Here is a 56,507-nt window from a genome sequence, read left to right on the forward strand (position 1 = left end):
AGAGCAGGTCGACGATCAGCTTGGTTTCGTGGAGGCATTCGAAATAGGCCATTTCGGGGGCATAGCCTGCCTCGACCAGCGTTTCGAAACCCGCCTGGATCAGGTGGGTGATGCCACCGCACAGTACGGCCTGCTCACCGAACAGGTCGGTTTCGCATTCTTCACGGAAGTTGGTTTCGATGATGCCCGAACGGCCGCCACCGACGGCGCTGGCATAAGCAAGCGCTACATCATGCGCGTTGCCCGATACATCCTTGTCGACTGCGATCAGGCAGGGGACGCCGCCGCCCTTTTGATATTCGCTGCGCACGGTGTGGCCGGGGCCCTTGGGCGCGATCATGATCACGTCGAGGTCTGCGCGCGGCTCGATAAGGCCAAAGTGGATGTTCAGGCCATGCGCGAAGGCGAGGGCCGCGCCCTGCTTCATATTGGCGTGCAGGTCGTCCGCATAAATGGCAGCCTGATGCTCGTCTGGCGCGAGGATCATCACGACATCAGCCCAAGCCGCCGCATCAGCGTTCGAGAGCACCTTGAAGCCTGCGCCTTCGGCCTTGGCAGCAGTTGCCGAACCGGGGCGGAGTGCAATCGCAACTTCCTTGACGCCGCTGTCGCGCAAATTCTGCGCATGGGCGTGGCCCTGGCTGCCATAACCAACGATAGCGACCTTCTTGTCCTTGATCAGGCCCAAGTCGCAATCTGCGTCGTAATAAACCTTCATGATATTCGCTTTCCTTTTGTTCGTCGCCCCAGCGCAAGCTGGAGCCGTTGCAAGTTTATGCAGCGGGTTCTGGTGAAACCGACTGCGGCCCCTGCCTTCGCAGGGGCGACGTCTGATCTTCTAACTCGCTTCGCTGCCGCGCATCAGCCCGACTATGCCGGTGCGACCAACCTCGACCAGCCCCAGTTCGCGCATCAGCGCGACGAAGGTGTCGATCTTGTCCGGCCCGCCGGTAATTTCAAAAATGAAGCTCGAAACAGTCGCGTCAATCACACGTGCGCGGTAGATATCGGCAAGGCGCATCGCCTCGACGCGCTTGTCACCGGCTCCTGAAACCTTGACCAGCGCCAGTTCGCGTTCGACATGCGGACCCGCATCAGTCAGGTCGGTAACCTTGTGAACCGGCACCAACCGCTCGCATTGTGCGATGATCTGGTCGATCACTTCGGGCGGCCCCTTGGTGACAATGGTTATCCGGCTGATCGCATGGTCCTCCGAAATGTCGGCGACGGTCAGGCTGTCGATATTATAGCCGCGCGCAGTAAACATCCCGGCGATGCGGGCAAGCGTACCAGCTTCATTGTCGACAGTGAGCGTCAGCACGTGCCGCTCGGCGAATTCTTCCTTGATATGCATGTCTTACACCAGCGCCTTAGCTTCGTCGTCCATTGTGCCCGAAACTTCGTCGGAATGCAGGATCATTTCGGTATGCGCTGCACCGCTGGGGATCATCGGGAAGCAGTTCGCTTCCTTCGATACGCGGCAGTCGAACATCACCGGGCCGTCATGCGCCAACATTTCAGCGATGGCGTCGTCGAGTTTCGCCGGATCGTCGCAACGTATGCCTTTCCAGCCATAGGCTTCGGCCAGAGCAACGAAATCGGGCAGGCTGTCTGAATAGCTGTTCGAATAGCGGCTTTCATAGGTCAACTGCTGCCACTGGCGAACCATGCCCATCCACTCATTATTGAGGATGAACACCTTTACTGGCAGGCGGTATTGGCTGGCAGTACCCATTTCCTGGATATTCATCTGGATCGAGGCCTCGCCCGCAATATCGATGACCAACGCGTCCGGATTGCCCATCTGCGCGCCAATGGCTGCTGGCAGGCCATAGCCCATTGTACCAAGACCGCCGCTGGTCAGCCATTTGTTGGGTGCATCGAAATGGAAATGCTGCGCGGCCCACATCTGGTGCTGGCCGACCTCGGTGGTGATCACGGGGCTCTTGTCTTTTGTCAGTTCATAGAGCCGCTCGATCGCATATTGCGGCATGATTTCGGACTGGCTTGCCGGATAGTTGAGCGAGCCGACCGAGCGCCAGCCCTTGATCCGCGCCCACCATTCATCCAGCTTTTGCGGCTGCAGTTTGCGGCTGTTCCAGATGGTGATCATCTGGCGGATCGCCTTGCCGACATCGGCGACGATGGGCAGGTCGACGCGCACAGTCTTGTTGATCGAGCTGCGGTCTATGTCGATATGAACCTTTGTGCTGTTCGGCGAGAAGGCGTCGAGGCGGCCCGTAACGCGGTCGTCGAACCGCGCTCCAAGGCACAGCATTACGTCGCACTGGTTCATCGCCATATTGGCTTCATAGGTGCCGTGCATGCCGAGCATGCCCAGCCATTGTGGATCGGATGCGGGGAACGAGCCTAGACCCATCAGGGTAGAGGTTACAGGTGCGCCGCAGAGCGCCGCCAGTTCCCGTAATGCTGCGCTGGCATCGGGGCCCGAATTGATGATGCCGCCGCCGGTGTAGAGGATCGGCGCCTTGGCTTTGGCGAGCAATTCGACTGCCTGCGTAATTGCGGCAAAATCGGCGTCGCCAGCCGGGACATAGCGTTTGGCGGCATTGTTGCCATGACGATCAAATTCTGCAGTAGCGACCTGCACATTCTTTGGAATATCGATCACGACCGGGCCCGGACGACCTTGAGTTGCAATATGAAATGCCTCTGCAACAACGGCACCCAGTTCAGCCGGATCCTTCACCAGATAATTATGCTTGGTGCAGTGGCGGGTGATGCCGATCGTGTCGGCTTCCTGAAAAGCATCCGATCCGATCAGATTGGTTGCGACCTGCCCGGTGATGCAGATCATCGGGATCGAATCCATGAAGGCGTCGGCAATTCCGGTGACAGCATTGGTCGCGCCAGGGCCAGAGGTGACAAGAACAACACCGGGCTTGCCGGTCGACCGGGCGTAGCCTTCGGCCGCATGCGCAGCGCCAGCCTCATGGCGCACGAGGACGTGGCGAATCTTGGGATGCTGGAAAAGCGCATCGTAAATCGGCAGCACGGCGCCGCCGGGATAGCCAAATACGGTGTCCACGCCCTGTGCCAGCAAGGCTTCGATCAATATGTCTGCGCCGGATTTTTCGGCCACTTTTTCTGTCCTTCAAACAAACGAAGCCCGCCTATTGCTGCATCGCAACAAGGCGGGCAAGTGCGGGCTGTTACGGATTAGAAAATGGCATGTCAACAGTTAAAAATGAAATAATATTTCAATTACATCAAAGTCAGCAACATTATATGCCTCCGTCCAGCGCGGCCATTGCGCCGGTGGTTGGTTGCGAAACCAGGTATATTGCCGTTTGGCATATTGGCGCGTCGCCGCCTGACCTCGGGCGACGGCCTCCTCCAGGGGAATTTCGCCCCGAAGCATGGCTGCAATTTCAGGAACGCCGATCGCTCGCATTACCGGTGCATCGGCAGGCAGATTGAGCGCCAGCAGCGCCTGTACCTCGTCAATCGCGCCGCGCTCGATCATTTGTGCAAAGCGCAAGTCGCACCGTGCATGCAGCCAATCACGCGGGGGAAGGAGGATAAGGGGGTGCAATTCCACGTCGTCACCTATTCCACCCTCGCGTAGCGCACGCCATTCGACAACGCTCTTACCAGTCGAACGCATGACCTCGAGCGCGCGTTTGATCCGGCTGTCGTCATTGGGGGAAAGCGCAGTCGCGCTGGCGGCGTCAATTTCGACCAATGCCCGATAGGCCTCCGCTGTGGGCAGGGCACGCACAGCACTGCGCACTTCGGGGTCGATATCAGGTATCGGCGCAATGCCATCGAGCAGTGTGCGCAGATACAAGCCCGTCCCACCGACGAGTATCGGCGACCGATCCTCGCTCCACGCCGTCTCTATCTCGCGCTTTGCATCCTGTGCCCAACGCGCCGCTGAGCACGCCTCTCGCTCATCAAGATAGCCGAACAGCCGGTGCGGCGCGCTTGCCATTTCCTCAGCACTAGGCTGCGCACTTAGGATCGAAAGATGTGCATAGACCTGCGCACTATCGGCATTGATAATCGTCACCGGACGTGAGTGCCCGAGCCGCAACGCCAATGCGGTCTTGCCGCTGGCCGTTGGACCGGCAATAAGCGCCAGTCTTTTGCCTCTCGGCCTTTTTTGCGGATTCGTCATGTTGTCAGCTTCTTCCACAAATGTCGCCACACTGATAGCGGCAGATCATCTGGACGCGGGAATGTTATCCGAGGCGGCTGATCGTTTGCGCGATGCCGGGTTGGAGCCGGGCGAGCATGACTGGCTGGAACTGGGCATCGCCGTTGACCTGCAATTCGAAGGAAAGATTGAAGCCGCGCGTGATGCCCTGCGAGGCGTCGAAAACGTCGTGGACGTCAGCGTTCAGCCCTCCACCAACCGCCGCAAAATGCTGCTGGTGTCGGATATGGACAGCACGATCATCACCGTCGAATGTATCGACGAGCTGGCCGACTATGCGGGAATCAAGGCGGAAATTGCGGAAATCACCGAACGTGCGATGCAGGGCGAACTGGATTTCGAGGGAGCCTTGCGAGGTCGGGTGGCGCTGCTGAAAGGGCTGCACCGCGATACCATTCAGCAATGTATCGACGAACGCGTGCGGCTAACACCTGGGGCAGACATATTGCTGAAGACGATGCGCAGCTGGGGTGCGCATGGCCTGCTGGTATCAGGCGGCTTCACCGATTTCGTGGCTGCTGTGGTCGATATGGCCGGGTTCGACAGCATGGCGGCCAACCAGCTTGGTATTTCCGGTGATTATCTGGATGGAACCGTTGACGGTGAAATTGTCGACGCCCGCGAAAAGGCGCGGCAATTGCATCAGGCCCGTCAGCAATTGGGCGTTGCTCCCGAACTGGTGCTGGCAGCGGGCGATGGCGCGAACGACATGTTGATGGTCGAAGCCGCCATTGAAGGCGGCGGTATCGGTGCCGCTTACCGTGCAAAAGCTGCATTGGAAGCGAAGGCAAATTTTGCAATCCGCCATAATGATTTGACTGCCCTGCTGTTTGCGCAAGGTGTGCGACGGACCGAGTGGGTTATGGGTTGATGATGACGCGTGGCGCGCATAGGTTTGTCGGCATGAACTCCAAACTGATCCTTCTCCTCGCTCTTGTTCCGCTTTCGGCCTGCAAGTCGCTCGAACAGCCGCAATCAAAGGCCGATGCACGTGCAAATATGGCCGCGGTGTCGTTGCAATATACCGATGGCTCCGGGACCGCTAAATTCCTGCAGGAAAAGGGCGGAGTGCGCGGAAAGCTGTGGCTCCAAGTACCCAGAAAAGGTAGCTATGCGATGCATGTGCATGCGGTGGGCAAATGTGAAGGGCCTGATTTCTCAAGCGCAGGTCCGCACTGGAACCCCGAAGCCAAAAAGCACGGGCTGCACAATCCGGCCGGGCCGCATAAGGGCGATTTGCCCAATATCGAAGCCTATTCAGACATCAATGTGGTTGTCGATTTCTTCCTACCCGATGTGCGTCTGATGGGGGAGGGGGGAATGCTCGATACGGATGGCGCAGCCTTGATTGTTCATGAGCGTGGGGATGACAATATCACTGATCCAAGCGGAAACAGCGGCAAAAGGATAGTTTGCGGCGTTATAAACGCAGAGTAAGCGTTAGCTGAGCTTGTCGGCGTACAACAGCGATCCGGGGGCAAGTCGCGACAGCACTTGGCCGATATCGTCGAATGAAAAGGCGAAGCAACCCTGGCTTCGTCCGACTTTGCCTTGCGTCGCAACCATTGATTGGCTGACATAGCGGGCAGGGTGGATGACGATGGCACGGTTTTCGGCCTGGTCATTTTCGGGATCTAGGCCGATCAGACGGCGCGACGCGCCATATTTACCATAATAGGTTTCACCGATCAGATAAGCGCCTGCTGACGTTGCTTCCGAACCCGGGATATTGGAGAATTGCTGCAAGCGACCGCTATGCGTGCGGTCGGAACCAATGCCGTGCGATACCAACAGCGTCGTGTTGGTGCCGTCTAGCATGTTGAACAGGTGAAAACGCGGCAGACCCGAAGGCTGCGAAAAATCGGCAATCGCCAACAGGTCACGGCTGAAGATCTTGTCACCATGTTTGGCAAGCGCCGCACCTGCGCGTGCGAGCAGGCGAGGATCAAGTTCAACGGCGTTCATCGACTGCGCGCGCGCGCCTGCAAGCGGGACCGATGCACATGCAAGTCCAGCCCCCGTTAACGCGGCGCGTTGTATGAAATGACGGCGACCCAGCTCTTTCATTTCCTTAGATCTAGGCGACATGATTTAACAATTGAAGGAGCGTGCGTGCGTTTCAACGCAAATTAACGGCATTTCGGCTTGCCAATTGCCGCTTTGGGCATTTGTCATTTTCGTCCATTGGTCGCAAATCAGGCTGGAATTGCGCCGATACCAATTGATTTTGGCAATGATTTTCCGCATATCTCTACCACTTTCGTAATAATGTGAAGCAACAGGGATAAATGATGTTTGTGTTGAAGACGCGCGGAGTGGCATTGGGCGCTCTTGGTTTGCTGCTGGCTGTTCCCGCCGCAGCACAAACGCCTGCAGCCCAGAATCCGGTTGCGCAGGAGCCCGCTGCCCAGCAAACACCGGCCACCGAACCGGCAACTGCTGAACCTGACCCAGCTGCATCGCCCGCCGTCGAACCCGTCACCGCGCCGGCGATCGTGCCAACTCCCCAACCCGAGCCTGAGCCTAAGCCCAAACCGATAAAGAAAGGGCCGCCTGACAGTCTGAAGCCCGGCCAGTTCGTATGGGAAAGCCGAGAGGCTTATGCAAACCCGCTGCGCATGGTCATCGTGCTCGATATCCAGCGCATGTATGTTTTTGATGGCGACAGCCTGGTCGGGTTCACAACGGTTTCTACCGGCAAGAAGGGCAAGGAAACGCCGACGGGCGTATTCAAGATTCTGCAGAAAAAGGTCTATCACGAATCAAATCTCTACGCGAACGCGCCGATGCCGTTCATGCAAAGGCTGACGTGGGATGGAATTGCGCTCCATGCGGGTCACAATCCCGGTTATCCAGCGTCGCACGGCTGCATCCGATTGCCGAAAGTTTTCGCAGAGTCGCTGTATGGCGCGACCGTTATGGATGGCGAAGTTGTGATCCTTGAAAGCTTGAGCAACCCGAGGCCCAAACCGCAACCAGCTCCCGCCCCGCCTATGGAACCAACACCTGTTGCGCCGGAACAGCCTGTTCAAACATCGCCGCTGACGACTGCTTGAATTGCATCCAAGTTTCTCGCTTGCCGTAGCGGCATGGAGGTTGACGTTTACGCTAACGTAAACTAGTATCGCTTTCGCCTGTCAGGGAGAAGGTGGCGCGGGAATGAATAATATATTGGGAAACGGAAAACCGGCTGACGCCACGATCGAGACGCCAGATGCGCTCGGTCGCGAAAGCTATACAATTTCCGATCTGTCGGCCGAATTCGATGTGACGGCCCGTGCGCTTCGCTTCTATGAAGATCAGGGGCTGATTTCACCCGAGCGGCAGGGGCTGGCGCGCATTTACTCGAAACGTGACCGCGCCCGTCTGGCGTGGATCCTGCGGGCGAAGCGGGTGGGGTTCAGCCTTGCCGAAATCCGCGAAATGATAGATCTTTACGATCTGAACGATGGTCGCAATGTCCAGCGTCGCGTCACCATTCAGAAGTGTCGCGAACGGGCCGAGTTGCTGAAAAAGCAGCGTCAGGATCTGGATAGCGCGATTGCCGAATTGAATGATTTTGTCGCCTTGGTCGAACGGGTCGAGGCGGAAGAAAGCAAGGCCGCTTGAGCTGCCATAATTTGAAAACCAGAGGACGTTATGCCGCAATATAAAGCGCCGGTGCGCGACACGCTTTTCATTCTCAACGAAGTTCTGGGCATTGACAAATATGCCAATCTGCCGGGCTTTGAAAATGCCAGCGCCGACATGGTCGAGGCCATCCTGACCGAGGGGGCGAAGTTCGTCGAGAACGAATTATTCCCGTTGAACGCGGTTGGCGACAAGCAGGGTTGCACCCGTCATGCAGATGGCTCGGTGACGACACCTGACGGCTTTAAGGAAGCTTATAAAGCCTATTGCGATGCAGGCTGGGGCACGCTTTCTGCGCCGGTCGAATATGGCGGGCAGGGGATGCCGCATATCCTGTCAATGGCATTCGAAGAATATATGGCAAGCTCGAACATGGCCTTTGCCATGTATCCCGGGCTGACCCATGGCGCAGTTTCGGCAATCCTCGTCAAGGGCAGCGACGAGTTGAAGGCGATCTATGCGCCCAACATGATCAGCGGCAAATGGACGGGCACAATGAACCTGACCGAGCCGCATTGCGGCACCGATCTGGGCCTGATCCGCACCAAAGCCGTGCCCAATGGCGATGGCAGCTATGCAATCACAGGCACCAAGATATTCATTTCGTCGGGCGACCATGACCTGGCAGAAAATATCATCCATCTGGTGCTCGCGAAGACTCCTGATGCTCCTGACAATGTGAAGGGCATATCGCTTTTCATCGTGCCCAAATTCCTCGTCAACGAAGATGGCTCGCTGGGAGCGCGCAATCCGCTGGGCTGTGGCTCGCTCGAGCATAAGATGGGCATTCATGGCAACGCGACCTGCGTTATGAACTATGATGGCGCGACCGGCTATCTGGTGGGTGAGGAGAATAAAGGCCTCGCTGCGATGTTTATCATGATGAATATTGCGCGTCTGGGTGTCGGCCAACAGGGTCTTGGCGTAGCAGAAGTGGCTTATCAGAATGCTGTGCAATATGCGCATGATCGCCGTCAGGGCCGCGCTCTGACCGGGCCGCAGGATCTGAACGAGAAAGCCGACACGCTGTTCGTCCACCCCGACATCCGCCGGATGCTGATGGATTCAAAGGCGTTCACCGAAGGGATGCGTGCTTTGTGCCTGAACGGCGCGCTGCTCGCCGACATCATCCACAACGGCCAGACTGAAGAAGAGCGCACGGTTGCTGACGATCTGCTCTCGCTGCTCACCCCGGTCATCAAGGGATATGGCACCGATAAGGGCTATGAAGTCGCGACCAATGCACAGCAGGTCTATGGCGGCCATGGCTATGTCGGTGAATGGGGCATGGAACAATATGTCCGCGATGCCCGCATCACGATGATCTACGAAGGCGCCAATGGCGTGCAGGCGATGGATCTGGTCGGTCGCAAGCTGGCCCAGAATGGCGGGCGTGCAGTGCAGGCATTTTTCAAGCTGGTCGATGATGAATGCACCGCTGCCAAGGGCAGCAAGCTGGAAGATTTCGCAGCCCGCCTCGAAAAGGCCAATGGCGAACTGAAGGCGGCGACGATGTGGTTCATGCAGAATGGCATGGCCAACCCGAACAATGTCGGTGCCGGTGCGCATCATTATATGCACATCATGGGCATCGTCGCACTGGGCCTGCAATGGTTGCGCATGGCGACTGCTGCCCAGGCCGCACTTGACGCCGGAACGGGCAATGCAAAATTCTATGAAACCAAGCTGGTGACCGCACGCTATTTTGCCGAACGCTTCATCCCCGATTGCGGTGCGCTGCGCCGCAAGATCGAGGCAGGAAGCGAAGCGATCATGGCACTTGAGCCGGAGATGTTTGCGGTAGCCTGATATGGCAGCAAAGCAATCCGCCGATATTGTGCCTGTCGTTGAAGAGGGACGCAATTGTTGGCGGATTGCTCGCGCAAACCGTGTTTCGGTGGTGGTCGATGCCGCCGACTATTTCCACTATGTCCGCGAACTGTGCGAGGACGCGCAGAACCTGTTACTGTTCGTCGGCTGGGATTTTGATTCCCGCATTTCGCTTGAGCCTGGTGACCGGAGCAGGCGCGCACGCCTTTCGGGCTTTTTCCTGCGGCTGGCGCGCCGCAACCCACGCCGCCGCATCGCGATCCTCAAATGGCGGTTCGGGGCGCTCAAGCAATTTCTGATTCCGGCAAGTGCATGGACATTGGCGCGTTGGGCTGCGACGCGAGCGATCGAATTTAAGTTTGATGGCGCGCATCCTGCCGGATGCAGCCATCACCAGAAAATTGTCATAGTTGACGATTGCCTCGCTATATGCGGAGGGATCGATCTGGCATCGGGCAGATGGGACACGCCTGACCATCTAGATGATGATCCCAAACGCTTGTTGCCCAATGGAAAGCCGCATGCGCCCTGGCATGATATTACGATGCTGATGGACGGCGATGTTGCGGCTGCGCTGGGTGAGTTAGCGCGCAATCGCTGGGATATTGCAGGGGGTAAGCCTTTGCCGCCGGTCCAGACCATCGAACCGCAATGGCCGGAAGATGTGCCGGTGCTGTTCGAAAATGTCGACCTGGCTATCGCCCGGACCCGAGCGCCTTATGGTAACGTAGACGAGGTGCGCGAGATTGAAACGCTCTATCTCGACATGATCGCCGCGGCGCAAAAGTTCATTTATATTGAGAACCAGTATCTTACCTCGGCCAAGATCGCGGCCGCTATAGCGACGCGTATGGGGGAGGCCAATCCTCCCGATATCGTCGTCGTCATGCCGCGTTCGGCGGAAGGCTGGCTTGAACAGAAGGCTATGGATGCCGCGCGGGTGCAACTGGCGCGGGCCATTGGCAAGGTCGACAAAGGCGATCGCTTCCGCATCTATGTGCCCGTTACCAAAGGCGGCACCGACATTTATGTCCATGCCAAGCTGATGATTGTCGATGACCGGATATTGCGGATCGGCTCGGCCAATCTCAACAACCGCTCGCTGGGGCTGGATAGCGAATGCGACATGGTGCTCGATTGCGCGCTACCTGCCAACAAGGGTTCGGAAAAGGTGATAGCAGCGCTGCGGACTCGCTTGTTGGCGGAGCATCTCGGCGTCTATGAAAAGGTTGTCGCGGAGGCATTTGCTAGATCCGGCTCTCTGGTCGACACGGTGGAGGCGCTGCGTGGGGAGGGCAAGACGCTCGAACTGCTCGACCTTGAAAAGCCGGGTCCGCTCGACAAGCTGATTGCCGAAAATGAATTGCTCGATCCTGAGCATTCAGAAGGCTTTCTAGAACCGCTGCAGCAGCGCGGATTGCGCATGCGCTGGCACGAGGGTCGCGCGCGGATTACCAAAAGGCTGGCCCGACGGAGAGCGACCAGCCGTTAGGCTGCGCCGGACACACGACCGGTTGAGTGCGACGGACGGTTAGGCTTCCCGCACACACCAGTCGACGCTTGGTGCTGGTCAAACCGCATCAATGATAGAAAAGTCCCAATCGACAGGGGGTTGTGCAATCAAGGAGCAACCGATGTCGATAACCCGGAAATGGTCGCAAAGTCCGGTCGCATGGGCCGCCGCACTGGCGCTTATTCTGCCTTTTGCCTTTGGTACGGTGCATGCCGCCGGGCCTGCCAAACCTGCTGCTTCACCTGAAGCACCCGTTCCACCTCCAACGATTGACAGCAATGGCGATGGAAAGCCGGATGCGTGGGATCGTGATGGCAACAACAAGGCAGACGCCTGGGACGCCAATGGCGACGCAAAGCCCGACCTGTTCGACAATGACGGCGACGGCAAGCCCGACGCAGATCGCTGACCTTATTCGGCCCGCGGGTCGCAAAGGTTCGGGTCGGAGCCGGGGCGGAGTAATCCGCCCCGGCGCATTTTACTCGACCGGCAGGAAATCCGGTACCGACAGATAGCGCTCGCCGGTATCATAGTTGAAACCGAGTACACGGGTTCCCGCTGGTAATTCTCTCAGTTTTTGTGCGATCGCTGCCAGCGTAGCACCTGACGAAATGCCCACAAGCATGCCTTCCTCGCGTGCGGCGCGGCGCGCCATTTCCTTGGCGTCTTCCGGGTCAACCTGGATCACTCCGTCGATCAACTGGGTGTGGAGGTTAGCGGGGATAAAGCCTGCACCTATACCCTGGATCGGATGCGGCCCGGGCTGACCACCGCTAATTACCGGCGACAGTGTCGGCTCGACGGCATAAACCTTCAGGTTGGGCCAGGCTTCTTTCAGAAACTTCGCGCAACCGGTGATGTGGCCACCAGTGCCAACACCCGTGATCAGCACATCAATCGGGCTATCCTTGAAGTCCGCGAGGATTTCGGGGCCAGTTGTCCGGACGTGGACGTCGACATTGGCCGGATTTTCAAATTGCTGCGGCATCCAGCTGTTGGGCGTGCTTTCAATGAGCTCGATCGCACGTTCGATCGCACCTTTCATGCCCTTCTCGCGAGGGGTCAGGTCGAAAGTTGCGCCATAAGCGAGCATCAGTCGGCGACGCTCGACCGACATGCTTTCGGGCATAACCAGGACCAGCTTGTAACCCTTGACCGCTGCCACCATCGCAAGGCCGACACCGGTGTTGCCGCTGGTTGGTTCGATAATGGTGCCGCCCGGTTTCAGGCTGCCATCCTTTTCGGCAGCCTCGATCATCGCAAGACCGATGCGGTCTTTGATCGAACCACCGGGATTGGAGCGTTCGGACTTAATCCAGACTTCGGCGTCGCCAAACATCCGCTGGAGGCGGATATGTGCGCTATTGCCGATGGTTTCGAGGATGGAATTGGCCTTCATGGTTTCGGCTCCTTTACTTCACGAAATTGCGGCTCGAATGTCCGGGCGTTTTTCAGTTCGGGGAACAGCTTGGCCCAAATTCCGGTAATGACAATAGCCCCTGCGCCGCCGAATACAACCGCACCGACTGGGCCGAGCAGTGCGGCAGCAAAGCCCGACTGCAATTCGCCCAATTCGTTCGACGCAGAAATTGCGAGGCCCGAAACCGAACTTACGCGGCCGCGCATTGCATCAGGGGTATTAAGCTGTACGAGAGAGCCGCGCACATAGACCGACAGCATGTCTGCCGCACCCAATATGGCGAGCATCGACAGCGCGACGGCCATAGACGCGCCCATGTTCAGCCAATCGATCTTGGCGTTACCGAACAGATATTGGCCGATGACATGCGAATAGCCAAAGCCGATAGTGGCGATACCAAACACCACTACGGCCCAAAGCATCTTTGCGCCGACATTGTGCTTCAATGGCCGGAAAGACAGATAAATCGCGACTATCGCAGCGCCAAAGGCAGGGGCTGCGCGAAGCTGGCCCAAACCGTCGGGGCCGACGTGCAATATGTCGCGCGCATAGACCGGCAGCAGCGCGGTAGCGCCAGCCAGCAGTACGGCAAAAAGATCGAGCGTGATTGCTCCCAACAGAAACCGTTCGGAGAATGTATATTTCATCCCCTCCACCATCATCCGCACCGGATGCTTTTTCTCGGTCATCGGAGGTGGGAAAACGGGACGTACCGAAGCGATTGAAATGCTCGACAAAATAAGCAATGCCACCGTCATCCAGTAAGAACCTGCTGCGTTTTGCGCATACATCAATCCGCCGACCGCCGGGCCAATGACCGATGCACTTTGCCAAGCAATGGAACCCAGCGCGATAGCGCGGGGAAGCGATTCCGGCGGCACAATATTGGGCGCGATGGCCGCCATGGACGGACCTACAAAGACACGCGCTACGCCGTGGAACGCGGCGAGCACGAACAGCAATGGCAAAGTCAGCGCATCATGATAGGTCAAAAGACCCAGCCCCAGCGCAACCCCCGCGTCGACCATATTTGCAAAAATTGCGACCCGCCGCCGTTCGAAACGGTCCGCTGCCCAGCCTGCAACGGGGGTCAGCAAGGCTAGTGGGATGAACTGAAACAGCCCTAGCAGCCCCAACTGAAACGCTGCTGCTTTGGGGGACATGCCATAATCGGTGCGCGCAACATCATAGACCTGCCAGGCAATGACGACGACCATCGACATGGTCGCGATCACTGCCATGAAACGCGCCAGCCAATAGCGGCGATAGTCGGGTATGCTGAAAGGGTGTGGTGCGGACGACATGCTCGACCGTTCGCCTATCGGCTTAGGGAATGCATGGCAATCATGCAGTGCTTCTTGCGGTTAAAGTTGTGCTTCGCATGCCGTTCAAAGTCGCTCATCGAATTCCCGCTGGAACTGTGCGGCAAACAAGTGCAGCATCTCGCGCATCGAATTTATTCGGGGAGTTACAGTATGAGATTGAAACAGGCGGCCTTGGCCGTGTCGCTGGCCGCTTTGGCCATTACAACTGGTTGCAAGAAGGTCGATGGTGACAATGCCGCCGTCACCGCCAATGATGGCAGCGAATGGGGCGGCTTTGTCGAGACATTCCTTGAAGGATATTTCAAGGTCAACCCGACTTTTGCCGTCTATCAGGGCAAGCATGAATTTGATGGACAATTGCCCGACTGGTCGCCTGAGGGGATCAAGGCCGCGATCGATTATCGCAAGAAAGCAATCGCGGATGCCAAGGCGATCGATGCTTCGAAGCTGACTGACGCGCAGAAATTCGAACGCGATTATCTGGTGCACGCAATGGAGGGCGAGCTGTTCTTCCTTGAAGATGCGGACAGCCTTCACAAAAATCCGGCGGCTTATGTCGGCGTACTCGACCCCAATGTCTATATTGCACGCCCCTATGCCGATGCAGAGACGCGGATGAAGGCGTTTATCAAATATGCCAACAATGTCCCCAAAGCCGCCGAACAGATCAAGGCGAACCTGAAGCTGCCGCTGCCCGCAACTTATGTGAAAATCGGCACCGCCGGTTTTGGCGGATTCGCCGATTACTACACCGGCGATGCCAAGACAGCCTTTGCCGAGGTGAAGGATGCCGAACTGCAGAAACAGTTTGACGAGGCGGCAACCAAAGCGGCGGCGGCGATGAAGGATCTTGCCGGCTATATCGGTTCGCAACCGGGCACCGATGGCGGCTATGCGCTGGGTGCAGACAAGTTCGCCAAGATGGTACTGAAAACCGAAGGCGTAAATGTATCGCTCGACGAGCTCGAGGCAATCGGTCGCGCTGACCTCAAGGCCAATCAGGATGCGCTCGCCAAGGCTTGCGGCATCTATGCTCCGGGCGCAACGATGCAGGATTGCATGACCAAAATGGGCATGAACAAGGCTGCCGACGGCCCGGTTGCGGAGGCCCGCCGCCAGTTGCCGCCTTTGAAGCAGTTCCTGATCGACAAGGATATCGTCTCGATCCCCGGTACCGAAGAAGCCAAGGTTGAAGAGTCGCCGCCATACAACCGGCAGAACAGCGCTTATATCGACATACCGGGACCATATGAGAAAGGCCTGCCGTCGGTCTATTACATCTCACCGCCCGATCCGACCTGGGACAAGGCGACGCAGGACGGATTTGTGCCCGGTAAATATGACCTGCTCGGTACGTCGGTGCACGAGGTGTGGCCGGGCCACTTCCTGAATTTCCTTCATTCGAACCGATCGAAATCGATCTTTGGCAAACTCTTTGTCGGCTATGCCTTTGCCGAAGGCTGGGCGCATTATACCGAGGAAATGATGATGGATGCGGGGCTGGGCGATACCACTGGTTCGCCGGAGGAGGCCGCCGAGATGAAAGTCGGGCAACTATCCAACGCGTTGTTGCGCAATTGCCGTTACCTGTCCGCCATTGGCCTGCACGCACGCGGGATGACGGTCGCGCAATCCGAACAGCTGTTCAAGACCGAATGCTATCAGGATGCGGGCAACAGCAAGCAACAAGCGGCGCGCGGCACATACGATCCGGCCTATCTCAATTATACGATGGGCAAGCTGATGATCCGCAAGCTGCGCGATGACTGGACCAAAGGCGACCGCAAGAAGTGGAAAGCCTTCCACGACGAATTCCTGTCCTATGGCGGCCCGCCAATCCCGATGGTGCGTCAGGCGATGCTGAAGGAAAAAGAGGCGAAAGCGGTATTCTGATGCTGATCTGCCCCTCCTGTTTGCGGGAGGGGCAACAGCCCTCAATTTAGGACCGAATGGTCCTGGTTCCAGGCAATCCAGCTTTCAAATTCGTCGAAGCGCAGAGGATTGAGGAATTTGACCCCGGCCTGGTTATCGCGGTTCCAGACCATCGAAACCTTTCGCCGCGAAAGCCCGGTGATGACGAGCATATAGCTTTCGCCCGGCTTCACCTGCTTGATCTGGTTCAGCCGGACGCCGTTGGTCGAAATGTCGATGGCTTCACAATCAATAGTCTGTTGCTCGGTCACCAGCTTGGCGGGCACCTTGCAGCCATAGCGCGGCAGGCGCGGCTTGATCCGTGCAATCGAGATACCGGTTTTCTTGAGCACCGCCTCGACATCGGCTGGTTCGGTGAATTCGATGCCCGCAAATGCCCCATTCTGCCAGCGCACCTTCCCGGCGAGTGAAAGGTTGGAGCGGAATTCGATCCGCAACCGGTCTTCGGTCGTCAATTTCGCCAGCGTTTCGATATTCGCCCCGCCAGACGAAATATTGTGCACGCGGCACGGCAGCTCGCGCCCGGCAACGATAATTTTTGCGGTCAGCCTGACCGACAGCTGCCGTTCCTCGTCGCGCCTTTCCGCCATTGGCGAATGTATGACATCGTCGCACTCCGCCGCGAAGGCATGTTTGAACCCTGAACCGCTGTCAAATTCCATATTGCGACCGAACTCCAATCAACACAAATGCACATTTCTGCGGTAACGGCATGCTTGTTGTAAAATTCATCAATCATCTTGGCTAACCGGAAACAGCATTCGTCGGCGCATGCGGGGCGCTTTCCGTTGCAAATGGGTCGGTTGAATGCTTAACAGGCGGTGAGGCGGGTAAACTGCATCGGAGAAACGGATATGCCAAGCGACGCCGAACTGATGGAAGTCAGCCTGATTGCGGTCGCTGAAGCAGGCGTGGAATTGCGCCACCCGCTGTTCGCGCGCTGGTTTGCGGCCTGGCCCGAGCGGCGCGCAACCTTCATCAACACCGATGCCTCCTCGCGCCGGATGACCGACGAGACGCTGGAGATGATGATGGGCCTCGCCAAGGGGGAGGAAAATTGGGTCTGGCCCCTCGTCGCCGAACTCGCCTTCACCCACCGCAGCTATGGCCGCTTGCCTTGGGCGGAATATGAAAGCTGGATCGACCTGACCATCGACTGCATCGGCGACGCTGCCGGCGCGGCATGGAGCGCAGAAGCCGATGCAGCATGGCGACGGCATGGCGAGCGGTTGAAGGCACTGATCATCGAGGCGCGCGAAGGCTGGGACCGGGCGATGCCGGGGCATATATTGGGCGAGTTGCCGACAGTCGGATGAGGCGTTTGCGCGCTTAAGGTGACACAGGTTACCGTTAGGGTGGGGGCCATTTGTCACTGTTGTCACTTTAGCGTGAACAGGTGTGCAGTGCCGCGGCCGGTGGTTAAGGGGAGGAAGAATATTTGAGTCGCGCATCGGCCAGTATCTGGGCGAGGTGAGGGCCTGTAGGACAGCGGTTTTTATCGTCAAGCGACACTTGACGGGCGACGATTTTTAGGCTACCCAATATCGCGTGGAATTTGAGAGCATCCGCCATAAGGCGCTTCGCAATTTTGCCGAAACGGGCAAGGCCAAAGGGCTGCCGAGCGGAGTTGTTGATCGGTTGCGCCGAATGCTGGCCTATCTCTCGATGATCGAGAGTGTAGAGGAACTCAAAATCCCGCCGAATTTCGGCGCGCATTTGCTGACCGGCGATCGCGCGGGAACATGGTCGCTGACGGTCACGAAAAACTGGCGAATGACATTTCGTGTGAACAGCGAAGGCAATATCGAAGAACTCGATCTGGAGGATTATCACTGATGGCGATCAAGCTTCATCCCAGCTTTGCGGTCCACCCCGGCGAGTGGCTGCGCGCAGAGATTGTAGAACCCTATGGCCTGTCCGTCACCGAAACAGCTTCCAAGCTGCACGTCACGCGGCAGGCGATGAGTGCGCTGCTGAACGGCAATGCCGGGCTTTCGGCGGAAATGGCGATTCGTTTTGAAAAGGCCTTTGGTGTAAAGGCCGACACCATGCTGCGCATGCAGGCCGCCTATGATCTGGCCCAAGCACGGGCGCGCGAGCGGGATATTTTGGTGGATCGGGTGGCGGCTTAGGCGTCAATCTGATTTTTGAAGGATCGCTTCTTCGCCAAACATTCTCGCGTCAGCTATCATGGCTTTACCTTGATGGGTGGACAAAAACACATTTGGATCGCGCATGATTGCTCTATTAAGTTCGTCCTGCGCTTTCTTCTTTTGAGTGACTGACATTCCCTTTGTCAGAGCGCTCCTATTGGCGTTTGCCCGAGCAACAAAAAAATCCCCAAGCGAATTAGGTGCTTGAAATTGACCCGCTGTTACGCGCCCTTCTTTCACGTGAATTTTGGTGTCCTTCCAAATGCCTACCGGTCGCTGAACGAACCCAAAAAAAGCGAAAGGCCCAATTTTTGCAAACGTCATTAGCGAATGCTCGCTCCCAACGATGTCCATTTCAATTCCGCCCAACAAATACCTGTTGATAAAGTTTGGGAGGTTGTTTGGCGGCTGCCCAGTCAGCGGTGTGAACACAAGCAAGTGCTGCTCGAACTTCCCCGGGTGGGCTCGACTTTTCATTAAGAAATCCCGCCAAGCGGTGTCTGCTTCGATAACCAGCATTTTCTGCTCATCGGTATAGTTTGCTTTGTCATTACGGCCAAAACAGTATTTCAGGACCCGCCATGACAAAGAAACCGTAAACCGAAGCAACCAGTCGCGGTACGCTACCCTTTCGCTACCGCATACCATCGGGTGGAAAAGCTGTGATGCAAACGCATTCTCGTCTTTTGACAGTAACACTTCACAAGCCGAACACAACATTGGCATTTTGGCGCCGTCTTGAACACGCAAGTTTGGGTTTTGTGTTTGACGAATGTGTCCAGTTACAAAGCGATCTCGAAGCCAGCGAAATGCGAATGCTGGGATAATATGGCTATCTTGTAATTCTTCAGTTTGCAGACAGAGCGCGCATTTATCGATTGTGACAGCTTTTCCCAATCTACTCACCCCAAGGTCACAAAACTATCCATCACCCGCTTCCGTCCGGCTTGTTCAAACTCGATCTCCAGCTTGTTGCCCTCGATATCTTCGATCAGGCCGTAACCGAATTTTTGATGAAACACGCGCATGCCGATGGCGAGGTCGGTGCGGCCTTGTGCGCCTAAGCCGACCGCAGGCTTGCTCGCCTCTTGCACGCGGGAGGGCACCGGGTTGAAGCCGCCGCTGGTTGCGGCGCGTTGCCAGCCGGGGCCGCGGGCGCCGGCGCGGGTGGCGTTGGCGGCGGCGAGATGCGCGAAGGGGTCGGCGCGCTCGCTCCAGTTGGCGCGCCACAGCGATGCGCCGCCGGTCATTGTCTGCTCATTCTCGATATGCTCTGCGGGCAGTTCGTCGATGAAGCGGCTGGGGATGCTGCTGGTCCATTGGCCGTAAATCCGCCGGTTGGCAGCATGGGTGATGGTGCATTTTTCGCGGGCGCGGGTGATCGCGACATAGGCGAGGCGGCGTTCTTCCTCGACGCTGGCGAGGCCGCCTTCGTCCATCGCGCGTTGCGACGGGAAGACGCCATCTTCCCAACCGGCGCAAAAGACATGGTTGAATTCCAGCCCCTTGGCGGCGTGGATGGTCATGATGGTGACGGCTTCGTCCTGCGCGTTCGCGTCATTATCCATGACGAGGCTGACATGTTCGAGGAAATCGCCGAGTGTTTCATATTCTTCCATCGCGCGGACAAGTTCCTTGAGGTTTTCCAGCCGCCCCGATGCCTCGACACTGCGTTCGGCCTGCAGCATCGCGGTATAGCCGCTGTCCTCCAGCACCAGTTCGGTCAGCGCCGACGGGGGCAGGGTGGTGGCGCTGTCCCGCCAACGCGCGATGTCTATGACCAGATCGGATAAGGACTTGCGCGCCTTGCCGGTCAGCTCATCGGTGCCGATGATACGCGCGGCAGCGACGCTTAAGGGTGCGCGTTCGGCGCGGGCGACGCGGTGGATTTTCTCGACCGCCTTGTCGCCAATTCCCCGCTTGGGCGTGTTGACGATGCGTTCAAAGGCAAGGTCGTCGGCGGGCTGGTTGATGACGCGCAGATAGGCGATGGCATCGCGGATTTCGGCGCGTTCGTAAAAGCGGAAGCCGCCGATAATCTTGTAGTTGAGGCCGATCTGGATGAAACGGTCTTCAAATTCGCGCGTCTGGAACTGCGCGCGGACGAGGATCGCGATGGCGTTCAACGAGACCTTCTTATATTGCAACGCCTCTATCTCGTCGCCGATGCGGCGGGCCTCTTCGGGTCCATCCCATACGCCAAGGATGCGCACTTTTTCACCGCTATCAAGATCGGTCCACAATGTCTTGCCCAACCGGCCGGAGTTTGCCGCGATCAGGCCCGAGGCGGCGGCGAGGATATGCGGAGTGGAGCGGTAATTCTGTTCGAGCCGGATGATCTTGGCGCCCGGAAAATCCTTTTCAAAGCGCAGGATATTGGCGACTTCCGCCCCGCGCCAGCTGTAGATCGACTGGTCGTCATCGCCGACACAGGCGATGTTCTTGCGCTTTTGCGCGAGCAGCCGGAGCCAGAGATATTGGACGGCGTTGGTATCCTGATATTCGTCGACGAGGATATATTTGAACTTGTCCTGATACTCCGCGAGCACGTCGCGGTGGTTTTTGAGTAGCGTCAGATTGTGCAGCAACAAGTCGCCAAAATCGCAGGCGTTAAGCTCGCGCAGGCGGGCCTGATAGACGCTGTACATCGCCTGACCCTTGCCATCAGCGTAGAGCGCGCTTTCGCCCGCATCTAGGTCGGTTGGGGTCAGCCCCTTATTTTTCCACTTGTCGATCAGCCCGGCGAGGCTGCGCGCGGGCCAGCGTTTTTCGTCAAGATTGGCGGCCTCGATCAATTGCTTGAGCAGGCGCAACTGGTCATCGGTGTCGATGATGGTGAAGTTGCTTTTGAGGCCAAGCAGTTCTGCATGCCGCCGCAACATTTTCGCACCGATCGAGTGGAATGTGCCGAGCCAGGGCATCCCCTCCACCGCATCTCCGATCATCCGGCCCATCCGCTCCTTCATCTCGCGCGCGGCCTTGTTGGTAAAGGTGACGGCAAGGATTTCGGAGGGCCAGGCCAGCCGCTCGGCAATGATATGCGCGAGGCGTGCGGTGAGGGCGGCGGTCTTGCCTGTGCCAGCACCTGCCAGCACCAGCACTGGCCCTTCAGTGGTCAGCACAGCCTCGCGCTGCGGCGGGTTCAGGCCTTCGAGCCAGGGATATTGAGGAACGGGCGGGTTATGAGTCACGCGCGAACGATTAGGGAACACTTCTGACCTGCGCAAGGCCGGAAGCGCTTGACCGGTGCGCGCAACAATCGGCATAGAGCAGGCAACAGATTGGAGAACGAATTCATGAACATCGCGCGCAGGTCGCTGATGGCTGGAGCATTGGCCTTGCCGTTGTTAGCCAGCAAAGGATTGGCCAACGCAGGCGCGTCGCCGGTTACTTCCCGAATATTGGTCACGCGGAACCGCGTCTGGACGATGGTTGCTGCAGGGAACAACAAGCCGGTTCCGTTTATAATCGACACAGGCGCCATATTCAGCATGATGTCTAATGAGTTAGCCAAAAGCTGGGGTCTGAAGGCAAAAGGCACGACAACCATTTGGGGGATAGGCGGCGCTGAAAAGCAAATGGTCTATTCGCTCGACAATGTGTTGATTGGAGAGCGCTTTTCAATGTCGCGGCTTGATATAGCGGGATCACGCTCGCTTGATCGGTCAGAGTTTCCGGGGCTGCTTGCAGCAGGGTTTATCTCGACTTTGAATTCCGAACTCGATTTCGCCGGCGGCGAATGGCGGGTTTTTCCCGGAGCGCCCAATATCCGCAAAGGCTATGTAAAAATACCCAACGGATTTGTTCCGACGCGCGATACCCAGATGCTGGCCATTGAGGGCCAGATGGACAAATTCAAAGGCGACTTCCTGTTCGATACCGGAGCGCCGGGAACAATCCTGCTTGATGGCAATGCATCACGGGCGATGAAATTGTATAAAAGCGATCAACCCTATGCTCCACACATAGCCAGGGGGCTCGGCAGTGTTTCGGTACCCGTCCGGATTTATCGAATGCCATCGATAAAGCTGCACAATTTCGAATTTCAAAATATGCTGATACGGGCGATGCATCCGGACGCCACAAAAGGACAATTCGCAAGATTCCATGGACTTGTCGGGCTTGCCATTTTGCGGACTTTCCACATTTTGACCGATGCCGCTAACAAGGAGTTGTACATTGCGCGTAACGGTCTGCCGGTTTCAGATGACGACTATCCCAAATCCGGACTCTGGCTCGACCGAAAAGGTGACGAAATTGTTGTTGCCGAAGTCGGCACCGGAAGTCCCGCTGCCGAAATCGGCTTGCAAATTGGTGACCGGATTGTTGGTGAAAGTTGGCAGGGCATTTTGGACAAGATTACCGCAAAGGCGGGCAGTACAGTATCCTTTGATTATGAAAGGTCGGGTATCCGCAAAAAGGCGGAATTCAATCTGAAGCCATTTCTGTGATCGTGCATACTGCATCACACAAGCGCATTTTGGGCGCGGCGATGGCGGGGACGGCGGTCGAATTTTACGACTTCTATATTTTCGCGACCGCAGCGTCGCTGGTGTTCGGGCCGTTGTTCTTCCCGACCTCAAGCCCCGAGGCGCAGTTGCTTCAAAGCTGGCTGACCTTTGCCTTGGCTTTCATAGCAAGGCCGGTGGGGGCGCTAGTTTTCGGCCATTATGGTGACCGCATCGGGCGCAAGGCGACTTTGGTCTGGTCGTTGATGATTATGGGGGTTTCGACCTTTTGCATCGCTTTGCTGCCGACCTATGCGGTGGCTGGGTGGATTGCCCCGCTGCTGCTGTGCGTGCTGCGTTTCGGGCAAGGCTTTGGACTTGGTGGCGAATGGGGTGGGGCGGCATTGCTCGCGGTGGAGAATGCGCCGGAGGGCAAGAAAGCTCGCTATGGCATGTTCCCGCAACTCGGCGCACCGGTTGGTTTCATCCTGTCAAACGGGCTTTTCCTGATATTGGGGCTGCTTCTCACCGACGCCGATTTCCGCGAGTGGGGTTGGCGGATACCCTTTTTGCTAAGCGCCTTGCTGGTCGGCATCGGTCTATGGGTGCGCCTGAAGCTGACCGAGACCCCGGCTTTTGCTGCGGCGCTGGAGGAGGCTCCGCCGCCCAAGGTTCCTGTGGCCGAGGTGGTGCGGACGCATCCGTTGCAGCTCTTCGGCGGTACCTTTGCGGCCATTGCCTGCTTTGCGATCTTCTACCTCTCGACCGCTTTCGCGCTGGGTTATGGCACCACCAAATTGGGGTTGGCGCGCGAGGATTTTCTGGGCGTGCAGTTGGTCGCCATCCTGTTCATGGCCGCCGGGATTATCGTCTCGGGCTATTGGTCCGACCGGACGCGCCCTGCCTTTGTGCTCGGCGTGGGCTGTGCTGCGATGTTTGCGGCTAGCTTCACGACAGCGTCCTGGCTGGGAAGCGGGGACCTGTTCCTGACAGGCGTTTATCTGTCGCTGCTGCTGTTTGTGATGGGGCTGGTTTACGGCCCGCTTGGCGCCTGGCTGCCGGGACTGTTCCCCGCGCGGGTTCGCTATACGGGTGCGTCGATCTGCTTCAACGCGGCGGGAATATTGGGCGGGGCGCTGGCTCCGAATATCGCGCTGAAGCTCTCCGAGCGCGGCCTCGAATATGTCGGCTATTATCTGGCGGCGATTGCGGTGCTCAGCCTGTTCGGCCTGCTACTTCTGAAATCGCGTGACGAGGCGGCCGTCTAATATCGCCAGCCCGACGGCAATCAGCCCGGCGCCGGCAATCTGCCCGCCCGTCAGGCTTTCGCCGAGAAAGGCAATGCCGAGGATAACCGCAAGGATCGGCATCAAGAACGCCACCAGCTGCGCATTCGATGCGCCGGAACGGTCGATCAGCCGGAAGTATAGAGTGTAAGCCAGCGCGGTCGAGAGCAGCGCGAGCGTGATGCCCGCCAGAGTTGAATCCAGGCGCGGCGTCGGCATCGCCCAAGGCTGGTCCATCACGGCGACAATCGGCACCATCATCAGGGCCGCGACCAGCGTCTGCCCGGTCGCAACTGCCATTGGCGTCAGTTCGGACTGCGAAAGGCGGCGGCCATAAATGGCGGCGAAGCTGTAGAAGATGGTTGAGACAATGCAGGCGATCTGCGCGAGCAGATTGTTCGATAGCCCCTTCATCGCTTCGGGCCCGACCATGACGACGATGCCCGCCATGCCGACCAGAACGCCAATGATGCGCGCCGGATTCGCTTTTTCATCGCTGGTCAGGAAATGCGCGGTGATTACGCCCCAAAGCGGGGTCGTGGCGTTCAAGATGGAGGCATAGCCGCTGTCGAGATATTGTTGCCCCCAGAAGAAGAGGATGAAAGGCAAAGCGCAATTGAGTGCCCCGACTATCGCCAACAACCCCCAGATGCGTGGCTCGGTCGGCAGGCGTTCGCCCATCAACCGCATCGCGATCCACATGGGCGGGACGGCCAGTGCTAGACGCATAAAGACCAAAGTAATCGGGGGATAGCTGCGCAGTCCAACCTCGATCAGAAAGAAAGCGCCACCCCACAGGATCGAGAGGATGCCGATCAGCAGCCAGCCGGTACCATCAAGCTTGGGGCTTTGTGTCATTCAGCCGCGCCTTCGGGGCGCAGCAAGGTGATCCGCGCCTTGCCAATGTCGCGGATGGTGTCGATTTCGAAGCCTTTGACCTCGGTGTCTTCGCGATTGCCGGTTTCGATGCTGACCAGCGCACCGGAGGCGACCCAGCCTAGGCGCGACAGCTTGTCGAGAGCGACAGCGCCCGCGCCTGTTCCATAGGGTGGATCCATCAGGACAAGGTCATAGGCCTTTCGCGCAGGGCCGAGCATCAACGCTGACCCACGCTTGATTTCGCTTTGCGGGCCAGCGCCCAGTTTGGCGATATTGGTTTCGAGCGCATCCAGCGCGGCACGATCCTGTTCGACGAAAACACAGTGTGCCGCCCCACGCGAAAGCGCTTCCAGCCCCAGCGCTCCCGAACCTGAAAACAGATCGAGAACCTGCAGTCCTTCAAACGATCCCAGCCGGCTCGCCAGCATCGAGAAAAGTGTTTCACGCGTGCGATCTGCGGTTGGTCGCGTAGTATCACCCTTGGGGGCGATTAGCGGGCGCGAACGCCATGTGCCGGAAATAATCCTCATGCTTTCAGCGTATTCCTGAATTCGATCAAATCGACCCGACGAACCTCATGCACGGCGCCGACGGGAAGGTCTGCGAGAAGGAAAGGGCCATAACGCGTGCGGATAAGGCGGCTGACCTCCAGCCCGAAATGTTCAAGCACGCGGCGGACTTCGCGGTTCTTGCCCTCGGTCAGCGTCATTTCCAGCCAACCATTACGTCCGGTCCGCCGTTCGAGATTGGCGTCGATCTTGCCATAACGCACACCTTCAATCTCGATGCCGTGGATCAGTTCTTCAAGCTGCGCCTGACTGATGTCGCCGAAAGCGCGGGCGCGATAAGTGCGTTCAACGCCGGTCGAAGGCAATTCCATCTGCCGCTTGAACTCGCCATCGTTGGTGAGCAGCAGTAGCCCTTCTGTGTTCAAATCGAGCCGTCCGATTGGCATCAGCCTGGGCAGATCAGCAGGCAGGATGTCGTAGATCGTCTTGCGCCCGGAAAAATCGCGTTCGGCGGTCAGGCAATTGGCGGGTTTGTGAAACAGATAGAGCTTGGTTGGCTCGGGCTGTTTCACCGGTTTGCCATCGACCGCGACACCATTCAACGATTTGAGCAAGGTGGCCGGAGTCTCCACCTTCTCGCCATTCAATGTGATCCGGCCATCGGCGATCATCCGTTCAATCTCTCGCCGCGATGCCACGCCGGCTCGGGCGAGCAGCTTGGCGATACGTTCCTCGCCATCTTTCCGTTCGAGCGCACCTTTGGAAGGTCCCGCGTCGGGCCGCGGTTTGCGCACAGGCTTCGTGTCCCAGCGAAGCTTGGGTGGCTTTGCGGCGCGGGCGGGCGATTTACCTGAGGCAGGGCCTTTGGAAGGCGGGCGTTTGGAAGGAGGTTGAGCCATGCGCGCGCCATGCCCGACTTGGTTGCAAAAGTCACGTCGCTGTTAATGCACACGGGTTAAAGACATTGGCGGTTCAGGAATTTGCCGTTAGGTCATGGTACCAAGAATATCGGGAGGTCGCATGTCGGTTGATTTAATCCGCTTTATCATTTTTGCGGCAGTTATTGGCGGGGTCATCATTGCCGCGCTGACGATCAAATCGTTCCGGCCCTATCTTCGTAAAGCGCCGTTGGTCGCATTCCTGTTAGGCATTTCGAGCGGTTTCCCGTTCACGCTTTTGGTCGCGACCATGACATTCTGGTTGGCGAAAGTCGGTATTGACACAGCGACCATCGGCTTTGCGGTTGCGCTGACATTGCCCTACACCCTAAAATTCCTATGGGCGCCCTTGGTCGACAAAACTCCATTGCCCATCCTGACCAAGATGTTTGGTCAGCGCAGGGCGTGGCTGTTTTTTGTCCAGACCTTCCTCTTTTTCGCCATCTGGCAATTGGGTGCCAGCAATCCGCAGCCTGGCAGTTTGGGGATTTTTGCCTTCTGGGCGTTTGTTGTCGCCTTTCTGTCTGCAACGCAAGACATTGTTATCGACGCCTATCGTATCGAAATTCTTGATGAGGAAGAGTTTGCGCACGGAACCGCCACCAACCAGTTTGGCTATCGGACGGGAAATCTGATCGCCGGGGCAGGAACCATTTATTTTGCATCTGCCGAAGGTCTGGGCCTGGGTTGGGCGACGGCTTATGGTTTGACGGCATTTTGCATCATTCCGGCGATCATTGGCGCATTTATTATCGGACCGGGAAAGTTCGTCGATCGCTATGCCGAGGCGGCCGGGATGACCGCTGGACAATGGCTCAAGGAAACAGTGGTCAATCCGTTCCGCGAATTCATGTCGCGCCACGGGGCATTCCTGATCCTTGGCTTTGTACTGGTTTACAAGGTGGGCGACGCGATGGGGCAGGCGATGCTTGGTCCGATGATCGTTGATGTCGGGTTTTCGGATACTGACTACATCACGGCCAACAAATTTTGGGGCTATGGCGCGCTGATCGTTGGTTCGGCTTTGGGCGCGCCATTCATACTCTGGTTGGGCATGGGACGGGCGCTTCTCATATCGGGTCTGATGATGATGTTCTCGAACGTCATGTTCATGATTCTCGCCGCTACCGGTAACAATTACTGGATGATGGTCGCAGCGATCTGCACCGAAAATATCACAAGCGGTATCGGGCTAACGGTTTTCACTACCTATCTATCCGGCCTGTCGAGCATTGCTTATACCGCGACACAGTTTGCGCTGCTCTCCTCCTTTGCCGGTGTCGGGCGCACTTTTATGGCAGGTCCCGCGGGCATTATCGCCGATAAGGTGGGTTGGGTCGGTTTCTGGGGGTTCACCGTGGTTGCGGCCATTCCTGGCATGATCCTGCTGTGGGTGCTGTGGAGCAAAGGCTATGTCGTCCAGAATATGCGGCAGACAGACGGCGTCGATGAAAAGGTGCTGAAGGAACCTGTGGGAGCCTTGCGCATCACTGGTTTCCTGCTTGTTGTAATCGGGCTCGTTGGTCTGCTGTTATCGCAGCCGCTGGAACTGGCTAACAACATCACCGCTATTTTTGCAGCTGTGCTGGCGGCAGGTGGTTTACTGGCCTGGAAGGGCAAGGCTGCAACGGCAGCTTAGTCAGGCACTTCGTCATTCAGACGCAGAACCTCGCCCGCGAGGTACAGCGAGCCGCAGACCAGAACGCGTTGGGCCTTGTTCGTTTTGGCAGTTCGTTCCAATGCGGCGGTAATCGAAGATGACGGCTGGGCGTCAACGATGCCGAGAAACTCGTGCGCCCACCGGCATAGGTCTTTGGGATCATGATGCTCATGCCCTGGAATGGGTACAGCCTGAAAGCCCGCAATTTTGTCTGCAAAGGGTGTCAAAAAGCCCAAAGCATCCTTGTTCTTCAAAAGCCCGCAAATGACATGAACCTTGTCTGGACCTGCCAGTGTCTTCGCCAAGGCGATCCCCGCATCCGGATTGTGTCCACCATCGAGCCACAATTCGCTGCCATCTGGCAGCATATCGACCAAGGGGCCGACCGAGAGGCGCTGCATCCGCGCAGGCCATCGGGTGGTTTCCAAGGCCTTGGCAATCGCATCACGCGGAATCGAAATCCGCGACTGGTGCTTCAGCATTGCAACAGCAAGTGCTGCATTGTCGACCTGATGCCTTCCAGCCATGGTCGGCAGAGGCAAACAGAGATGTTCCTGACCATCATGGTAATGAAGCATGCCATCCCGCACCTCGGCGTCCCAATCGCGCCCGCGCAGCGTGGGGATCGCGCCTTTGCGGTTGGTTTGCTCGATGATCGTTCGCTGCATGGATTCCGGATAGGCCTGTGTCACCAGAGGCACGCCTGCTTTGGCGATGCCCGATTTTTCAAAGGCGATACGGTCGAGCGGAGCCATGTCTTCTGGCACGCCATCTTCGGGAGCCAGCAGGAACCCTTCATGGTCCAAACCGAGCGAGGCGATGCCGCACGCCGCTGGTTTCTTGATCACATTGGTCGCGTCGAGCCGCCCTCCCAGGCCAACTTCGATGACACAGGCGTCGGCGGGGATGCGGGAGAAGGCCATGAAAGCCACGGCGGTGGTGACTTCAAAAAAGCTCGCCTGCAACCCTTCGGCATGGTCGAGTACTTCGGACAGCAACTCGGCTAGCGCCTCATCTTCGATCAGCTTGCCTGCAACCCTGATCCGTTCGTTGAAGCGCACAAGATGCGGACTGGAATAGACATGGCATTTGAGGCCTGCCGCCTCGATCGCGCCGCGCAGAAAGGCGCAGGTCGAACCTTTGCCGTTGGTCCCTGCGACATGAAACACCGGAGGCAGCCGGTCCTGTGGATTGCCCAGCCTCTCACACAGCGCAGCAATCCGCTCCAGCCCTAGCGTATCGCGGCCGGGCGAAAGCGCCGCCAACCGGTCAAGCTGCGCCTGCACGGCAGGGTGATCGGACTTTGCGTGGTCGGCCATCTTTGACTAGTCCATTCTCATGCTGTGTCATTCCCGCGAAAGCGGGAATCCATGGTCTAAGCGATCGGTTTAAATCGAACCAGAGGTCACACTATTCCGGGTTTGCTTTTTCGATAAGCTCCAGCTTCCATGCCCTGTTCCATTTCTTCAGCTGCTTTTCACGCTGGATGGCATCGCGAACATCTTCATAAGGCTCCATATAGATCAGCCGCGTTACTCGGTTACGTTTTGAGAAACGCTGCACCAGCTGTTCGCGGTGCTCAAAAGTGCGTCGGCTGATGTCATTGGTGATACCAATATATGTGGTCCCTCTGGTCTGGCTGGCCAGAATGTAGACGTAGTACAATCTTGAAAGCTCAGGCCATGGATTCCCGCTTTCGCGGGAATGACAATGACTGCGGATCGAAGCGCCTAAAGCTCAAGCCGCCTTCTTACCGGCGGTCAGATAATCGACCAAACGCGCCAGCGTGGTTTTCAACTCATGTCGGTGCGTCACCATATCTACCATGCCATGGTCGAGCAGATATTCGGCGCGTTGGAAGCCTTCGGGCAATTTTTCGCGGATCGTCTGTTCGATCACGCGCTGTCCGGCAAAGCCGATAAGCGCACCGGGCTCCGCAATCTGGATATCGCCGAGCATCGCATAGCTCGCTGTAACACCGCCCGTGGTGGGGTCCGTCAGCACGACGATATATGGCAGGCCGGCCTCGCGCAGCATCTGGATCGCGACCGTTGTGCGCGGCATCTGCATCAGGCTGAGAATACCTTCCTGCATGCGTGCGCCGCCAGCGGCGGTAAAGATCACATAGGGGCATTTGGCCTTCAGCGCTTCCTGTGCTGCAGCGATAAAGGCTTCGCCCACCGCCATGCCCATCGATCCGCCCATGAAGGCGAAATCCTGAACGCTGACGACGGCGGCATGGCCATCGATTGTGCCGCGCGCGCTGACCATCGCGTCTTGCTCACCAGTGGCGGCGCGGGCGGCCTTGATCCGGTCGGGATATTTCTTGCTGTCCTTGAACTTCAGCGGGTCTTCAACGACGCGTGGCATGGGCAGCACGGTGAAGCTGTCGGCATCAAAAATCGCGGCAAAGCGTTCCGCCGGACCTATGCGTCCATGGAAATCGCATTTCGGGCAGACCGACTGGTTTTCCTCATATTCCTTGAGGAAGATCATCGTGTTGCAGCCCTTGCACTTGTGCCACAATGTTTCCGCCGTCTCGCGCTTGGCGATGAAGGGGATGGCGTTGCGGACGCGGGTGACCCAGTTCATTGTTTTCAACCTACCCTTGAAATTTCACCGTAGCCCTGAGCCTGTCGAAGGGCGCCTTTGGGCAAGGCGCTATGCTGAAAAGCGTGCTTCGACAGGCTCAGCACTACGGTTTTGTAATTAGCTACGCGCGGAATTGATAGCCGCTTTCAACGAAGCCACATAATCGCGCACCGGGCCAGCGGCATCGCGGCCATGTTGTGCGATGATTTCGACAATGGCCGAGCCAACAACGACCCCATCCGCCACCTTGGCAATCGCGGCGGCCTGTTCGGGGGTACGCACACCGAAGCCCACAGCGACGGGAATGTCGGTTGCGGCCTTGAGGCGTGCGACGGCATCCTCGATGCTCGCTTGCGCGGCCTGTTGCAGACCGGTGATGCCCGCAACCGAGACATAATAAAGAAAGCCGCTGGAGCCATTGAGCACGGCGGGCAGGCGCGCGGCATCGGTAGTGGGAGTGGCGAGGCGGATCAGGTCAACACCTGCGCTGCGCAGGGCAGGGCCAAGCTCGGCATCCTCCTCGGGCGGAATGTCGACGCAGATCACGCCATCGACACCTGCCTTGACGCATTCGGCGGCGAACCATTCGGGCCCGCGGATCGTCATCGGATTGGCATAACCCATCAGCACCAGCGGGACGTTCGGGTGTCGCGCGCGGAAGGCGGTAGCGATGGCAAAAATATCCGCCGTGGTGGTGCCGGCCCCCAGGCTGCGGATATTCGCCTTCTGGATCGCAGGGCCGTCGGCCATAGGATCGGTGAATGGCATGCCGAGTTCAATCACATCGGCGCCGCCCGCAACCAGCGCGTCGAGATTGGCGGCGGTATCGCCATCACCTGCGGTGATGAAGGTGACGAGGGCGGCGCGGCTAGCGGGGAAGGCGAAGGAGAGGCGGCTCATGTCATCGATTTTCTATGCGCGGTCAATGCAACCGAGAGCAAAACAGCAAAAGCAACAGTTTGCCAGGCAGGCTTTTGCCACACCCAACTAATAAGGCCGAATTCATGCGCAACATAACGGAGCAATAAAATTGCTGGCAGAACAATCACAAACATTTTCAACGCTTGCCGTGGCTGGAAAGTCACATCTTCTCTCCCAAAGCCTCGGCCACGGTGAAGATATCCTTGTCCCCACGCCCGCACAGATTGGCGAGGATGATCTGGTCGCGGTCCATCTTCGCCGCTTCGCGCGCCACCGCTGCAATTGCATGCGAAGGCTCCAGCGCGGGAATGATGCCTTCCGTGCGGCAGAGCAGCTGGAAGCCTTCCAGTGCCTCGGTGTCGGTCACGCTGTCGTAACGCACACGGCCGATTTCCTTGAGCCAGCTATGCTCCGGCCCGATGCCGGGATAGTCCAGACCAGCCGAAATCGAGTGCGCCTCGGCGATCTGGCCGTCCTCATCCTGCAGCAAATAGGTCTTGTTGCCGTGGAGGATGCCTGGGCGTCCGCCCGCAAGTGATGCGGCATGTTCCTTGTCGAGGCCATGCCCTGCCGCTTCGATGCCGAGCATTGCGACTTCGGCATCGTCGAGGAAGGGGTGGAACAGCCCGATCGCGTTTGATCCACCGCCAATCGCTGCGACCAAAAGGTCGGGCAGGCGACCGGTGCGTTCGAGCATCTGCGCGCGCGCTTCCTTGCCGATCACGCTTTGGAAATCGCGGACCAGTTCGGGATAGGGATGCGGGCCTGCGGCAGTGCCGATGATGTAGAAGGTGTCGTGCACATTCGCGACCCAGTCGCGCAGCGCCTCATTCATCGCGTCTTTCAGCGTATTCGCGCCTGACGTGACCGGAATGACTTCCGCGCCGAGCAGCTTCATGCGGAACACATTGGGCTGCTGCCGCTCGACATCCTTCGCGCCCATATAGATGACGCAGGGCAGGCCGAAGCGTGCGCAGACGGTGGCGGTGGCAACGCCATGCTGGCCCGCGCCGGTCTCGGCAATGATCCGCGTTTTGCCCATGCGGATAGCGAGCAGGATCTGGCCGATGCAATTGTTGATCTTGTGCGCGCCGGTATGGTTCAGCTCGTCGCGCTTGAACCAGACTTGCGCCCCTTTTCCGGCGGGCGCGCCTTTGCGCAATTCCTCGGTCAGCCGTTCGGCATAATATAGCGGGGAGGGGCGGCCGACATAATGTTTGAGCAGGTCGTCAAGCTGCGCGTGGAATTCCGGATCGGCCTGCGCCGCACGATATTCCCGCTCCAGATCGAGGATCAGCGGCATCAGCGTTTCGGCGACATAGCGGCCGCCAAACTGGCCAAAATGCCCGCGCTCGTCAGGCTGGTTCATGAAAGAGTTCAGGTTTGTATCAGGCTTTGTCATAATCGCGGACCGCTTGGCAGAAGGCCGCAATCTTGTCCACATCCTTGACGCCGGGAGCGCTTTCGACACCTGAAGAAACATCAACCAACGGCGCGCGCGTGATGCGAAGCGCCTCGGTGACATTGTCGGGCGCCAGCCCGCCAGCCAGCCCCCAGGGTGTGCGATGTTCGAAACGGCTCAAAAGCGACCAGTCGACGCGGGTGCCTGTCCCGCCGGGAAGCGCTTGCGCCGGGGCATCGAACAACAACCGGTCGGCAACGCCTGCGAAACGATCCGAATTCACAAGCGTCTGCCGGTCTTTCAGGCCGATCGCCTTCCAGATTTCAGCCTCGCTATGCTCGCGAACAAGCTTGAGCCATTCAGGCGTTTCGGTGCCATGAAATTGAACGACATCGGGGCGCACCATGTTCAGCGCCTTGTCGGTCAGTTCCGGATCGGCGTTCACCAAGAGCAGCACGACTTTGAGGCTCGGCGGCGTGCGCATCCGAAGGGCGGCAGCGAGTTCAAGGCTCACATGGCGCTGGCTTTTTTCAAAATGCACAAGGCCGATATGTGTTGCGCCAGCCTCAGCCGCAGCATCAATGGCAGCTTCATTCGAAAGGCCGCAGATTTTGATTTGGGTTTGCATGAAAGCCGCCTAGCGCAACTTATTATGCACGTCATGCTGAACTTGCTTCAGGGTGTCGCACTTCGTCTTCGTACTCCTCCCAAAAATCCAGCAATCGCAATGGCTAACCAAGCCAATAGTAAGGGCAGAAGAAGCCAGAAGGCTAAGCCAAAGCGGTTAGTGTCTTCAACGAGAAGACCAGTTTGGCCAATTGCTCCCCATCCAATAAATGCGACTGAAGGAACGAGAAATAGAAACACAGTCAATGATTTACGCAAAGAGCTCGATTGCAAAATGCCGACGGCGAATCCTGCAAACCATGCCGACAGAAACAGCAATACTAAGTATAACCAAAGCATATAGCTAAAGCGTCCCCACAAGCGCCCGCGCTGCTGCATCGGGATCCTCCGCCTTGGTGATCGGGCGACCTATCACCAACACGCTGGCACCATCGTCTCGCGCTTGGCGCGGCGTGACGATGCGTTTCTGGTCGGCGGTGCTGGCGCCGGCAGGGCGTAGTCCGGGAACGACGAAAAATCCGTCTTTCCACGCCTTGCGCGCCGATTTCACCTCATGACCCGAGCAGACAATGCCGTCGAGCCCCGCCTCTTGCGCCAATGCGGCGAGGCGTTCGACCTGCGTGTGTGGATCGTCAGGCACACCAACGCGATTGAGATCGTGATCGTCTAAGCTGGTGAGCACCGTCACCCCCACCACCTTGGTGTGCGAACCGGCGGCGGCCTTGGCATCCTCCATCATTGCGCGTCCGCCACTGGCGTGGATAGTAACGATCGCGGGTTCGAGCGTATTGATCGCCTGCATCGCCTTGGCCACGGTGTTGGGAATGTCGTGCAGTTTCAAATCAAGGAAGATGGGAAGGCCCAGTTTCTGCACTTCATGCACGCCATGATGCCCATTAGCGCAAAAGAATTCGAGGCCGAGTTTCACCCCTCCAACATGCGCCTTCACTTTACGCACAAGATCGAGCGCATCATCGAGCAGCGGCGTGTCGATTGCGACATAGACAGGGTTGCTCATGCTGATGTTCCCTGTGTCGCACTGGTGGGCGTGAAATTGGCCGCCATGGTCTTCGCGCCGCTCTCCAGCGTCGCGATGCGGCGCGTCAGCCGGTATTGGATCGCGCGGTGCCAAATCCATAGCGGCACGAAGCCCAGCAGGAAGCTGGCGCCGATGACCGCAGGCAATTTGCTGTCGAGCCACAGGCCGTTCCACAACTTCATCGATACTGGGTGCCAGTTGTTCACTGCAAACACCGCAAAGCCTACGAGGAAGATCACCCAGAACAGGGTTTTCAGGAACGACATTCGCGGCTTCTCCTTTGTCTGTTTATGTGCAGCTTAAGGGAAGGGAGCCAAGGTTTCCAGCCCCCTTGAAGCATTTTCGGTTCAGCCAAAAACCCGCGCGAAAATCGTATCGACATGCTTCAGGTGATAGCCAAGGTCGAATTTCTCTTCGATTTCCTGTGGGCTGAGCGCCTTGGTCACATCAGGATCGGCCTTGAGCAGTTCGAGCAGTGACAATTGGCCGTCCGATTCCCACACCTTCATCGCGTTGCGCTGCACCAGCAGATAGCTGTCTTCGCGGCTAACGCCAGCCTGTGTGAGCGCGAGCAACACGCGCTGTGAATGAACCAGACCGCCCATCTTGTCCAAATTCTTCTGCATCCGCTCCGGATAGACCAGCAGCTTGTCGACCACACCGGTCAGGCGACCGAGCGCGAAGTCGAGCGTGATCGTCGCATCGGGTCCGATATAGCGTTCGACCGAGCTATGGCTGATATCGCGTTCATGCCACAAGGCGACATTCTCCATCGCGGGAATGGCATAGCTGCGCACCATGCGGGCAAGGCCGGTGAGGTTTTCGGTCAGAACCGGGTTGCGCTTGTGCGGCATCGCCGACGAACCCTTTTGGCCCGGAGAGAAATATTCTTCCGCCTCCAGCACTTCGGTGCGCTGCAGGTGCCGGATTTCGACTGCGAGCCGTTCGACCGACGACGCAATGACTCCCAGTGTCGCAAAGAACATCGCGTGGCGATCGCGCGGGATAACCTGTGTCGAAACGGGTTCGACCGACAGGCCCAGCTTTGCTGCGACATGTTCTTCAACGCGCGGGTCGATATTGGCGAAGGTGCCGACCGCGCCCGAAATGGCGCAGGTTGCGACATCCTTGCGCGCAGCGATCAGGCGCTCCTTGCAGCGCGAAAATTCGGCATAGGCCTCTGCCATTTTGAGGCCAAAGGTAACGGGTTCAGCATGGATGCCATGGCTGCGGCCGATGCAGGGCGTCATTTTATGTTCAAAGGCTCGTCGTTTGATGGCTTCGAGGAGCGCGTCGAGATCAGCTAGCAATAGGTCTGATGCGCGCGCCAGCTGCACCGCGAGGCAGGTGTCGAGCACGTCGCTCGATGTCATACCCTGGTGCATGAAGCGCGCTTCGTCGCCGACTTGCTCGGCCACCCAAGTGAGAAAAGCGATAACATCATGCTTGGTGACGGCTTCGATGGCGTCAATCGCGGCAACGTCGATCGACGGATTGGTCGCCCACCATTTCCAGAGTGCGTCAGCGGCTGACTTGGGCACCACGCCGAGATCAGCCAGCGCTTCGGTCGCATGCGCCTCAATCTCGAACCAGATTTTGAAACGGTTTTCGGGCTCCCAAATGGCAACCATATCTGGGCGGGCGTAGCGGGGGACCATGTGCAGGCTTTCTGATGGACGTTTGTGGAGTCGCCCGCGCCGTTAGCAGGCGCGCGGCACAGCGTCAAAAGCGCAACGAAAAAGGGCGGCGCAATCGCACCGCCCTTTCCGTCAATTTGTAAATTCGATTTAGAACTCGTAAGAAACGCGACCATAGAGGAAGCGGCCGCTGAAGCCGAAGGGCGACTGTGAGCTGTACGGCAGGAACGAGTTGTTCAGGCCATAATTCACCCCGTCGACCGTGCCAAAGGGCAGGCGATCCGGATAGACGTCGAACAAATTGTTCGCACCAATGGCGAGCGACAGCTTTTCCATCGGCTTTACGCGCAGTTCAAGGTCGGTGACCCATTTGGGCGACAGGAAGATGTCCCCCGGAACATCGCCTGGCGCCAGCGCGATATTGTTGTTGTTCGCGGCCGTGGAGAAGCTGCTTGGCAGGAACACTTCGCCATAGCGGTTGGTGCGCAGCGTCAGTCCGAACATGTCATAATCCCAATCGATGCTGAAGTTCAGCTTGTTCTTGGGTTGGCCGTCGGTCAGGCGATAGCTTTCCTGACGTGCGAACAGACGCTGGGCGGTGAAGCCTGAGAATGTCCGGCGATCCGTGATTTTGGTGTTGTTTAGGTTGTAACCCGCACTCAAGCGGACCGTGCCCATTCCGAAATCAGGGACGCGGTAGCTTGCGACAATGTCGAGACCTTCGGTCTTGGTGTCGATGCCATTAATGAAGAAGCGGGCTGACGAAACGCCGGTGATTCCTGCGGCTGTCAATTGGCTAACAACATCAGCGCCCTGAAGGTTTTCGGTCAGGGTAATGCGATCTTCAATCTTGATATTATAATAGTCGACCGTCAGATTCAGACCATCGAGCATCGTGAAGGTGAAACCACCACCGATATTGACCGACTTTTCCGGTTTGAGCGGTTCTGCACCGAGGGCAATCGCAACGGGCGAAGATACGGGAAAGGTCCCAATTTCAATCAGGGTGCCGCCGACATTGTTGGTCGATGTCGTTGCAAAGGATTGTTGCGCAAGGCTTGGTGCGCGGAAGCCGGTCGAAATCGAACCGCGGAAGGCCAGGCCGTCAATGGGTTCAAAGCGTGCAGCGGCCTTGCCATTCACGGTGCTGCCAAAGTCGCTATAATGTTCATAGCGGCCTGCAAGCTGCAATGTGAAGCTCGAGCTCAGATCAGCATCCAGTTCGACATAGCCGGCATAGCTATCGCGCGATTCATCGGTCGCATTGCTCGGGCGGAAGCCCGGGAACACCTGTGAACCACCAGCTGCGCCGAACGGCGGTGCCGAGAAGGGGCCATTGACATAGCTCTGTAATTCGCCCGCGACGATTTTGTAATTTTCGTCGCGATATTCGCCACCAAAGGCCAGCGACACGCTGTCACCGATGCCCAGATCAAGGTCACGACGCATGTCGAGATTGACCGTCGTCTGGCCAGCGCGCATTCCGCCCGCGTTAAAGCGACGGGCGCTGTCGGTGCCGCCGAGCGAGGTGTTAACGCTGTTTTCGACCTTATAGTTCAAAAGGTTGGAGCCATAGACAACCGACAGGTCATAGTCCCACGATCCGAGCGCGCCCCGCAAGCCGGCGGCGGCGGAGATATCGACGATTTCGCTGATAATGAGAGGCAGGAAGCCGTCGGCATAGATCGGGTTGAACGCGCCAGTGAAGCCAGCCCAGTTTTGGTTGCGAAGATCAAATGAACGGCGATAGAAGCCCGCGCCATTACCGTCGCGCACACCATAGCTACCGAAGGTGTAGAATTCGATATTATCCGACAGATCGTAACCAGCGTTCAGGAAGAAATTCAGGTCCTTAGAAACACCGTCACCGTAGCGGTGCGCGTAACGATTGAAGGTTGCCTCGCGCGGATCGCCTGCTGCAAAATAGTTGCGGCGTATGTCGGGGCCAGAACGGTTGGTCGGGGAACGATCCTTATATTCAGCGGTGAAGTTCAGATAACCGCTGTCTCCAAGAGGGAGACCGAAGTTCGACGCGAAAGTATAAGTGTCCCCGTCGCGACGTTTCCGGTCTTGACCTGTATAAGTAATAACAGGGTTATCACCACCTGTGAGCGTATATACCGGTGGCGTTGCACTATTGAGCGCCAAGACCGGATTCGTCGTCGTCAAAGCAACCGATGCCACCTGGCCGACATCTTCCATTTCGGTGATGTACTTGCCATAGGTTGCTTGTGCGCGACCGCCGACACCCTTTTTTAGCTGGACGTTGATAACGCCCGCAATCGCGTCAGACCCATAAAGCGAGGCAGCGCCATCGCGCAGCACTTCGATGCGTTCGATGGCCAGCGGCGGGATGGTGTTCATGTCGACTGCCGTCGATCCACGTCCGACCGAACCGTTGAGGTTGATCAGCGACGACTGGTGGCGGCGCTTGCCGTTAACGAGCACGAGCACCTGATCCGGCGCGAGGCCGCGTAGCGTTGCAGGACGCAGCGAGTCCGTACCGTCGGTCAGCGACGGCTGCGGGAAGTTGAATGAGGGCACCAGCTGGTTGAGCAAGCGATTGGTTTCGGTCGAACCGCTGTTCACCAGATCGGCGGCGGAAAGCACGTCGACCGGAACAGGGCTGTCGGCCACCGTGCGATCGGTGCGACGTGTGCCTGTGACGATGATGGCTGGCTGGTCTGCAGTATCTTCGGCCTGCGCTTCATCTTGTGCATAGGCTGGTGCGGCGGTCGCAACCATCATGGCGGCGAGTGAGGCGGAGATTGCAAGGAGCGATCCGGAGTTCGATTTTTTCATTTTTTGTCCTTTGCCCTGTTCAAAAGAATTGGTGCATCCGATGCTGCCACTAATGCAAAGATATGGCCAGCGCGGGCGCAATTTCCGTTCATTTTCTGTCATTCCTGTGTCATTATTGCAACGCAGCATAATGCAGCTTTAGACGCAGATTTCTGTGGATTGATGCATTCCCCGCTTTGCGCTGACTCGCTGGCTCGCTATCGGGGCGGGAATGGCTGATACCACCGATACAGACTTGCCCGCCGAAGATCCGTTCGACCAGATCGTCAATGCGCCGTTCGATGCGGCGATTTCCGAACGCTATTTGATCTACGCGATGTCGACGATCACGGCGCGCTCGCTGCCCGATCTGCGCGACGGGTTGAAACCGGTGCATCGCCGCCTGCTCTGGGCAATGCGCCAGCTGAAGCTCGATCCTTCGAGCGGGTACAAGAAATGTGCGCGTGTGGTCGGCGATGTCATCGGTAAATATCACCCGCATGGCGACCAGTCGGTTTACGACGCGATGGTCCGCTTGGCCCAAACCTTCTCGCTCCGCTATCCGCTGGTCGACGGGCAGGGTAATTTCGGCAATATCGATGGTGATAACGCCGCTGCCTATCGCTATACCGAAGCCAGACTGACCAAGACCGCAATCGAGCTGATGCAAGGGCTCGATGAAAACGCGACCGACTTCAAACCAACCTATAATGGCGAGGATGAAGAGCCGGAGGTCATGCCCGGGCTGTTTCCCAATTTGCTCGCCAATGGCGCTAGCGGCATTGCGGTGGGCATGGCGACAAGCATCCCTTCGCACAATGCCGCAGAAGTCATTGATGCTGCGATGCTGCTGATTGACGAGCCGCGCGCGACGCATGAGCAGTTGATGCAGATCGTCCAGGGGCCCGACTTCGCAACTGGCGGTGTTCTGGTCGACAGCCGGGAAACAATCAGTGCGGCCTATGAAACCGGTCGCGGCGCGCTTCGCGTACGAGCCCGCTTCCATGCCGCCGAGGCCAAGGATGCGGCGGATCGCGAGGCCGGGATTGAACGCCTTTCGGGCGGCACATGGCAGTTGGTCATCACCGAAATTCCGTATCAGGTGCAAAAGGGCAAGTTGATCGAGCAGATCGCCCAGCTTATTGCCGACAAGAAGCTGCCGATCCTCGACGATGTGCGCGATGAATCCGATGCGGAAATCCGCATTGTGCTGGTGCCCAAGAGCCGCAATGTTGATCCCGAAGATTTGAAGAATGCGCTGTTCCGGCTAACCGATCTCGAAACGCGTTTTGGGCTCAACATGAACGTGCTCGATGCCAACCGCGTCCCCAAAGTGATGGGGCTGGGTGAAGTGTTGCGCGAATGGCTAACGCACCAAATCGAGGTGCTCGTACGCCGGTCGCAGCATCGGCTCGAGAAAATCGACGCGCGGCTGGAGTTGCTCGAAGGCTATATCATTGCCTATCTCAACCTCGACCGGATCATTGAGATCATCCGGACCGAGGATGAACCCAAGCCGGTGATGATGGCCGAGTTCCAGCTTACCGACAGGCAGGCCGAGGCGATCCTCAACATGCGTCTGCGCTCCTTGCGCAAGCTGGAGGAAATGGAGCTGCGCCGCGAGCGTGACGAACTGCATGCAGAGCGCGAGGAGCTGGTCAAGCTGATCGAAAGCCCGGCTCGGCAACGCACGCGGTTGAAGAAGGATCTGACGAAGCTGCGCATCGGCTATGCCGAGGACACCGACCTTGGCCGCAGGCGCACATCGCTGATCGAAGCGGCCCCCGCGCGCGAAATTTCACTCGAAGCCTTTGTCGAGCGCGAACCGGTGACGATCATCCTCTCGAAGCGTGGCTGGATCAAGGCGATGAAGGGCCATGCCGACCTTTCGGCCAAGGCGGATTACAAGTTCAAGGAAGGCGATGCGCTCTCGCAGGTCTTCCATGCCCAGACCACCGACAAGATCCTTGTCGCGACGGCCAATGGCCGTTTCTATACGATTGGCGCAGACAAGCTGCCCGGTGCGCGCGGCTTTGGTGAGCCACTGGGTACGATGATCGATATCGAGGCGGGGAACGATGTTCTTACGCTTTTGCCGGTCACCCCCGGTGGCCGGATGCTGCTCGCTGCGTCGACCGGCAAGGGCTTCGTCTGCAAGATGGAAGATGTTGTCGCCGAAACGCGAAAGGGCAGGGGCGTCGTAACACTGAAGCCTGGCGCAAGGTTGCAGGTTGTTCGCCTCGCTCCCGCTGAGACGTCGGATGAGGCTGTTGCCAAAGATCAATATGTCGCCGTGGTCGGTGAAAACCGGAAACTGGTGATTTTCCCGATGAACGAGATCCCCGAAATGGCGAAGGGGCAGGGCGTCACCCTGCAGCGCTATAAGGATGGCGGACTCTCAGATGCGATCTGTTTCAATCTGAGCGAAGGTTTGAGCTGGACGATGGGCGGCGACAGCGGGCGGACACGCACTGAGACTGACCTCACCCAATGGCGCGTGGCGCGTGGCGCTGCAGGACGACTTCCACCGCAAGGTTTTCCAAGGAACAATCGCTTCGACTAGGTTTGTTTACTACGCTGGTATAGCTTTTATTCTATACCCGCTGTGAAGCAAATTTTTACATCTTTCTCCTAGTTCAAAATCCATGAAGATGTGGGACAAAAATTCATTCGCCCACGGGTCGCCAGCATCTCTGACTTCAAGTCTTGTCCAGAGAACTGTTCCCGAAGGAGAGGAAGCGAGCCATGCATGGCTGAACTCGCTGCCCATTGCTGCGGCTATTTATCGTGTTGATATCAGCGGCGCGAAGCGGATCGCGACCAACGGTCAATTTGATTATCTCGCGCTCGGGCGAGCCCGCGATGCCGGATTTGATCCCTGCTACTTCAATGACTTGATCCTCGATATGGTCGACAATGGCCGACAAGAACATTTCGAACGCTGGCGTTCGCCAGACAATATCCGGCCGCTTGATGTCGAAATCAGCGTCTCGCGTTTTGGCAATGAAGTCCCCCATGTTCTGGTGTCGCTGGTTGACAGGACGGCCGAAGTCCAAGGCAATGTGAACCTGCGTCGCGAAATGATGAACGACAGTCTGACGGGCTTTGCGAATCGCATCGGTTTCGAAGAACGCATTGTCGATGCCGTCGATGAAATGCGGTCAGAAGGCAGTGACAAAAAATTTGCACTCGTCATGTTCGATCTCGCGCGGTTCAGCCGGATCAATGAATCGGTAGGCGTTCTGGCCGGCGATGAACTGATCATCACGGTCGCAAAGCGGTTGACGTCAAGGCTTCGGAGCAGCGAAATAATCGGCCGACTTGGTGGCAATGAATTCGCACTGTTTGCGCCGTTGGAAGATGTACGCGGCGCCGAGGCAATCGCATCGCGGGTCGTGAAAGTGTTTGATGACCCCTGCAAGTTGTCCAATCTGGAAATCCAGATTGATTGCGCGGTTGCTGCAGCCGTGGGGGATTTGGAAACAGACGATCCAATGGACGTGTTGCGCCATTCCCAAATCGCCCTCAAACGAGCGAAGCAATCGAAGAAGTTTGAACTTTTCTCGGCTGACAAGCTGGACCGGGCTCTCCACCGCTTCTCGCTTGAAACCGATCTGCGCCGTGCATTGGAGCGTGACGAGCTGGAGCTTCACTATCAACCGCTGATCGATCTGGAAAGCGGCCAATTGAATGGTTTTGAAGCATTGGCGCGCTGGAACCATCCGACACTCGGTATGGTTTCGCCGATGGATTTCATACCGGTTGCGGAGGAAAGCGGGCTGATCGTTCCACTTGGTCGTTGGGCGCTCGAAAAAGCAGCCAAGACGATCGCTCGATGGGAAGGCAGTATGGGAGACGACCTGCCCATAAAGGTGTCGGTCAACCTGTCTGCCGTCCAGTTACTGCGCGATGACGTGCCAAAAGCCGTAGAACATGCCATCCGCTCCGCGGGTATCGACGGTAACCGTCTGACGCTTGAACTGACGGAAAGTGCCTTTGTCGATGATCCGGATGGCGCACGCCGAGTTCTCGAAGCGTTGAAAGCGCTGAACACCAATCTGGCGATGGATGATTTCGGCACCGGCTATTCGAACCTGGCCTATCTTCAGAAGCTTCCGATCGATGTTTTGAAAATCGATCGCAGTTTCGTTTCCGACATGCTCGCCAATCGCGACAATCGTGCGATTGTCAGCACCATATTGTCGTTGGCATCGGCGCTGGGAATGAAAACGACCGCGGAGGGCATTGAATGCGCCGCTGTTTCCGCTGAACTCAAAGGACTGGGTTGCACCAATGGGCAAGGTTATTACTTTGCCCGACCGCTGACCTCAGAGGCAGCTTACGCCTTTTTGTCGTCGCGCAGCGCACCCGCAACCAGCTGATCAGCAATCTCGCGAACGCGCGGTTCAGCGGGAAAGGTTTCTGCTACCCATTGACGTTCGATCGCCTGCAATGTTTTTGCGACGACCGGCCCGGCGCGCAGGCCCTTGGCAATCAGATCACCCCCTTTGACGGGCAGTTCGGGGACTTCCCAATCCTGCAGACTCGCTAGCTCCTCGCGCCAGTTTTGCTCTTCGGAGTTCAGCAAAACGAGATCGCGGGCATTTTCGGGACCAATGGCATAAGCCAATTGGCGGGCTGATTGATCTGATTTGGCATTGGTTGCCAAATGCATCAAGTCGGTGCGCAATCGGTTTGACAGCTTCAAGCGTGCGGCAACCTTTTCGACGATTGCGGCATCGACGGGAAGTATGGCGCTCAACCTGCGGCTGACCGAGGCTTTGGATGCGGACAGCTGTTCCCGCTCGATCAATTTTGCAAGCTTGCTCCCTGCGTCGCTGATAATTTCCGGCAGGAAGGTTGCAAAAATGCCGTTATCGATCATCGCCTGTACCGCTGGTGCCGGGTTGGCCACAGAGAGCAATTTACGCAGTTCGTCCGCAATGCGCTCGCGCGACAGGGCCATGAGCTTGTTGGCATGTGTCGATGCTGCTCGCACTGCGTCCGCGTCGATCGCGCCCTGCCCGAAACGCGCATGGAAGCGGAAGAGGCGCAGTATGCGGAGGTGATCCTCGGCAATCCGTTGATCGGCATTCCCGATGAAGCGCACGTGATGCGCCTTTAAATCGGTCAGGCCATCGAAATAGTCGAAAATCTCCCGGCTGTCGGGATCGGCATAGAGCGCATTGATCGTGAAATCGCGCCGAGCTGCATCCTCGATCCAATCCGTAGCAAATTCGACGGCAGCGCGACGGCCATCGGTCGACACATCGCGGCGTAGCGTCGTGACTTCAAATGTGTGGCCATCGGCGACGGCTGTAATGGTGCCGTGATCGATGCCTGTTGGAACGGCCTTGACATGTGCTGCCTCCAGTCGCCGGATTACTTCCTTTGGAACCAGCGGAGTAGCAATATCAACATCGGCAACTTCTATGCCGAGCAAAGCATCGCGCACCGCACCGCCAACAATACGCGGCGATTGGCCATCGGTTCTCAGGGCATCAATGACGCGGCGCAGAGAAAGGTCGTGCAGCCAGGGTGCGTCGGGTAACTGCATCAATCGTCGCCCAGCAGGCGGCGGGATAGATTGGCAATGATACCGGCTGTCACGCCCCAAATGCGGCGGCCTTCCCAATCCATGTCGTAATATTCGCGCATCTGCCCCTGCCATTCGACCCGCCGTCTGGCGTAATTGGCACGATCAAACAAAATCGCAAGCGGCACTTCAAACCACTCTTCGACTTCCTCCGGATTGGGCATCAGAGGCAGGTCGGGTGGGACGACGCCGATAACGGGTGTGATTTGGTATCCGCTGCCGGAGTAATAATCATCGGCCGCGCCCAATATATCGACTTCGTGGCGGGGCAAGGCGATTTCCTCTTCCGCTTCGCGCAGGGCAGCAATGACAGCATTCTCGTCTTCGGGATCGACCTTGCCGCCAGGGAAAGCCACTTGCCCGGCATGGCTGCGCAGCCAGGCTGGACGACGCGTCAGGATAACCCCGGGGTCGCTGCGGTCGGTTATGGGAACCAGCACCGCCGCATGCCGATAATCTCCGACGTGACGCGGATAGGCGCGCTCATCCTCAATCGCGATTGAACGCGAGGGGTGCAAGGCCTCGGCAAACTGTTTTTTCCAGCTCATCCGGCAATATCCAGCGCGAAAAACGCCCCTTCACTCCAAAGACCCGGCTTTTCCGGATTGGTATCGATCGCTAGTTCGGCAAGTTCATAATAGACCGGCCGCGAACAGCGTGCCCATAATCCGGACCTGACATGCAAATAGGGTACTGGAACACCTTCGTAGAGCCGCGTTTCAATCGGATTTACAGGTCCAGCAACGACCAGATCATCGGTGTTGAGCCGGAACGCAATGCTTGCCTCGCGGAATTGCGCTTCAACTGCAATGAACGGCACGTCTTCCACCGTGATCGAAAATTTTTCCTGTGGGGTCACCAGCCAATAGCTGTAGTCGGATTCGAGCCTGAGCAAACCAGAAAAGGCGCGCACCATCGCTGGGCGGGTGATTTCGCCGCCTTGGTGGAACCAGCGGCCGTCGGCGGCGATGCGCATCTCGCTGATTCCCGTTTTGGCGGGATTCCAGCTGTCGACCGGAGGCAGCTTTCGTTGCGACGCAAGGCCTGCAATCTGGTTGAGGCTGAGGTCGCCCAAAGAAGGAGGGGGATCATAGGGCACGGTCGTCCTCCTCCAGCATACCTGCATGCGGCGTTGCGACACCCATTGCATTGCGAGCAAGCAAGCGACGCGGCTCCCATGGACCGGGCAAAGACCACCCGCCGGTCTGCTCGGCAGTGAAGCCGAAGCGGCCATAATATTCCGGATCGCCGATCATCACCATCACCGGTTCCCCGATTTTGGATGCTGCTTCAAGCATACGGTACATTAATTGGTGGCCAATACCCCTGCCTTGCAGCTCGGGTGTAACCGCCACTGGGCCGACCAGCACTATGGGGAAATCCCCGATGCGAACGGGCCAGCACTGGATGCTGCCGACGGGTTCGCCTTCTTCGATGAGCGCGAAAGACAGCGAACCAATCGGCTTACTGCGTTTCCGCAACAAATAGGCGGTCCGACCAAAGCGATCAGCACCGAAGGCATCGTCGAGCAATCGCTCCACCTTTTCCGGCGCAACTTTATTGAGCGGGACAAGTTCAGGCATCCGGCATAGCCTCGGGCAATTGCCGTTTGCGCAACATGGCCAATGCGACCAAGGCAGCAAGACCTGCTGTAGCGGCGATCAGATAAGGTGCACCGGGAAATCGTATCGGGGCTCCCGCCTCGGTAAAGGCTGCGAGCGCATAGTTATAGGCAAATTGGCCGATCATCAGGCTGAAGGCAGCAAGTGAGCCAACCAGACCCTGCAGTTCACCCTGTTGAGAGGCAGGCGCACGCTGCGACATCATTGCGTTAAGCGCAGGCATGACCATCCCGGAAAAGCCATTGACCAGCAGAAGCACCAATATGATCCCGGCAAATGGAACAAAGGCGACAATCAGATAACTGGTTATCCCGGAGATCATGCCGATATAGGCGGTCTTGCGTTCTCCAAAGCGGGTGATGAAGCGACGGATGACCAGCGCCTGGAAAACCGCCATCGAAATGCCGACAAGGCCCAGCGAAACGCCAACCATGCCGCTGCCCCAGCCATATTGGATCGGCGCAAAGAAGGACCAGCTTGCCGGATATACATTCCCTGCGAGCGACCAGAGGAAGTAGATCAAGGCAACGGGAACAATTCCCTCAATTTTGCCCAGCGATGCAAATGCCCCGAGCGGATTGGCGCGTTTCCATTCAAACGGGCGGCGCTTTTCTTCGGGCATGGTTTCGGGAAATACGATCCAGCCGTAGATGCCATTCGCGATCGCGAGCGCACCCGCAACATAGAAAGGCACCCTTGGCCCGAAATCGCCAAGCAGTCCGCCTATGACCGGGCCGAATATAAATCCGAGACCAAAGGCAGCACCAACTTTGCCAAAACTTGCTGCGCGCTCTTCTGGTGTAGACATGTCCGCCATGGCGGCATTGGCAGGGCCGAAAACAGCACCTAAGCCGCCGGCAATCGCACGCCCGACGAACAGCCAGCCTATATTGGGAGCAAGACCCATCAGCAGGAAATCGAACCCGAAGGCGAAGAGCGAAATCAGGAAGATCGGTCGCCGCCCGAAACGATCCCCCAGATTGCCGACGGCGGGCATCAGCAGAATCTGGAACAAGCCATAAGTTGCGCCGATCCATGCCCCGATGCGCGCCGCTTCGGCCGCGTCGACCTGCGCAAGATGTTTGATGAGGTCAGGCAGAACAGGCATGATGATACCGAAACCCATTGAATAAATGAGCACAGTCAACAGCACGAAGCGGCTCGCGCGGCGCTTGAGGGCAGGGTCCATCACCATCGCGCGGGCCTTGTCAGCCGACTTTCGCTTTGTCCATGTTTTTTGATTGTCAGGCTTTGACCGAATGGACGGATTTACTTTGGCTTTTGCCCGAGTTGCGTTAGTTTGATGATGGTATTGGACCGAGGGGATCCGCAGATGCAGAATGATGAAAACACACCAGCACAAAACGAAAATGTGAACGAAGCTGTGGCTGAAACTGTTCAGCAGCCAGCACAGGAACCGGTTCAAGAAACGGGGACATCCGCACCGGTGGTCGCGAAACCTGCAAATTGGAGCGGAAAATCGATTTTCTTTTTGGGCTTCGGATCAATATTGCTCGCCTTGTTGGCGGCGCTGGGTTCGGGCTGGGGGCTATGGAATTTCGGCTTCGGTTTCCAATTGCTGATGCTTGCCTTTGGCGCAGGTTTGTTGGCTGTGCTTGGTGGTGTGCTGGTCGGATGGTGGGCAAAACGCAAGGGCAGGGTGGCTGCGCGCCCCTTGCGCTGGTTGGGCATGGCAATGGGGGGCGCCTTGTCGCTTTGGCTTTTGAGTTTTGCCTATACGGCGCGCACCGTTCCCGCCATCCACGATATTTCGACCGATCTTGCCGACCCACCTCAATTCAGGATGCTCGAAGTGCGGGCGGACAATCTTGACCAGATTCCGGGCGAGAATGATCCGCAAATGAAAGGTATGAACCCGCAACAGCGCTGGGCGGCGCTGCACCAGAAAGCTTATGGCGACATCCGTTCGGTTCGTATCGCGATGCCGGTTGCGGAAGCCATTGCCAAGGCAGAGCGGCTGGCCAAGGTTCGCGGTTGGGAGGTTGCTGTAACCGATCCGGTTGAAGGCCGTCTTGAGGCGACCGACACCACCCGTTTCTTTCGCTTCAAAGACGATGTTGTTGTCCGCGTGCGTCCAACCGAAGACGGTACGGGTAGCATTGTGGATATGCGGTCTATCAGCCGCGTTGGCATCAGCGATCTGGGCATGAACGCCAAACGGGTCCGCAGTTTCATTGCAGACCTCGCAGGTACTAATCCAGCGGGTTAAGGTTTTGGGGGCGTAAGCTTCAGCAGACGCCCTTCGCTGCCGTCTTCAAGCAGCCATACTGCTCCGTCAGGGCCCTGTTCGACTTCCCGGATACGGGCGTTCATCGGCCAATGGTCGGCCTTTTCGACATTTTCGCCATTCACCTTGACGCGGACCAGGGCCTCGCCGCCCAACCCGCCTAAGAAGAGTGAGCCCTTCCATGCCGGAAACAGGTCGCCATTATAGAACATCAGGCCGCCCGGAGAAATTGCGGGCACCCAATAGGCCTTGGGTGCTTCAAAGCCGTCGCCCGGTTTGTGATCGGGGATGTCGCGGCCGTCGTAATGATCGCCATTGGACGCCTTGGGATAGCCATAATTGGCGCCGCGCTTAACAAGGTTGAGTTCATCACCGTGGCGCGGACCCATTTCCTGGTTCCACAGCTGCCCCTTGTCATCAAAGGTCAGCCCAAGCGGGTTGCGATGCCCTAATGACCAGATTTGTGACTTTACCGGATTGGCCGCATCGTAAAACGGGTTGTCCCTCGGCACGCTGCCATCGGGGAAGAGGCGCAGCACCTTGCCAAGATTGGCGTTCATGTCCTGAGCCGGATCGAATTTCTGCCGCTCGCCAGAGGCGATGAACAGATATTTGCCATCGGGCGAGAATGCGAGGCGATGGCCATAATGGCCGCGCCCGGTGACCTTCGGATTCTGCTCCCAGATTTTCTGCAGGCCAACCAACTTGGGTTCATTATCCTGATATTCCAGCTTTGCGCGGCCAACGACTGCGCCGCGTGTGTCGTTTGCGCCGGCTTCCACCCAGCTGAGATAAACGAGGCCAGATTCCGAAAAATCGGAAGCGACGATCACATCGCCAAAACCACCTTGTCCGCCATAGTCAACCGTAGGGACACCGGCGACATCGCGAACAGGTCCATCCGCTTGCCACAGTTTCAGCTTGCCGCTCTTTTCGGTAATCAGCGCATAGGGCGTGCCGGGAACAAAGGCCATTGCCCAAGGTTCATTGAAAGTTGCAACCGCTGTGACCTCAAATGGTTTGGGGCCTGTTGAGACTTCGGCGTTGCTTGTCGAAGGGGCGCAGGCAACCGCTACAAAACTGATCGCGGTCAAACTGAAGGCTCGCAACATGGGGAGGGCTCCTCTTTTATTCCGGCGTTTAGATGCCAATGCTTCGCGTAATTGCAAGAGGGTTGCATTTTAGCGTAGCTCCGCCTAGATGGGGTTTATCCCGACATTGCGAAACACTGAAGGGGCTGGCGCCGAAAGGGGCTGGCACGATCGGTTATTCGCATTGTCTTCTGCACATTTGGAGCACCATGCCCGATTTAAAAAAACTTGCCGAGATTATCGAACCTGAGGCCAAAGCCTTGGGGTTTGATCTCGTACGCGTTGCATGGTTTGATCGCGGCGCAGAAGGTTCGGATGAGCCGACTTTGCAAGTCATGGCTGAACGGCCGGATACGCGCCAATTGGTAATCGACGATTGTGCGGCATTGTCGCATCGGATTTCTGATCTGTTCGACGAACTTGATCCGATCGAAGAGGCCTATCGGTTGGAGGTAAGCTCCCCCGGCATTGACCGTCCGCTGACCCGGTTGAAGGACTTTTCCGATTGGGCAGGGCATGAAGCCAAAATTGAGGCGATAGAGCCTATTGAAAACCAAAAGAGATTTCGTGGTGAGCTTGCGGGAGTTGACGATGAGGTGGTTGCAATCACCGATCGTACTGGCGTCACACACGCAATACACTTTTCCAATATACATTCCGCCAAGCTGGTCTTGACAGACCGGCTGATTGCGTCGACTGCGCCGCTCAACAGCGCCGGGGTCGACGAAATCGACGAAGAAAACCCCGACCAAGAACAGGAAGACTAAAGTCATGGCCAGTCCGATTGCTGCCAACAAGGCTGAACTGCTCGCAATCGCAAACGCAGTCGCCAGCGAGAAGATGATCGACAAGGCGATCGTCGTCGAGGCACTCGAAGAAGCGATTCAGCGCGCCGCCCGTGCGCGCTATGGCGCCGAAAACGATATTCGCGCTAAGCTCGATACGCAGACCGGCGACTTGCGCTTGTGGCGCGTTGTCGAAGTGGTTGAGGTTGTTGAAGACTATTTCAAGCAGGTCGATCTCAAGCAGGCCGAAAAGCTGCAAAAGGGCGCGGCTGTTGGCGACTTCATCGTCGATCCGCTGCCTCCGGTCGATCTTGGCCGTATTGACGCGCAGTCGGCAAAGCAGGTCATCTTCCAGAAGGTGCGAGACGCCGAACGCGAGCGCCAGTTTGAAGAATTCAAGGACCGCGCAGGCGAAATCATCACTGGCGTCGTGAAGTCGGTCGAATTCGGCCATGTCGTCGTCGATCTTGGTCGTGCCGAAGGCGTTATCCGCCGCGACCAGCAAATCCCGCGCGAAGTTGTTCGCCCCGGTGATCGCGTTCGTGCGCTGATCATGAAGGTCGTTCGTGAAAACCGCGGTCCGCAGATTCTGCTCAGCCGTGCACATCCGGACTTCATGAAGAAGCTGTTCGCACAGGAAGTACCCGAAATTTACGATGGCATCATCGAGATTAAGGCCGCAGCCCGCGATCCGGGCAGCCGTGCCAAGATTGGTGTAATCAGCTATGACAGTTCGATAGACCCGGTTGGCGCTTGCGTCGGCATGAAGGGCAGCCGTGTGCAGGCGGTCGTGCAGGAAATGCAGGGCGAAAAAATCGACATCATCCCCTGGTCGGACGATGCCGCAACCTTCATCGTCAATGCGCTACAGCCTGCAACGGTCAGCCGCGTCGTCATCGATGAAGAAGAAAGCCGCATCGAAGTGGTCGTTCCCGACGATCAGCTGAGCCTGGCCATTGGTCGCCGCGGCCAGAACGTCCGTCTTGCAAGCCAGCTGACCGGTCGTGCAATCGACATTATGACCGAGGCGGAATCGAGCGAGAAGCGCCAGAAGGAATTTGTCGAGCGTTCGGAAATGTTCCAGCAGGAACTCGACGTCGACGAAACCTTGGCGCAGCTGCTTGTGGCAGAAGGCTTCAGCGAGCTTGAAGAAGTTGCCTATGTCGCGCTTGAAGAAATCGCTGGCATCGAAGGCCTGGACGATGAACTGGCTGAAGAACTGCAAAGCCGTGCACTCGAAGCGCTGGAGCGCAAGGAAGAGTCCGCACGTGCCGAACGCCGGGAACTGGGCGTCGAAGATGCCCTTGCCGAACTGCCGCACCTCACCGAAGCAATGCTGGTGACGCTGGGCAAGGCGGGTATCAAGACGCTTGACGATCTTGCAGACCTTGCGACCGACGAACTGATCCAGAAGGGTCGCAGCGAACAGCGTCGCAGCGACAATCGTCGCCACCGCGTCGAAGACAAACCCGGCATATTGGCGGTTTTCGGCCTGAACGAAGAGCAAGGCAACGAGATTATCATGGCCGCCCGTGCGCATTGGTTCGATGACGAACCCGAAACAGTTGAGGAGGACGCCGTTGTCGCGGAAGACTCCCAATGAGAACCTTGATAGCCCTGTAAGAAGGTGCATTTTGACGGGTGAGCGGGCGGAGCAACGCCTGCTGATCCGTCTTGCGCTGGGCCCTGACGGGCAGGTAGCGCCTGATATTCACGGAAAAGTGCCCGGTCGCGGAGCGTGGATCGGCGTGCCGGCAGAAGAGATCGAAGCCGCACGCGCGAAAGGAAAGCTCGCCGGTCTGTTGAAACGTGCTTTCAAGGTATCTGAACTTTCAGTTCCCGACGATCTGGTTGACCGAATCCGGTTTGGCCTGGAAAAGGCGACACTTGATCGCCTCGGTCTGGAAGCCCGGTCGAGCAATTTGCTCGCTGGCGCGGAAAAGGTCGATGCAGCGGCCCGTAGCGGTGCGGTCGCGCTCTTGCTGCACGCCTCTGATGCCAGTGACGATGGAGCATCCAAACGTGACCAGAGTTGGCGCGTCGGGCTTGAAGAAGAGGGTAGTGGTCGCAAGGGCACGCGCTTGCCGGTTGATCGCGACCGGCTATCGGCGGCACTGGGGCGCTCAAATTCGGTGCATGTGGCGATCACCGATGCAAAAGCAGCGGAGCGGGTGAAACATCACCTAGACCGCTGGCTTTATTTCATAGGATGCAGTAACGCGCGCGGCGACGCCAAGGCGGACCGTCGAGCACTTGATGCACCGGACGGTAATTGATTGAAGGCAAGGTCTGTAGAAAATGAGTGACGAAAACGAGAATAAACCGACATTGGGTCGCAAGCCGCTTGGGCTGAAGCCGCGACTGGAGTCGGGCGAGGTGAAGCAGACCTTCAGCCATGGCCGCACCAACAAGGTTGTGGTTGAGGTGAAACGCAAAAAACTTGTCGGTAAGCCGGGCTATGCTCCCGAGCCGGAAGTAGCCGCGCCTCCGCCACCCCCTCCGCCGCCGCCGCCGCCCGCCGCACCTGCGCCGCGTGCAGCAGCACCGAGCGGTGAAACGCCGCAAGAGCGCGTAGCCCGTCTACAGCGTGAAGCAGAAGAAGACCGGCTGCGTCTTGCCGAAGAAGCCAATAGGCGCGAGCAAGAGGAACGTGCGCGTGCGGCAGATGAAGAGCGTCGCCGTGCTGAAGAGAATCGTAAGGCTGAAGCTGAGGCTGCCAAGGCTCCGCCTCCTGCGGTTGCGCAAGCCGATGAAGTTGAGGCTGCGGAAACCAGCGACGCTGTGTCACCCCCGCCGGCCCGCAGATTCACTCCGGTTGAATCGCCCAAGCGTCCTGCTCCGGCAGCGCCGCGTGAGGAAGTTCGCGGGGTCCGCGAAGAGGTTCGCCGCGAAGATCCGAAGAAGGTACCGCACAAGCCTAGCCGTGACCGTGCGGGCGATAGCCGCCGTCAATCGGGCAAATTGACCGTAACGCGCGCTCTGGACGACGATGAAGGTGCACGCGCCCGTTCGCTCGCCGCACTCAAGCGCGCGCGCGAAAAAGAGCGTCGCTCGCATATGTCGGGCATGCAGCGCGATGCGCAACCCAAGCAGGTGCGCGATGTAGTCGTTCCGGAAGTCATTACCGTTCAGGAACTGGCGATCCGTATGGCCGAAAAGGGCAGCGATCTGGTCAAGGCGCTGTTCAAGATGGGCATGCCTGTCACACTGACGCAGAGCATCGACCAGGATACCGCCGAATTGCTGGTGACCGAATTTGGTCACAACATCACCCGCGTTTCTGACGCCGACGTCGATATTGCCCATGATGACGATGTCGACGCCCCCGAAACATTGAAGCCGCGTCCGCCGGTTGTGACCGTGATGGGCCATGTCGACCATGGCAAAACTTCGCTGCTCGATGCATTGCGCGGGGCGAATGTGCAGGCCGGTGAAGCTGGCGGCATTACCCAGCATATCGGTGCCTATCAGGTGAAAACCAAGAATGGTGATCTTATCACCTTCCTTGATACACCTGGTCACGAAGCCTTCACCGAAATGCGCGCACGCGGTGCTACTGTGACGGACATTATCATCCTCGTAGTCGCTGCCGATGATGGCATCATGCCGCAGACAATTGAGGCTATCAATCATGCCCGCTCGGCCAATGTGCCGATGATTATCGCGATCAACAAATGCGACAAGGACGGCGCCAATCCACAGCGCATCCGTGAACGCTTACTGGAGCATGAAGTCATTGTCGAAAAAATGGGCGGTGAAGTGCAGGACGTTGAAATCTCGGCACTGAAGAAAACCGGCATCGACGACCTGCTCGACAAGCTGGCGCTGCAAGCGGAGCTTATGGAACTCAAAGCCAACCCCGATCGCGCGGCGGAAGCTGTGGTAGTTGAAGCGAAGCTCGACAAGGGGCGCGGTGCGGTTGCAACGCTGCTCATCCGTCGCGGTACGCTGAAGACCGGCGACATTTTCGTTGTCGGCGAGGAATCGGGCAAGGTTCGCGCATTGATCAACGATCAGGGGCAGCAGGTGAAAACTGCAGGGCCGGCCATGCCGGTCGAGGTATTGGGTCTCACCGGTGTTCCCGGGGCGGGCGAAATCCTGACGGTCGTTGAAAACGAAGCCCGTGCCCGCGAAGTTGCCGCTTTCCGCAAGGAACAGGCAAAGCTGAAGCGGACAACGCAAGCACCGGTTTCGGTTGACAACATGTTCTCGGCATTGGCTGCCAACCGTGCGAAGGAATATGCCGTTGTCGTCAAAGCAGACGTTCAGGGTTCGGTTGAAGCCATCGTCAACGCACTGCACAAGATTTCGACCGATGAAATCAAGGTGCGAGTGCTGCAATCAGGTGTCGGTGCGATTACCGAAAGCGATGTGACGCTGGCCAACGCGACCAAAGCGCCGATTATCGGCTTCAATGTCCGTCCCAACGCCAAGGCACGCGAGATTGCGCAACGCGAAAAGACACGGTTCAAATATTTCGATGTGATTTATCATCTCACCGAAGATGTCGCCAAGGAAATGGCGGGTATCCTCGGTCCCGAAATCATCGAAACCGTTGTCGGTCGTGCGAAGATCCAGGAAGTCTTCAACGCGGGCAAAAAGGACAAGGCTGCTGGCTTGCTCGTCCTCGAAGGCCATATCCGCAAGGGCTATCACACCCGCCTTACCCGAGAAGATGTCATCGTTTCGAAGACCGTCATTGCCTCGCTGCGTCGTTTCAAGGACGATGTCGACGAAGTTCGCGCGGGCCTCGAATGCGGTGTCGTGCTTCAGGATACAAACGACATCAAGGCGGGCGATATGCTCGAAATCTTTGAAGTCGAGGAGCGTGAACGGACGCTGTGACGGAGTTCCTTGGAAAAGGCGGCGCACATGTTGACCTGATGGGAGCGGAGTTTGTTGACTTCGATCCCGTCAGCGAAACCATAACTATGCGCTTCGTCGCGCCGGACAGTTTCATCACAGGTCGTGGCGGTGTACAGGGCGGACTGGTGGCTGGATTCCTTGATGAAGCGATGGGATGGGCGCATGTTCAAGCCACCGGCGGCACGGAAGCCCCGCTGAACCTTGAGATTTCCATGACGCTGCTAAAGCTGATTCCGCCCGGGCCATTGATGGGCAAGGGCAGGGTAGTGCGTCGCGGCCGCCGCGTCATATTCCTTGAAGGCGAATTGTGGGACGAGAGCTGGACGACGATTTATGCGCGTTCGACCTCGACCGCGATTCCGACGCCAATCCCGGGAAGTGAGAATTGATGGCCCGCCACAACGAAACCCCTGAAGGCCGGTCGGTTCGCTTGCTGCGCGTAGGCGAACAGTTCCGGCATATCCTCTCCGAGCTGTTGGCGCGTGGCGATGTGCATGATGATGTCCTGACCAGCCACAGCGTCAGTATCACCGAGGTGCGGATGTCGCCGGATTTGCGGCACGCAACCGTGTTTGTGAAATCCTTGCTTGGCGCGGATGAGGCAGAGGTGTTGAAAGCCTTGCGCACGAACACCGCATTCTTGCAGCGTGAAGTCGCTTCGCGGGTTCGATTGAAATATGCGGCGAAACTGAAGTTTCTGGCAGATGAAAGCTTCGATGAGGCCAGCCATATCGAGAAGCTGTTATCGAATCCCCACGTGACCCAGGATTTGACGCCCGATGGCGACGCCGAAGTCTAGCTCGGCAACAGCCGCGTCCGGATTGTAATCGACACCTTTTTGCCCACCACCAGCGAATAAGCCGTCATCCCGAAATCTTTGCGATTGATTGTGGTGACTCCGGTCAACCGGATTGCTTCCTTTCCATTGGCCTGCGCAGGCGGTTCGGAAAAAACGACGTTCAGTGCCACCGGACGGGTCACCCCGCGCGCGGTCAGATCGCCACGGACAACGCCACTGGTCGCGGTCGTCATCGCCAATTGGGTGCCTTCGAACCGTACGGTCGGAAATTTGTCGACATAAAAAAAGTCTTTGCCCTTCAAACGACCGGTTGTGACATTGTCATCGGACTTAAGCTGTGTGGCGTCGATTGAAACATCCAGATCGATCTGGTTCATTTGTGCCGGAGAAAGCAGCACCTTGCCGCGAAGCGCAGGAAAATAGGCTTTGCGATTGCCAACCCCCATGAATGCGACCTTTGCATCGACCGAGCTTGAGCCGGGATCCAGCGTGAACCGGTATGTCGATGCTGAATACCCTACGCTGGCTGTGCACAAAATAAACAGTGCAGCAGTCCAATGAGCAGTTTTCCACTGCATTATTCACTCCTCAATCGCGACCGTCATTGCCCATGGCATATTGCGCTTGGCTTCGTCTAGCACGGACTATTATGTAGCCTCATGGCTAAGCTGTATTTCTATTACTCCTCGATGAACGCGGGCAAATCGACCACATTATTGCAGGCCGATTTCAATTATCGCGAACGCGGAATGAACACGATGGTCTGGACGGCCGCGCTCGACGACCGGTACGGGAAGG

At 57.7% G+C, this 56,507-nt stretch carries 56 protein-coding genes (1 of these 56 running past the window's edge); 24 read left to right on the forward strand and 32 right to left on the reverse strand.

Translation table 11 applies throughout. From position 1 onward, the window contains the following. The 4 genes from ilvC to miaA form a co-directional block, all read right to left on the reverse strand. Positions 1-718: ketol-acid reductoisomerase (ilvC, locus tag PKC81_RS05735; RefSeq protein ID WP_324334000.1), on the reverse strand; the 718-nt coding region annotated here is incomplete at its 3' end. 120 nt (positions 719-838) lie between these two features. Next, positions 839-1,354 carry an acetolactate synthase small subunit gene (ilvN, locus tag PKC81_RS05740; RefSeq protein WP_115548639.1) on the reverse strand — a complete coding sequence of 172 codons (516 nt, stop codon included), beginning with the start codon at positions 1,352-1,354 and terminating at the stop codon, positions 839-841. 3 nt (positions 1,355-1,357) lie between these two features. Then, the gene (locus PKC81_RS05745; RefSeq protein WP_324334003.1) at positions 1,358-3,103 is read right to left on the reverse strand and encodes an acetolactate synthase 3 large subunit; all 1,746 of its coding nucleotides are present in this window, start codon (positions 3,101-3,103) and stop codon (positions 1,358-1,360) included. Positions 3,104-3,202: 99 nt separating this feature from the next. Then, entirely contained in the window at positions 3,203-4,141 is a 939-nt protein-coding gene (gene miaA / locus PKC81_RS05750) for a tRNA (adenosine(37)-N6)-dimethylallyltransferase MiaA (RefSeq protein WP_324334006.1), read from the reverse strand. Here miaA and serB point away from each other — a divergent pair. Then, positions 4,140-5,051 (forward strand): phosphoserine phosphatase SerB, encoded by a 912-nt coding sequence (gene serB / locus PKC81_RS05755; RefSeq protein WP_324334008.1) that lies wholly within the window; start codon positions 4,140-4,142, stop codon positions 5,049-5,051. The two genes, miaA and serB, sit on opposite strands and share 2 nt — an antisense overlap. A gap of 32 nt (positions 5,052-5,083) precedes the next feature. Further along, positions 5,084-5,617: a superoxide dismutase family protein gene (locus tag PKC81_RS05760; RefSeq protein ID WP_324334010.1), complete on the forward strand. Its 534-nt coding sequence runs from the start codon at positions 5,084-5,086 to the stop codon at positions 5,615-5,617. Positions 5,618-5,620: 3 nt separating this feature from the next. On the opposite strand, the gene PKC81_RS05765 is transcribed toward PKC81_RS05760, so the two are convergent. After that, positions 5,621-6,268, reverse strand: coding sequence for a murein L,D-transpeptidase catalytic domain family protein (locus PKC81_RS05765; RefSeq protein ID WP_324334012.1), 648 nt, complete (start codon positions 6,266-6,268; stop codon positions 5,621-5,623). Positions 6,269-6,468: 200 nt separating this feature from the next. On the opposite strand from PKC81_RS05765, the gene PKC81_RS05770 reads away from it, so the two are divergent. The 5 genes from PKC81_RS05770 to PKC81_RS05790 all read left to right on the forward strand — a co-directional run bounded on the left by PKC81_RS05770 (position 6,469) and on the right by PKC81_RS05790 (position 11,562). Then, a complete protein-coding gene (locus PKC81_RS05770) occupies positions 6,469-7,236 on the forward strand; it encodes a L,D-transpeptidase family protein (RefSeq protein ID WP_324334014.1) in 768 nt (255 codons plus the stop codon). Positions 7,237-7,339: 103 nt separating this feature from the next. After that, positions 7,340-7,789, forward strand: a complete 450-nt coding sequence (locus PKC81_RS05775) for a MerR family DNA-binding transcriptional regulator (protein ID WP_324334016.1) — start codon at positions 7,340-7,342, stop codon at positions 7,787-7,789. 30 nt (positions 7,790-7,819) lie between these two features. Continuing rightward, a complete protein-coding gene (locus PKC81_RS05780; protein ID WP_324334018.1) occupies positions 7,820-9,619 on the forward strand; it encodes an acyl-CoA dehydrogenase C-terminal domain-containing protein in 1,800 nt (599 codons plus the stop codon). A 1-nt stretch (position 9,620) separates the two neighbouring features. After that, the gene (locus PKC81_RS05785) at positions 9,621-11,132 is read left to right on the forward strand and encodes a phospholipase D-like domain-containing protein (RefSeq protein ID WP_324334020.1); all 1,512 of its coding nucleotides are present in this window, start codon (positions 9,621-9,623) and stop codon (positions 11,130-11,132) included. 142 nt (positions 11,133-11,274) lie between these two features. Beyond that, positions 11,275-11,562 carry a hypothetical protein gene (locus PKC81_RS05790; RefSeq protein WP_324334022.1) on the forward strand — a complete coding sequence of 96 codons (288 nt, stop codon included), beginning with the start codon at positions 11,275-11,277 and terminating at the stop codon, positions 11,560-11,562. A 69-nt stretch (positions 11,563-11,631) separates the two neighbouring features. Here the strand turns inward: PKC81_RS05790 and cysK are convergent, their stop codons facing one another. Then, positions 11,632-12,552 (reverse strand): cysteine synthase A, encoded by a 921-nt coding sequence (gene cysK, locus PKC81_RS05795; protein ID WP_324334024.1) that lies wholly within the window; start codon positions 12,550-12,552, stop codon positions 11,632-11,634. Continuing rightward, positions 12,549-13,877 (reverse strand): MFS transporter, encoded by a 1,329-nt coding sequence (locus PKC81_RS05800; RefSeq protein ID WP_324334026.1) that lies wholly within the window; start codon positions 13,875-13,877, stop codon positions 12,549-12,551. Before PKC81_RS05800 ends, cysK begins: the two co-directional genes overlap by 4 nt. A 171-nt stretch (positions 13,878-14,048) precedes the next feature. On the opposite strand from PKC81_RS05800, the gene PKC81_RS05805 reads away from it, so the two are divergent. After that, positions 14,049-15,791 (forward strand): DUF885 domain-containing protein, encoded by a 1,743-nt coding sequence (locus PKC81_RS05805; RefSeq protein WP_324334028.1) that lies wholly within the window; start codon positions 14,049-14,051, stop codon positions 15,789-15,791. A 41-nt stretch (positions 15,792-15,832) separates the two neighbouring features. Here the strand turns inward: PKC81_RS05805 and PKC81_RS05810 are convergent, their stop codons facing one another. Beyond that, positions 15,833-16,492 carry a PilZ domain-containing protein gene (locus PKC81_RS05810; protein ID WP_324334030.1) on the reverse strand — a complete coding sequence of 220 codons (660 nt, stop codon included), beginning with the start codon at positions 16,490-16,492 and terminating at the stop codon, positions 15,833-15,835. A 192-nt stretch (positions 16,493-16,684) separates the two neighbouring features. On the opposite strand from PKC81_RS05810, the gene PKC81_RS05815 reads away from it, so the two are divergent. From PKC81_RS05815 to PKC81_RS05825, 3 genes are all read left to right on the forward strand, one after another. Further along, complete coding sequence (locus PKC81_RS05815; RefSeq protein WP_324334032.1) at positions 16,685-17,146, forward strand: hypothetical protein; 462 nt, start codon at positions 16,685-16,687, stop codon at positions 17,144-17,146. Positions 17,147-17,378: 232 nt separating this feature from the next. Then, complete coding sequence (locus PKC81_RS05820; RefSeq protein ID WP_324334034.1) at positions 17,379-17,666, forward strand: type II toxin-antitoxin system RelE/ParE family toxin; 288 nt, start codon at positions 17,379-17,381, stop codon at positions 17,664-17,666. Further along, positions 17,666-17,962, forward strand: a complete 297-nt coding sequence (locus tag PKC81_RS05825) for a HigA family addiction module antitoxin (protein WP_324334036.1) — start codon at positions 17,666-17,668, stop codon at positions 17,960-17,962. Before PKC81_RS05820 ends, PKC81_RS05825 begins: the two co-directional genes overlap by 1 nt. A 3-nt stretch (positions 17,963-17,965) precedes the next feature. Here the strand turns inward: PKC81_RS05825 and PKC81_RS05830 are convergent, their stop codons facing one another. After that, positions 17,966-18,880 (reverse strand): hypothetical protein, encoded by a 915-nt coding sequence (locus PKC81_RS05830; protein ID WP_324334038.1) that lies wholly within the window; start codon positions 18,878-18,880, stop codon positions 17,966-17,968. A gap of 5 nt (positions 18,881-18,885) precedes the next feature. After that, positions 18,886-21,174, reverse strand: coding sequence for a UvrD-helicase domain-containing protein (locus tag PKC81_RS05835; RefSeq protein ID WP_324334040.1), 2,289 nt, complete (start codon positions 21,172-21,174; stop codon positions 18,886-18,888). A 105-nt stretch (positions 21,175-21,279) separates the two neighbouring features. Here PKC81_RS05835 and PKC81_RS05840 point away from each other — a divergent pair, with 105 nt between their 5' ends. Together PKC81_RS05840 and PKC81_RS05845 are read left to right on the forward strand one after the other, a co-directional pair. Further along, a complete protein-coding gene (locus PKC81_RS05840) occupies positions 21,280-22,434 on the forward strand; it encodes an aspartyl protease family protein (RefSeq protein ID WP_324334042.1) in 1,155 nt (384 codons plus the stop codon). Positions 22,435-22,475: 41 nt separating this feature from the next. Beyond that, positions 22,476-23,699 (forward strand): MFS transporter, encoded by a 1,224-nt coding sequence (locus PKC81_RS05845; protein WP_324334115.1) that lies wholly within the window; start codon positions 22,476-22,478, stop codon positions 23,697-23,699. Here PKC81_RS05845 and PKC81_RS05850 read toward each other — a convergent pair. Genes PKC81_RS05850 through PKC81_RS05860 form a run of 3 tightly spaced genes read right to left on the reverse strand, consistent with a single transcriptional unit; the run spans position 23,664 to position 26,004 of the window. Then, the gene (locus PKC81_RS05850) at positions 23,664-24,575 is read right to left on the reverse strand and encodes a DMT family transporter (protein WP_324334044.1); all 912 of its coding nucleotides are present in this window, start codon (positions 24,573-24,575) and stop codon (positions 23,664-23,666) included. The genes PKC81_RS05845 and PKC81_RS05850 overlap by 36 nt on opposite strands. Next, positions 24,572-25,126 (reverse strand): 16S rRNA (guanine(966)-N(2))-methyltransferase RsmD, encoded by a 555-nt coding sequence (gene rsmD / locus PKC81_RS05855; RefSeq protein ID WP_324334046.1) that lies wholly within the window; start codon positions 25,124-25,126, stop codon positions 24,572-24,574. The genes PKC81_RS05850 and rsmD overlap by 4 nt, the downstream gene beginning before the upstream one ends. Then, entirely contained in the window at positions 25,123-26,004 is an 882-nt protein-coding gene (locus PKC81_RS05860) for a pseudouridine synthase (protein ID WP_324334048.1), read from the reverse strand. Before PKC81_RS05860 ends, rsmD begins: the two co-directional genes overlap by 4 nt. 121 nt (positions 26,005-26,125) lie before the next feature. Here PKC81_RS05860 and PKC81_RS05865 point away from each other — a divergent pair, with 121 nt between their 5' ends. Beyond that, positions 26,126-27,682: an MFS transporter gene (locus PKC81_RS05865; RefSeq protein ID WP_324334050.1), complete on the forward strand. Its 1,557-nt coding sequence runs from the start codon at positions 26,126-26,128 to the stop codon at positions 27,680-27,682. On the opposite strand, the gene PKC81_RS05870 is transcribed toward PKC81_RS05865, so the two are convergent. The 12 genes from PKC81_RS05870 to PKC81_RS05925 form a co-directional block, all read right to left on the reverse strand. After that, positions 27,679-29,022, reverse strand: a complete 1,344-nt coding sequence (locus tag PKC81_RS05870; protein WP_324334052.1) for a folylpolyglutamate synthase/dihydrofolate synthase family protein — start codon at positions 29,020-29,022, stop codon at positions 27,679-27,681. The genes PKC81_RS05865 and PKC81_RS05870 overlap by 4 nt on opposite strands. Positions 29,023-29,113: 91 nt before the next feature. After that, entirely contained in the window at positions 29,114-29,368 is a 255-nt protein-coding gene (locus PKC81_RS05875; protein ID WP_324334054.1) for a GIY-YIG nuclease family protein, read from the reverse strand. A 72-nt stretch (positions 29,369-29,440) separates the two neighbouring features. After that, positions 29,441-30,295: an acetyl-CoA carboxylase, carboxyltransferase subunit beta gene (gene accD / locus PKC81_RS05880; protein ID WP_324334056.1), complete on the reverse strand. Its 855-nt coding sequence runs from the start codon at positions 30,293-30,295 to the stop codon at positions 29,441-29,443. Between the two features lie 117 nt (positions 30,296-30,412). After that, the gene (gene trpA, locus PKC81_RS05885) at positions 30,413-31,195 is read right to left on the reverse strand and encodes a tryptophan synthase subunit alpha (RefSeq protein WP_324334058.1); all 783 of its coding nucleotides are present in this window, start codon (positions 31,193-31,195) and stop codon (positions 30,413-30,415) included. After that, positions 31,192-31,380, reverse strand: a complete 189-nt coding sequence (locus tag PKC81_RS05890; protein ID WP_324334060.1) for a hypothetical protein — start codon at positions 31,378-31,380, stop codon at positions 31,192-31,194. Before PKC81_RS05890 ends, trpA begins: the two co-directional genes overlap by 4 nt. Continuing rightward, positions 31,377-32,618 carry a tryptophan synthase subunit beta gene (gene trpB, locus PKC81_RS05895; RefSeq protein ID WP_324334062.1) on the reverse strand — a complete coding sequence of 414 codons (1,242 nt, stop codon included), beginning with the start codon at positions 32,616-32,618 and terminating at the stop codon, positions 31,377-31,379. The genes PKC81_RS05890 and trpB overlap by 4 nt, the downstream gene beginning before the upstream one ends. Next, positions 32,605-33,246, reverse strand: coding sequence for a phosphoribosylanthranilate isomerase (locus PKC81_RS05900; RefSeq protein WP_324334064.1), 642 nt, complete (start codon positions 33,244-33,246; stop codon positions 32,605-32,607). Before PKC81_RS05900 ends, trpB begins: the two co-directional genes overlap by 14 nt. A gap of 47 nt (positions 33,247-33,293) precedes the next feature. Then, complete coding sequence (locus tag PKC81_RS05905; protein WP_324334066.1) at positions 33,294-33,623, reverse strand: hypothetical protein; 330 nt, start codon at positions 33,621-33,623, stop codon at positions 33,294-33,296. Then, positions 33,589-34,263, reverse strand: a complete 675-nt coding sequence (gene pyrF / locus PKC81_RS05910) for an orotidine-5'-phosphate decarboxylase (protein WP_324334068.1) — start codon at positions 34,261-34,263, stop codon at positions 33,589-33,591. The genes PKC81_RS05905 and pyrF overlap by 35 nt, the downstream gene beginning before the upstream one ends. Then, a complete protein-coding gene (locus tag PKC81_RS05915; RefSeq protein ID WP_324334070.1) occupies positions 34,260-34,550 on the reverse strand; it encodes a DUF1049 domain-containing protein in 291 nt (96 codons plus the stop codon). Before PKC81_RS05915 ends, pyrF begins: the two co-directional genes overlap by 4 nt. An 81-nt stretch (positions 34,551-34,631) precedes the next feature. Continuing rightward, positions 34,632-35,942 (reverse strand): adenylosuccinate lyase, encoded by a 1,311-nt coding sequence (gene purB, locus PKC81_RS05920; RefSeq protein WP_324334072.1) that lies wholly within the window; start codon positions 35,940-35,942, stop codon positions 34,632-34,634. A 129-nt stretch (positions 35,943-36,071) separates the two neighbouring features. Further along, entirely contained in the window at positions 36,072-38,723 is a 2,652-nt protein-coding gene (locus PKC81_RS05925) for a TonB-dependent receptor (RefSeq protein WP_324334074.1), read from the reverse strand. A 211-nt stretch (positions 38,724-38,934) separates the two neighbouring features. Here PKC81_RS05925 and parC point away from each other — a divergent pair, with 211 nt between their 5' ends. Both parC and PKC81_RS05935 read left to right on the forward strand, forming a co-directional pair. Next, entirely contained in the window at positions 38,935-41,265 is a 2,331-nt protein-coding gene (parC, locus tag PKC81_RS05930) for a DNA topoisomerase IV subunit A (RefSeq protein ID WP_324334076.1), read from the forward strand. Between the two features lie 88 nt (positions 41,266-41,353). Beyond that, complete coding sequence (locus PKC81_RS05935; RefSeq protein WP_324334078.1) at positions 41,354-43,084, forward strand: bifunctional diguanylate cyclase/phosphodiesterase; 1,731 nt, start codon at positions 41,354-41,356, stop codon at positions 43,082-43,084. Here PKC81_RS05935 and PKC81_RS05940 read toward each other — a convergent pair. The 5 genes from PKC81_RS05940 to PKC81_RS05960 are packed head-to-tail and all read right to left on the reverse strand — an operon-like array spanning position 43,042 to position 47,115. Further along, a complete protein-coding gene (locus PKC81_RS05940; RefSeq protein ID WP_324334080.1) occupies positions 43,042-44,259 on the reverse strand; it encodes a CCA tRNA nucleotidyltransferase in 1,218 nt (405 codons plus the stop codon). The genes PKC81_RS05935 and PKC81_RS05940 overlap by 43 nt on opposite strands. Next, the gene (locus tag PKC81_RS05945) at positions 44,259-44,846 is read right to left on the reverse strand and encodes a CoA pyrophosphatase (protein ID WP_324334082.1); all 588 of its coding nucleotides are present in this window, start codon (positions 44,844-44,846) and stop codon (positions 44,259-44,261) included. The genes PKC81_RS05940 and PKC81_RS05945 overlap by 1 nt, the downstream gene beginning before the upstream one ends. Next, entirely contained in the window at positions 44,843-45,397 is a 555-nt protein-coding gene (locus PKC81_RS05950; protein ID WP_324334084.1) for a DUF1285 domain-containing protein, read from the reverse strand. Before PKC81_RS05950 ends, PKC81_RS05945 begins: the two co-directional genes overlap by 4 nt. Then, entirely contained in the window at positions 45,387-45,881 is a 495-nt protein-coding gene (locus PKC81_RS05955) for an N-acetyltransferase (protein ID WP_324334086.1), read from the reverse strand. Before PKC81_RS05955 ends, PKC81_RS05950 begins: the two co-directional genes overlap by 11 nt. Then, entirely contained in the window at positions 45,874-47,115 is a 1,242-nt protein-coding gene (locus PKC81_RS05960) for a TCR/Tet family MFS transporter (RefSeq protein ID WP_324334087.1), read from the reverse strand. The genes PKC81_RS05955 and PKC81_RS05960 overlap by 8 nt, the downstream gene beginning before the upstream one ends. Before the next feature lie 108 nt (positions 47,116-47,223). Between PKC81_RS05960 and PKC81_RS05965 the strand changes: the two genes are divergently transcribed. Then, the gene (locus tag PKC81_RS05965; RefSeq protein WP_324334089.1) at positions 47,224-48,150 is read left to right on the forward strand and encodes a DUF1499 domain-containing protein; all 927 of its coding nucleotides are present in this window, start codon (positions 47,224-47,226) and stop codon (positions 48,148-48,150) included. On the opposite strand, the gene PKC81_RS05970 is transcribed toward PKC81_RS05965, so the two are convergent. Then, positions 48,147-49,280 carry a PQQ-dependent sugar dehydrogenase gene (locus tag PKC81_RS05970; RefSeq protein ID WP_324334091.1) on the reverse strand — a complete coding sequence of 378 codons (1,134 nt, stop codon included), beginning with the start codon at positions 49,278-49,280 and terminating at the stop codon, positions 48,147-48,149. The two genes, PKC81_RS05965 and PKC81_RS05970, sit on opposite strands and share 4 nt — an antisense overlap. 188 nt (positions 49,281-49,468) lie before the next feature. On the opposite strand from PKC81_RS05970, the gene rimP reads away from it, so the two are divergent. Genes rimP through rbfA form a run of 6 tightly spaced genes read left to right on the forward strand, consistent with a single transcriptional unit; the run spans position 49,469 to position 55,709 of the window. Next, entirely contained in the window at positions 49,469-50,026 is a 558-nt protein-coding gene (rimP, locus tag PKC81_RS05975) for a ribosome maturation protein RimP (protein ID WP_324334093.1), read from the forward strand. Between the two features lie 4 nt (positions 50,027-50,030). Beyond that, a complete protein-coding gene (nusA, locus tag PKC81_RS05980) occupies positions 50,031-51,647 on the forward strand; it encodes a transcription termination factor NusA (protein ID WP_324334095.1) in 1,617 nt (538 codons plus the stop codon). A 31-nt stretch (positions 51,648-51,678) separates the two neighbouring features. Continuing rightward, positions 51,679-52,320: a DUF448 domain-containing protein gene (locus tag PKC81_RS05985; RefSeq protein ID WP_324334097.1), complete on the forward strand. Its 642-nt coding sequence runs from the start codon at positions 51,679-51,681 to the stop codon at positions 52,318-52,320. Between the two features lie 22 nt (positions 52,321-52,342). After that, the gene (infB, locus tag PKC81_RS05990) at positions 52,343-54,889 is read left to right on the forward strand and encodes a translation initiation factor IF-2 (protein WP_324334099.1); all 2,547 of its coding nucleotides are present in this window, start codon (positions 52,343-52,345) and stop codon (positions 54,887-54,889) included. Beyond that, positions 54,886-55,299, forward strand: coding sequence for a PaaI family thioesterase (locus tag PKC81_RS05995; protein ID WP_324334100.1), 414 nt, complete (start codon positions 54,886-54,888; stop codon positions 55,297-55,299). The genes infB and PKC81_RS05995 overlap by 4 nt, the downstream gene beginning before the upstream one ends. After that, positions 55,299-55,709, forward strand: a complete 411-nt coding sequence (gene rbfA, locus PKC81_RS06000) for a 30S ribosome-binding factor RbfA (protein WP_324334102.1) — start codon at positions 55,299-55,301, stop codon at positions 55,707-55,709. Before PKC81_RS05995 ends, rbfA begins: the two co-directional genes overlap by 1 nt. Here rbfA and PKC81_RS06005 read toward each other — a convergent pair. Next, positions 55,706-56,287, reverse strand: coding sequence for a YceI family protein (locus PKC81_RS06005; protein WP_324334104.1), 582 nt, complete (start codon positions 56,285-56,287; stop codon positions 55,706-55,708). The genes rbfA and PKC81_RS06005 overlap by 4 nt on opposite strands. A gap of 81 nt (positions 56,288-56,368) precedes the next feature. Here PKC81_RS06005 and PKC81_RS06010 point away from each other — a divergent pair, with 81 nt between their 5' ends. Continuing rightward, a protein-coding gene (locus PKC81_RS06010) for a thymidine kinase (protein WP_324334106.1) crosses the window boundary here: on the forward strand, positions 56,369-56,507 show its beginning. It continues 476 nt past the right edge of the window; only the first 139 of its 615 coding nucleotides appear in the window; it begins with the start codon at positions 56,369-56,371; its stop codon lies beyond the right edge, outside the window.

The organism is Sphingorhabdus sp. (assembly GCF_035329025.1).
In the GTDB taxonomy this organism is placed as follows: domain Bacteria; phylum Pseudomonadota; class Alphaproteobacteria; order Sphingomonadales; family Sphingomonadaceae; genus Sphingorhabdus_B.

Bases quoted from the DNA above. Each gene is read 5' to 3' on its own strand.
- infB (WP_324334099.1), top strand. From the start codon at position 52,343: ATGAGTGACGAAAACGAGAATAAACCGACATTGGGTCGCAAGCCGCTT.
- PKC81_RS05800 (WP_324334026.1), bottom strand. From the start codon at position 13,877: ATGTCGTCCGCACCACACCCTTTCAGCATACCCGACTATCGCCGCTAT.
- rbfA (WP_324334102.1), top strand. From the start codon at position 55,299: ATGGCCCGCCACAACGAAACCCCTGAAGGCCGGTCGGTTCGCTTGCTG.
- PKC81_RS05935 (WP_324334078.1), top strand. From the start codon at position 41,354: ATGTGGGACAAAAATTCATTCGCCCACGGGTCGCCAGCATCTCTGACT.
- PKC81_RS05770 (WP_324334014.1), top strand. From the start codon at position 6,469: ATGATGTTTGTGTTGAAGACGCGCGGAGTGGCATTGGGCGCTCTTGGT.
- PKC81_RS05970 (WP_324334091.1), bottom strand. From the start codon at position 49,280: ATGTTGCGAGCCTTCAGTTTGACCGCGATCAGTTTTGTAGCGGTTGCC.
- PKC81_RS05915 (WP_324334070.1), bottom strand. From the start codon at position 34,550: ATGTCGTTCCTGAAAACCCTGTTCTGGGTGATCTTCCTCGTAGGCTTT.
- PKC81_RS06005 (WP_324334104.1), bottom strand. From the start codon at position 56,287: ATGCAGTGGAAAACTGCTCATTGGACTGCTGCACTGTTTATTTTGTGC.
- PKC81_RS05850 (WP_324334044.1), bottom strand. From the start codon at position 24,575: ATGACACAAAGCCCCAAGCTTGATGGTACCGGCTGGCTGCTGATCGGC.
- nusA (WP_324334095.1), top strand. From the start codon at position 50,031: ATGGCCAGTCCGATTGCTGCCAACAAGGCTGAACTGCTCGCAATCGCA.
- PKC81_RS05760 (WP_324334010.1), top strand. From the start codon at position 5,084: ATGAACTCCAAACTGATCCTTCTCCTCGCTCTTGTTCCGCTTTCGGCC.
- PKC81_RS05810 (WP_324334030.1), bottom strand. From the start codon at position 16,492: ATGGAATTTGACAGCGGTTCAGGGTTCAAACATGCCTTCGCGGCGGAG.
- PKC81_RS05945 (WP_324334082.1), bottom strand. From the start codon at position 44,846: ATGAGCTGGAAAAAACAGTTTGCCGAGGCCTTGCACCCCTCGCGTTCA.
- trpB (WP_324334062.1), bottom strand. From the start codon at position 32,618: ATGACAAAGCCTGATACAAACCTGAACTCTTTCATGAACCAGCCTGAC.
- cysK (WP_324334024.1), bottom strand. From the start codon at position 12,552: ATGAAGGCCAATTCCATCCTCGAAACCATCGGCAATAGCGCACATATC.
- PKC81_RS05940 (WP_324334080.1), bottom strand. From the start codon at position 44,259: ATGCAGTTACCCGACGCACCCTGGCTGCACGACCTTTCTCTGCGCCGC.
- purB (WP_324334072.1), bottom strand. From the start codon at position 35,942: ATGGTCCCCCGCTACGCCCGCCCAGATATGGTTGCCATTTGGGAGCCC.
- PKC81_RS05785 (WP_324334020.1), top strand. From the start codon at position 9,621: ATGGCAGCAAAGCAATCCGCCGATATTGTGCCTGTCGTTGAAGAGGGA.
- miaA (WP_324334006.1), bottom strand. From the start codon at position 4,141: ATGACGAATCCGCAAAAAAGGCCGAGAGGCAAAAGACTGGCGCTTATT.
- PKC81_RS05965 (WP_324334089.1), top strand. From the start codon at position 47,224: ATGATGGTATTGGACCGAGGGGATCCGCAGATGCAGAATGATGAAAAC.
- PKC81_RS05845 (WP_324334115.1), top strand. From the start codon at position 22,476: ATGGCGGGGACGGCGGTCGAATTTTACGACTTCTATATTTTCGCGACC.
- PKC81_RS05865 (WP_324334050.1), top strand. From the start codon at position 26,126: ATGTCGGTTGATTTAATCCGCTTTATCATTTTTGCGGCAGTTATTGGC.
- parC (WP_324334076.1), top strand. From the start codon at position 38,935: ATGGCTGATACCACCGATACAGACTTGCCCGCCGAAGATCCGTTCGAC.
- PKC81_RS05775 (WP_324334016.1), top strand. From the start codon at position 7,340: ATGAATAATATATTGGGAAACGGAAAACCGGCTGACGCCACGATCGAG.
- PKC81_RS05765 (WP_324334012.1), bottom strand. From the start codon at position 6,268: ATGTCGCCTAGATCTAAGGAAATGAAAGAGCTGGGTCGCCGTCATTTC.
- PKC81_RS05955 (WP_324334086.1), bottom strand. From the start codon at position 45,881: ATGCCTGAACTTGTCCCGCTCAATAAAGTTGCGCCGGAAAAGGTGGAG.
- rimP (WP_324334093.1), top strand. From the start codon at position 49,469: ATGCCCGATTTAAAAAAACTTGCCGAGATTATCGAACCTGAGGCCAAA.
- PKC81_RS05960 (WP_324334087.1), bottom strand. From the start codon at position 47,115: ATGGTGATGGACCCTGCCCTCAAGCGCCGCGCGAGCCGCTTCGTGCTG.
- accD (WP_324334056.1), bottom strand. From the start codon at position 30,295: ATGAACTGGGTCACCCGCGTCCGCAACGCCATCCCCTTCATCGCCAAG.
- PKC81_RS05925 (WP_324334074.1), bottom strand. From the start codon at position 38,723: ATGAAAAAATCGAACTCCGGATCGCTCCTTGCAATCTCCGCCTCACTC.
- PKC81_RS05780 (WP_324334018.1), top strand. From the start codon at position 7,820: ATGCCGCAATATAAAGCGCCGGTGCGCGACACGCTTTTCATTCTCAAC.
- PKC81_RS05900 (WP_324334064.1), bottom strand. From the start codon at position 33,246: ATGCAAACCCAAATCAAAATCTGCGGCCTTTCGAATGAAGCTGCCATT.
- PKC81_RS05825 (WP_324334036.1), top strand. From the start codon at position 17,666: ATGGCGATCAAGCTTCATCCCAGCTTTGCGGTCCACCCCGGCGAGTGG.
- trpA (WP_324334058.1), bottom strand. From the start codon at position 31,195: ATGAGCCGCCTCTCCTTCGCCTTCCCCGCTAGCCGCGCCGCCCTCGTC.
- rsmD (WP_324334046.1), bottom strand. From the start codon at position 25,126: ATGAGGATTATTTCCGGCACATGGCGTTCGCGCCCGCTAATCGCCCCC.
- PKC81_RS05790 (WP_324334022.1), top strand. From the start codon at position 11,275: ATGTCGATAACCCGGAAATGGTCGCAAAGTCCGGTCGCATGGGCCGCC.
- PKC81_RS05905 (WP_324334066.1), bottom strand. From the start codon at position 33,623: ATGCAGCAGCGCGGGCGCTTGTGGGGACGCTTTAGCTATATGCTTTGG.
- PKC81_RS05860 (WP_324334048.1), bottom strand. From the start codon at position 26,004: ATGGCTCAACCTCCTTCCAAACGCCCGCCTTCCAAAGGCCCTGCCTCA.
- PKC81_RS05815 (WP_324334032.1), top strand. From the start codon at position 16,685: ATGCCAAGCGACGCCGAACTGATGGAAGTCAGCCTGATTGCGGTCGCT.
- PKC81_RS05840 (WP_324334042.1), top strand. From the start codon at position 21,280: ATGAACATCGCGCGCAGGTCGCTGATGGCTGGAGCATTGGCCTTGCCG.
- ilvN (WP_115548639.1), bottom strand. From the start codon at position 1,354: ATGCATATCAAGGAAGAATTCGCCGAGCGGCACGTGCTGACGCTCACT.
- pyrF (WP_324334068.1), bottom strand. From the start codon at position 34,263: ATGAGCAACCCTGTCTATGTCGCAATCGACACGCCGCTGCTCGATGAT.
- serB (WP_324334008.1), top strand. From the start codon at position 4,140: ATGTTGTCAGCTTCTTCCACAAATGTCGCCACACTGATAGCGGCAGAT.
- PKC81_RS05805 (WP_324334028.1), top strand. From the start codon at position 14,049: ATGAGATTGAAACAGGCGGCCTTGGCCGTGTCGCTGGCCGCTTTGGCC.
- PKC81_RS05870 (WP_324334052.1), bottom strand. From the start codon at position 29,022: ATGGCCGACCACGCAAAGTCCGATCACCCTGCCGTGCAGGCGCAGCTT.